49 protein-coding genes and 3 pseudogenes (1 of these 52 running past the window's edge) are annotated in these 57,671 nt (G+C 71.1%); 35 read left to right on the forward strand and 17 right to left on the reverse strand.

Annotated elements, in window-relative coordinates:
* Positions 1-315: 315 nt before the first annotated feature.
* The 6 genes from rpmG (at position 316) to AB0I68_RS22245 (ending at position 4,224) form a co-directional block, all read left to right on the forward strand.
* Positions 316-480: a 50S ribosomal protein L33 gene (gene rpmG / locus AB0I68_RS22220; protein WP_363179071.1), complete on the forward strand. Its 165-nt coding sequence runs from the start codon at positions 316-318 to the stop codon at positions 478-480.
* Between the two features lie 75 nt (positions 481-555).
* On the forward strand, positions 556-798 hold the full coding sequence (locus AB0I68_RS22225) for a type B 50S ribosomal protein L31 (RefSeq protein WP_363179072.1): 243 nt from the start codon (positions 556-558) through the stop codon (positions 796-798).
* Complete coding sequence (locus tag AB0I68_RS22230; protein WP_363179073.1) at positions 795-908, forward strand: 50S ribosomal protein L36; 114 nt, start codon at positions 795-797, stop codon at positions 906-908. Before AB0I68_RS22225 ends, AB0I68_RS22230 begins: the two co-directional genes overlap by 4 nt.
* A 258-nt stretch (positions 909-1,166) precedes the next feature.
* Positions 1,167-1,772, forward strand: coding sequence for a GPP34 family phosphoprotein (locus AB0I68_RS22235; protein ID WP_363179074.1), 606 nt, complete (start codon positions 1,167-1,169; stop codon positions 1,770-1,772).
* An 886-nt stretch (positions 1,773-2,658) separates the two neighbouring features.
* A complete protein-coding gene (locus AB0I68_RS22240) occupies positions 2,659-3,150 on the forward strand; it encodes a lamin tail domain-containing protein (protein WP_363179075.1) in 492 nt (163 codons plus the stop codon).
* A gap of 687 nt (positions 3,151-3,837) precedes the next feature.
* Entirely contained in the window at positions 3,838-4,224 is a 387-nt protein-coding gene (locus AB0I68_RS22245; RefSeq protein WP_363179076.1) for a VOC family protein, read from the forward strand.
* A gap of 536 nt (positions 4,225-4,760) precedes the next feature.
* Here AB0I68_RS22245 and AB0I68_RS22250 read toward each other — a convergent pair.
* Together AB0I68_RS22250 and AB0I68_RS22255 are read right to left on the reverse strand one after the other, a co-directional pair.
* Positions 4,761-6,677 (reverse strand): DUF6777 domain-containing protein, encoded by a 1,917-nt coding sequence (locus tag AB0I68_RS22250; protein ID WP_363179077.1) that lies wholly within the window; start codon positions 6,675-6,677, stop codon positions 4,761-4,763.
* A gap of 1,089 nt (positions 6,678-7,766) precedes the next feature.
* Complete coding sequence (locus AB0I68_RS22255) at positions 7,767-8,192, reverse strand: hypothetical protein (protein ID WP_363179078.1); 426 nt, start codon at positions 8,190-8,192, stop codon at positions 7,767-7,769.
* Positions 8,193-8,537: 345 nt separating this feature from the next.
* Here AB0I68_RS22255 and AB0I68_RS22260 point away from each other — a divergent pair.
* Together AB0I68_RS22260 and AB0I68_RS22265 are read left to right on the forward strand one after the other, a co-directional pair.
* Positions 8,538-8,679: pseudogene (locus AB0I68_RS22260) on the forward strand (IS5/IS1182 family transposase); the annotation flags it as partial.
* A 53-nt stretch (positions 8,680-8,732) separates the two neighbouring features.
* Positions 8,733-9,492, forward strand: a pseudogene (locus AB0I68_RS22265) (glycosyltransferase); the annotation flags it as partial.
* A gap of 116 nt (positions 9,493-9,608) precedes the next feature.
* On the opposite strand, the gene AB0I68_RS22270 reads toward AB0I68_RS22265, so the two are convergent.
* Both AB0I68_RS22270 and AB0I68_RS22275 read right to left on the reverse strand, forming a co-directional pair.
* Positions 9,609-10,217 (reverse strand): DJ-1/PfpI family protein, encoded by a 609-nt coding sequence (locus AB0I68_RS22270; RefSeq protein ID WP_363179079.1) that lies wholly within the window; start codon positions 10,215-10,217, stop codon positions 9,609-9,611.
* A gap of 414 nt (positions 10,218-10,631) precedes the next feature.
* On the reverse strand, positions 10,632-11,738 hold the full coding sequence (locus AB0I68_RS22275) for a substrate-binding domain-containing protein (protein WP_363179080.1): 1,107 nt from the start codon (positions 11,736-11,738) through the stop codon (positions 10,632-10,634).
* Between the two features lie 529 nt (positions 11,739-12,267).
* On the opposite strand from AB0I68_RS22275, the gene AB0I68_RS22280 reads away from it, so the two are divergent.
* Both AB0I68_RS22280 and AB0I68_RS22285 read left to right on the forward strand, forming a co-directional pair.
* Positions 12,268-12,564 (forward strand): hypothetical protein, encoded by a 297-nt coding sequence (locus tag AB0I68_RS22280; RefSeq protein ID WP_363179081.1) that lies wholly within the window; start codon positions 12,268-12,270, stop codon positions 12,562-12,564.
* A gap of 128 nt (positions 12,565-12,692) precedes the next feature.
* Entirely contained in the window at positions 12,693-12,860 is a 168-nt protein-coding gene (locus tag AB0I68_RS22285; protein ID WP_363179206.1) for a hypothetical protein, read from the forward strand.
* A 157-nt stretch (positions 12,861-13,017) separates the two neighbouring features.
* On the opposite strand, the gene AB0I68_RS22290 is transcribed toward AB0I68_RS22285, so the two are convergent.
* The 4 genes from AB0I68_RS22290 to cseB form a co-directional block, all read right to left on the reverse strand.
* On the reverse strand, positions 13,018-15,585 hold the full coding sequence (locus tag AB0I68_RS22290) for an FtsX-like permease family protein (protein WP_363179082.1): 2,568 nt from the start codon (positions 15,583-15,585) through the stop codon (positions 13,018-13,020).
* A gap of 115 nt (positions 15,586-15,700) precedes the next feature.
* Positions 15,701-16,414, reverse strand: coding sequence for an ABC transporter ATP-binding protein (locus tag AB0I68_RS22295; RefSeq protein ID WP_363179202.1), 714 nt, complete (start codon positions 16,412-16,414; stop codon positions 15,701-15,703).
* Positions 16,415-16,606: 192 nt separating this feature from the next.
* The gene (locus AB0I68_RS22300) at positions 16,607-17,908 is read right to left on the reverse strand and encodes a HAMP domain-containing sensor histidine kinase (RefSeq protein ID WP_363179083.1); all 1,302 of its coding nucleotides are present in this window, start codon (positions 17,906-17,908) and stop codon (positions 16,607-16,609) included.
* Between the two features lie 5 nt (positions 17,909-17,913).
* Positions 17,914-18,654, reverse strand: a complete 741-nt coding sequence (cseB, locus tag AB0I68_RS22305) for a two-component system response regulator CseB (RefSeq protein ID WP_363179084.1) — start codon at positions 18,652-18,654, stop codon at positions 17,914-17,916.
* A 399-nt stretch (positions 18,655-19,053) separates the two neighbouring features.
* Between cseB and AB0I68_RS22310 the strand changes: the two genes are divergently transcribed.
* From AB0I68_RS22310 to AB0I68_RS22320, 3 genes are all read left to right on the forward strand, one after another.
* Positions 19,054-19,224, forward strand: a complete 171-nt coding sequence (locus AB0I68_RS22310) for a hypothetical protein (RefSeq protein ID WP_363179085.1) — start codon at positions 19,054-19,056, stop codon at positions 19,222-19,224.
* 297 nt (positions 19,225-19,521) lie between these two features.
* Positions 19,522-19,902 (forward strand): hypothetical protein, encoded by a 381-nt coding sequence (locus tag AB0I68_RS22315; protein WP_363179086.1) that lies wholly within the window; start codon positions 19,522-19,524, stop codon positions 19,900-19,902.
* A 393-nt stretch (positions 19,903-20,295) separates the two neighbouring features.
* Positions 20,296-21,282, forward strand: coding sequence for an aldo/keto reductase (locus AB0I68_RS22320; protein ID WP_363179087.1), 987 nt, complete (start codon positions 20,296-20,298; stop codon positions 21,280-21,282).
* Between the two features lie 196 nt (positions 21,283-21,478).
* On the opposite strand, the gene AB0I68_RS22325 is transcribed toward AB0I68_RS22320, so the two are convergent.
* Both AB0I68_RS22325 and AB0I68_RS22330 read right to left on the reverse strand, forming a co-directional pair.
* Positions 21,479-21,928 (reverse strand): SRPBCC family protein, encoded by a 450-nt coding sequence (locus AB0I68_RS22325; RefSeq protein ID WP_363179088.1) that lies wholly within the window; start codon positions 21,926-21,928, stop codon positions 21,479-21,481.
* Positions 21,909-22,811: an RNA polymerase sigma-70 factor gene (locus tag AB0I68_RS22330; RefSeq protein ID WP_363179089.1), complete on the reverse strand. Its 903-nt coding sequence runs from the start codon at positions 22,809-22,811 to the stop codon at positions 21,909-21,911. Before AB0I68_RS22330 ends, AB0I68_RS22325 begins: the two co-directional genes overlap by 20 nt.
* A gap of 275 nt (positions 22,812-23,086) precedes the next feature.
* Between AB0I68_RS22330 and AB0I68_RS22335 the strand changes: the two genes are divergently transcribed.
* The 6 genes from AB0I68_RS22335 (at position 23,087) to AB0I68_RS22360 (ending at position 27,213) form a co-directional block, all read left to right on the forward strand.
* The gene (locus tag AB0I68_RS22335) at positions 23,087-23,482 is read left to right on the forward strand and encodes a WXG100 family type VII secretion target (RefSeq protein ID WP_363179090.1); all 396 of its coding nucleotides are present in this window, start codon (positions 23,087-23,089) and stop codon (positions 23,480-23,482) included.
* Between the two features lie 27 nt (positions 23,483-23,509).
* Positions 23,510-23,815, forward strand: coding sequence for a WXG100 family type VII secretion target (locus tag AB0I68_RS22340; protein ID WP_363179091.1), 306 nt, complete (start codon positions 23,510-23,512; stop codon positions 23,813-23,815).
* Positions 23,815-25,605 (forward strand): RNase A-like domain-containing protein, encoded by a 1,791-nt coding sequence (locus AB0I68_RS22345; protein WP_363179092.1) that lies wholly within the window; start codon positions 23,815-23,817, stop codon positions 25,603-25,605. Before AB0I68_RS22340 ends, AB0I68_RS22345 begins: the two co-directional genes overlap by 1 nt.
* A gap of 13 nt (positions 25,606-25,618) precedes the next feature.
* Positions 25,619-26,173: a hypothetical protein gene (locus tag AB0I68_RS22350; protein WP_363179093.1), complete on the forward strand. Its 555-nt coding sequence runs from the start codon at positions 25,619-25,621 to the stop codon at positions 26,171-26,173.
* A 70-nt stretch (positions 26,174-26,243) separates the two neighbouring features.
* Positions 26,244-26,543, forward strand: coding sequence for an RNase A-like domain-containing protein (locus tag AB0I68_RS22355; protein ID WP_363179094.1), 300 nt, complete (start codon positions 26,244-26,246; stop codon positions 26,541-26,543).
* 13 nt (positions 26,544-26,556) lie between these two features.
* Positions 26,557-27,213: a contact-dependent growth inhibition system immunity protein gene (locus tag AB0I68_RS22360; RefSeq protein WP_363179095.1), complete on the forward strand. Its 657-nt coding sequence runs from the start codon at positions 26,557-26,559 to the stop codon at positions 27,211-27,213.
* 75 nt (positions 27,214-27,288) lie between these two features.
* Here the strand turns inward: AB0I68_RS22360 and AB0I68_RS22365 are convergent, their stop codons facing one another.
* Positions 27,289-28,899 carry a serine/threonine-protein kinase gene (locus AB0I68_RS22365; RefSeq protein WP_363179096.1) on the reverse strand — a complete coding sequence of 537 codons (1,611 nt, stop codon included), beginning with the start codon at positions 28,897-28,899 and terminating at the stop codon, positions 27,289-27,291.
* Positions 28,900-29,076: 177 nt separating this feature from the next.
* Positions 29,077-31,578 (reverse strand): discoidin domain-containing protein, encoded by a 2,502-nt coding sequence (locus AB0I68_RS22370; RefSeq protein ID WP_363179097.1) that lies wholly within the window; start codon positions 31,576-31,578, stop codon positions 29,077-29,079.
* Positions 31,579-32,055: 477 nt separating this feature from the next.
* Here AB0I68_RS22370 and aac(6') point away from each other — a divergent pair, with 477 nt between their 5' ends.
* The 7 genes and pseudogenes from aac(6') (at position 32,056) to AB0I68_RS22405 (ending at position 37,631) form a co-directional block, all read left to right on the forward strand.
* Complete coding sequence (aac(6'), locus tag AB0I68_RS22375) at positions 32,056-32,529, forward strand: aminoglycoside 6'-N-acetyltransferase (protein ID WP_363179098.1); 474 nt, start codon at positions 32,056-32,058, stop codon at positions 32,527-32,529.
* A 363-nt stretch (positions 32,530-32,892) separates the two neighbouring features.
* Positions 32,893-32,973 (forward strand): annotated as a pseudogene (locus AB0I68_RS22380) (VOC family protein); the annotation flags it as partial.
* Positions 32,974-33,418: 445 nt separating this feature from the next.
* Entirely contained in the window at positions 33,419-34,255 is an 837-nt protein-coding gene (locus tag AB0I68_RS22385; protein WP_363179099.1) for a hypothetical protein, read from the forward strand.
* 26 nt (positions 34,256-34,281) lie between these two features.
* Positions 34,282-35,016 (forward strand): class F sortase, encoded by a 735-nt coding sequence (locus tag AB0I68_RS22390; protein ID WP_363179100.1) that lies wholly within the window; start codon positions 34,282-34,284, stop codon positions 35,014-35,016.
* Positions 35,017-35,314: 298 nt separating this feature from the next.
* A complete protein-coding gene (locus tag AB0I68_RS22395; protein WP_363179101.1) occupies positions 35,315-36,082 on the forward strand; it encodes a DeoR/GlpR family DNA-binding transcription regulator in 768 nt (255 codons plus the stop codon).
* Positions 36,083-36,168: 86 nt separating this feature from the next.
* Positions 36,169-36,753: an RNA 2',3'-cyclic phosphodiesterase gene (gene thpR / locus AB0I68_RS22400; RefSeq protein ID WP_363179102.1), complete on the forward strand. Its 585-nt coding sequence runs from the start codon at positions 36,169-36,171 to the stop codon at positions 36,751-36,753.
* Positions 36,754-36,848: 95 nt separating this feature from the next.
* On the forward strand, positions 36,849-37,631 hold the full coding sequence (locus AB0I68_RS22405; protein ID WP_363179103.1) for a crotonase/enoyl-CoA hydratase family protein: 783 nt from the start codon (positions 36,849-36,851) through the stop codon (positions 37,629-37,631).
* A gap of 282 nt (positions 37,632-37,913) precedes the next feature.
* Here AB0I68_RS22405 and AB0I68_RS22410 read toward each other — a convergent pair whose 3' ends face one another.
* The 3 genes from AB0I68_RS22410 to AB0I68_RS22420 are packed head-to-tail and all read right to left on the reverse strand — an operon-like array spanning position 37,914 to position 41,529.
* Complete coding sequence (locus AB0I68_RS22410) at positions 37,914-40,250, reverse strand: FtsX-like permease family protein (protein WP_363179104.1); 2,337 nt, start codon at positions 40,248-40,250, stop codon at positions 37,914-37,916.
* 2 nt (positions 40,251-40,252) lie between these two features.
* Entirely contained in the window at positions 40,253-41,026 is a 774-nt protein-coding gene (locus AB0I68_RS22415) for an ABC transporter ATP-binding protein (protein WP_363179105.1), read from the reverse strand.
* Positions 41,023-41,529: a PadR family transcriptional regulator gene (locus AB0I68_RS22420; protein WP_363179106.1), complete on the reverse strand. Its 507-nt coding sequence runs from the start codon at positions 41,527-41,529 to the stop codon at positions 41,023-41,025. Before AB0I68_RS22420 ends, AB0I68_RS22415 begins: the two co-directional genes overlap by 4 nt.
* Positions 41,530-41,697: 168 nt before the next feature.
* On the opposite strand from AB0I68_RS22420, the gene AB0I68_RS22425 reads away from it, so the two are divergent.
* From AB0I68_RS22425 to AB0I68_RS22445, 5 genes are all read left to right on the forward strand, one after another.
* Entirely contained in the window at positions 41,698-42,972 is a 1,275-nt protein-coding gene (locus AB0I68_RS22425) for an ABC transporter substrate-binding protein (protein WP_363179107.1), read from the forward strand.
* Between the two features lie 239 nt (positions 42,973-43,211).
* Positions 43,212-44,894, forward strand: coding sequence for a glycoside hydrolase family 13 protein (locus tag AB0I68_RS22430; protein WP_363179108.1), 1,683 nt, complete (start codon positions 43,212-43,214; stop codon positions 44,892-44,894).
* A 124-nt stretch (positions 44,895-45,018) separates the two neighbouring features.
* Positions 45,019-46,353, forward strand: a complete 1,335-nt coding sequence (locus tag AB0I68_RS22435) for an ABC transporter substrate-binding protein (protein ID WP_363179109.1) — start codon at positions 45,019-45,021, stop codon at positions 46,351-46,353.
* Between the two features lie 11 nt (positions 46,354-46,364).
* Positions 46,365-47,696 carry an ABC transporter permease subunit gene (locus tag AB0I68_RS22440; protein WP_363179110.1) on the forward strand — a complete coding sequence of 444 codons (1,332 nt, stop codon included), beginning with the start codon at positions 46,365-46,367 and terminating at the stop codon, positions 47,694-47,696.
* Complete coding sequence (locus AB0I68_RS22445) at positions 47,693-48,637, forward strand: carbohydrate ABC transporter permease (protein ID WP_363179111.1); 945 nt, start codon at positions 47,693-47,695, stop codon at positions 48,635-48,637. The genes AB0I68_RS22440 and AB0I68_RS22445 overlap by 4 nt, the downstream gene beginning before the upstream one ends.
* 117 nt (positions 48,638-48,754) lie before the next feature.
* On the opposite strand, the gene AB0I68_RS22450 is transcribed toward AB0I68_RS22445, so the two are convergent.
* A complete protein-coding gene (locus AB0I68_RS22450; protein ID WP_363179112.1) occupies positions 48,755-49,024 on the reverse strand; it encodes a hypothetical protein in 270 nt (89 codons plus the stop codon).
* A 272-nt stretch (positions 49,025-49,296) separates the two neighbouring features.
* Here AB0I68_RS22450 and AB0I68_RS22455 point away from each other — a divergent pair, with 272 nt between their 5' ends.
* From AB0I68_RS22455 to AB0I68_RS22470, 4 genes are all read left to right on the forward strand, one after another.
* Positions 49,297-49,515 carry a hypothetical protein gene (locus AB0I68_RS22455; protein ID WP_363179113.1) on the forward strand — a complete coding sequence of 73 codons (219 nt, stop codon included), beginning with the start codon at positions 49,297-49,299 and terminating at the stop codon, positions 49,513-49,515.
* A gap of 59 nt (positions 49,516-49,574) precedes the next feature.
* Entirely contained in the window at positions 49,575-54,329 is a 4,755-nt protein-coding gene (locus AB0I68_RS22460) for a hypothetical protein (protein WP_363179114.1), read from the forward strand.
* 534 nt (positions 54,330-54,863) lie between these two features.
* The gene (locus AB0I68_RS22465; RefSeq protein WP_363179203.1) at positions 54,864-55,259 is read left to right on the forward strand and encodes a C40 family peptidase; all 396 of its coding nucleotides are present in this window, start codon (positions 54,864-54,866) and stop codon (positions 55,257-55,259) included.
* 308 nt (positions 55,260-55,567) lie between these two features.
* The gene (locus AB0I68_RS22470) at positions 55,568-56,545 is read left to right on the forward strand and encodes an alpha/beta hydrolase fold domain-containing protein (RefSeq protein WP_363179115.1); all 978 of its coding nucleotides are present in this window, start codon (positions 55,568-55,570) and stop codon (positions 56,543-56,545) included.
* Positions 56,546-56,718: 173 nt separating this feature from the next.
* On the opposite strand, the gene AB0I68_RS22475 is transcribed toward AB0I68_RS22470, so the two are convergent.
* A protein-coding gene (locus AB0I68_RS22475) for a serine protease (RefSeq protein WP_363179116.1) crosses the window boundary here: on the reverse strand, positions 56,719-57,671 show its final stretch. Its footprint extends 1,135 nt past the window's final position; 953 of the gene's 2,088 nt are visible here — the last part of the coding sequence; its start codon lies off the right edge, out of view; its stop codon occupies positions 56,719-56,721.

The following is a 57,671-nucleotide window of genomic DNA, read 5'->3' on the forward strand; positions in this document are numbered from 1 at the left end:
AAGAACGAGATCAAGAAGCAGCTCAAGGAAGAACTCAAGGCAAAGCTCGGCAAGTGACAACCGACGACCCCACACCCCCCGGGAACACCTCCCGGAGAGCAACACACACAGCGGACGCCGGAGAGGCCCACAGCCCCTCCGGCATCCGCATGCCGTGCCGAAGTCGCATGCCTGGTCGCAGAGAGTCACGTCGATCACGTGGCTACCCGCCGCACCGCGGCGGGGCGGGAATGCGTCGGCCGCGGCTTCTGTTAGAGCCGTCAGCTGGCATGCGCGAGTCAAACATCGCGCGAGTGTCGCTGAGAGGAGCACCACGTGGCACGCAACACCACGCGCCCCGTCGTCCGGCTGAAGTCGACGGCTGGGACCGGCACCACGTATACGACGCGGAAGAACACCCGGAACAACCCCGACCGGCTCGTCCTGCGGAAGTACGACCCGCTGGCCGGGAGGCACGTCGCCTTCCGGGAGGAACGCTGACGCGTGCCGGACCTCGCCGCGCACGCACGCACGGTACACGTGCACTCGGTACACGCTCATGGGGAAGGAAATCGCATGAAGCCCCGTATCCACCCCGAATCCCGCTCCGTCGTCTTCCGCGACCGTGCAGCCGACGTCGCGTTTCTGACGCGGTCGACCGCGCACGCGTCGAAGACGATCGCGTGGGAGGACGGCAAGACCTACCCGCTGGTCGATGTCGAGATCTCGTCGGCGAGCCACCCGCTGTACACGGGGGCCTCGCGGATCGTGGACACCGAGGGCCGGGTGGAGCGCTTCAACCGTCGCTACGGCCGTTGACCGCGGTCGCACGGCTGAAGTCCAAGCCCGGAGCGCAGGTGGTACGCCGACGGGGCGTGGTCTTCGTCGTCAACAAGAAGAACCCGCGCTTCAAGGCCCGCCAGCGGTGACGGCGGCACGCCGCGGAAGGACACCCTGGGCCCGGTCTCGCACGTGCGGGGGCCGGGCCAGGTCGGGCGAGCACTTCCCTCCGCGATGAGGCGTGGTACACGAAGCGGTCAGGGATACTGGAAATTCCACGTACGCGAAGCTGCTTCGGCCGGATTCCGCGCCCGTCGGGAGCCGGTCTCGCCGTGCGGACGGGCTCCGGATGCCGGGGCGGCCGGTTGGGGACGCACCAGTGCCGATGACTCCGAGGGGAGCCGTTCATGACCACGGCGAAAGACCTGTTCATCATCGCCATGGACCAGCAGCCGAACCAGTCGGTGGGGCAGGGTGACCTGTCGCTCGCACTCGCGGGAGCGGAGCTGATCGATCTCATCGGCCTGGAGGCCGTCGCCTTGGACGGTGACAGCATCGTGCCGGGCGGGCAGCCGACGCTGGATGACCCGCTCTTGGGCGAAGCGTCGTCGGCGCTCGCTCGGCAGGTGCCGTACGAGCGGATCGAGGACTGGCTGTGGCGCCGAGGCCGCGACCTCTCCGCGGCGTATCAGGCTGCCCTTGAGGCGGACGGCCAACTGGCTCGGGGACGGAGCGGCCGGATGCTCTTCGGGGCCGAACGCGTGGAACTGGTCGATTCGCCTGCCCGCCGCGATGCCCTGAGCCGGCGGGAGGCGGACGAGCCCGTGCTTGCCGCCCTCGCGGCGGTCGTGGGGATGCAGAGCGGGGCGTCCGAGGAGGAACTGAGCCTCGACGACGAGGCGGTGACGACCGTGCTGGCCGTCGTCAACGACGCGGTGATGGAATTGGAAGCCGTACGCCAGAGGCGGTCCATCGAGAAGGCTGCGTTCTCCAATGTCTGGCGCGGTCCGTGACAGGTACGTGGGCGCCGTTCCCCCCACGGCCCGTCCGTGGGCTCAACCGCGGCTTCCCCGGTACGCATCGAAGGGGCCGACTCCGGGCGGGGGCTCGCTCCGGGCCCGTAGCCGTCCGCGACGACTCCGGCTGAACCGCCCGCAGCGGGTCCGCACGGCCCGGGTGCCCGCCGCGGCAGGCGGGCACATGCCGGTTGGGGGGATGGCAGGTGGTGTGGACGGGACGTGTTGATGAGAGCGGGCAAGGCGGAAACCGAGTCGCCCGGCCGCCGGCTGTTCTCCGGCCGGGATCGGCGCGGTCATCGCGGCCGCCTCGCCGTCGATGCTCCTGGTCCAGATGGACTGGTTCGCCCTCAACCTGATGTCCGGTGTCCCGGCGGGTGCGAGCGCCCGTCGCGCACGGCCGCGCCGACGTCCGTTGCGAGGGCCGCGGCCGCGGGGGCACTCCGCCTGCGCCGTACGGCGATGCGCTGCCGCTGCGCTGACGGCGGCCGTTCTGGGCCCGCCCTGGAACACCAGAAGCATGCGCGTGAGCAGGTACGAAGAAACGGTGGAAGCGGCTGTTACACGACCCTGAACCCATTCGGCGCAGGAACCAAGGACGCCACCAGGGCAGGGCATTCAGAAGGGGAGACCCCGGTCCCCGGGCGTCCCATGGCACGCTTCGCACGCTCCCGCGGGCAGCGTCAGCACCGGCTTGACTCATGTCCGATACAAGAGAGAGTCACGGATATGTCTGCATTAGGCAACACACGCCGAATGAGTAGCCTTTGATGGTGTTTCGGGACCAGAGTGTGGCTCCTCGGCAGGTCGCCGGGAACTGTTCGGAGCCCACCCGCCTTTCACGAGCCGGGCCGGGCCGCTGTCTGTTGAAGGAGTCATCTTCATGTCTGCTTCTCTCGCCACCCGCCGCGTCGTCGCCGCGCTCCTGGCCACCGGCGCCCTGGTCGGCGCCGCCGCCTTCCCGGCCGCCGCCGACGACCACAGGCGTGACCACCGGGCCCCGACCTCCTCGATCGCCATCGGCGAGGTCCAGTACGAGAGCCCCGGCCGCAGCGACCGCTCCGGCCGCGCCCTGAACAGGGAATGGGTCGAGGTGAAGAACACCGGCCGCCACAGCATCAACCTGCGCGGCTTCACCCTCACCGACCGGCAGGGCAACCGCTACCGCTTCAACGACTTCCGTCTGGAGGGCCGCTCCAGCGTCAAGGTCCACACCGGCCAGGGCCGCGACACCCGCCACGACGTCTACCAGGACCGCCGCGACCGGGTGTGGGACGAGCGCGACACCGCCACCCTCCGCGACCCCCGCGGCAAAATCATCGACACCCAATCCTGGGACGGTCGCGGACACCGCGGACACCACCGCAACGGCTGACTCGGACCGGCTGCCCCTGACGGGCGGCTGACCCTGACGGGCGGCTGACCCGGCCGGCAGCCACGCCCAGGGCACTGTGAACTGCCGGCCTACGACGAACGGCGTGTCGCGGCGATCCCGCCGCGGCACGCCGCTCCGTCCCAGCTGATGTCGAAGCGGTCCTTCAGCTCTTCCGGGAACTTGCGGTACAGCTCGGGCAGTCCGAGGGTCCCCGGCCACCGGGCCCGCCGGGGTTGAAGAACAGCGACCCGGCAGTGCGCTGCCCGGGGCCGGCCGCCCGGTGGCGGATCGCCGCAAGGTCGATCATTCGGCCCGAGGGATCGGCTTGGTCCAGGGGCACCTGCGCCACCGCGCACTCGAAACCTGCCTGTGCCTTCTGCGTGCACGGCCGCCAGCGCAGCACGACGCCGTCGTCGCCGGCTCCCGGGCCGCCTGCCGACGCCGGACCGGCCGCCGGGAGCAGCGCCAGGAGGGCTCCGGCCACCACACCGGCGGCGCTTCGCAACGGCGGCGACATACTGCACATAGGACGCGGTCCAAGAAATCATCTCATGTGGGTGTGGCTCTCCCAGGTAGTACGGACGGGATGCAGCGTATGGGCCCTTGCCGCCGCCAGTGTCGACGTACGCGGTGCTACATCAAGCCCGGTGCCAGGCTTTGACGTCGGCACTCGTAGACTGCGCGGTCATGACACAACGATGGCCCTTCATCCACCACGTCACGTTCATCGCCTCGGACCTCGAGGCGAGCACCCGCTTCTACACTGCCGCGCTCAAGCCTCTCGGTGTTGTCGGGGAAGCGGCTGACGGCGGAGCGGAGTTCTGGGAAGAGGAGTTGGACACTCCTTCCTTCGGTCTGTACCCCGCTGGCGACGCCACGGTGACCCGGGGCGCACACATCGCGTTCACCGCACGCGACCGAGCCTCGGTTGACACCTTCTACGAGGCCGCCCTGGCCGCTGGTGGCACGTCCCGGTACGAACCCCGACTTTGGCCTGAGTACCGCGCCTATTGCGCGTTCGTTGACGACCCGGACGGCAACAACATCGAAGCCGTGTACAAGGAGCAGGCGTAAGTCAGTTGGGTGTGGCCCTCACTCAAGGAGAGCCACACCCAACTGGCAGCGGTGATCTTCGCCGTCGTTTTGACTCTCGTCCTGGCTCTTGGCATCTCTGGTTCAGCGGAGAAGGGCGTGCTGGTGGGGCGCGCTGCTCGGTGTGATGGTCGGGGTGTGGCGTCTCGTGCGGGTGCTGCTTCGGTTCGACGAGCAGGGCCGAATGGGCCGCTGACTACGGGTCTTCTCCTTGGACAGCACATAGGGGTGGTTCGCCGAGCTCACCACGAAGAGGCTCGGGCGAGACGTTCACCCCCAACGTGCGGAGCGCTTGCGGAATTTGATGCGCCGCCGCCCGTGCCGGGTGTTCGAGCCGCGGATCTCGGACGGCTCGGAAAAGCCGTGCCCCCGTCATCCGTATCCATTCCTCGATGATCGCCCACCCGCAGCCACCGCGCCCCGTAGAGATGGTCCGAGACGGTGCCTGCGGCAGGCGTGCAAAACGGTGCGCGTGATGCGGAGGGGCCGGAACCATCCGTTCCGAGGTGGCGGCATCATCATCCGGACTGCCCCTCGTTGCCGGGCGCGTTGCCAGTGTTCTGACCCGAGTCCTGCCCAGTGCCAGGGTTCTGTCCGGAGTCCTGCCCAGGGGGCTGCCCACCCGGCACCTTCTGGGAGTCCTGACCCGGCACCTTCCCGGAGTCCTGGCCCGGCACCTTCCCGGAATCCTGGCCCGGCACCTTCTCATGGTCCTGGCCCGGCACCTTCCCGGAATCCTGGCCCGGCACCTTCTGGGAGTCCTGGCCCGGCACCTTCCCGGAGTCCTGACCCGGCACCTTCTGGGAGTCCTGGCCCGGCACCTTCCCGGAGTCCTGGCCCGGCACCTTCCCAGAATCCTGGCCTGGAACCTTCTCATGGTCCTGACCCGGCACCTTCTGGGAGTCCTGGCCCGGCACCTTCTGGGAGTCCTGGCCCGGCACCTTCCCAGAATCCTGACCCGGCACCTTCCCGGAATCCTGACCCGGCACCTTCTCATGGTCCTGACCCGGCACCTTCCCGGAATCCTGACCCGGCACCTTCTCATGGTCCTGACCCGGCACCTTCCCGGAATCCTGGCCCGGCACCTTCTGGGAGTCCTGGCCCGGCACCTTCCCGGAATCCTGGCCCGGCACCTTCTGGGAGTCCTGGCCCGGCACCTTCCCGGAATCCTGGCCCGGCACCTTCTCATGGTCCTGACCCGGCACCTTCCCAGAGTCCTGGCCTGGCACCTTCCCGGAATCCTGGCCTGGCACCTTCTCATGGTCCTGACCCGGCACCTTCCCGGAATCCTGACCCGGCACCTTCCCAGAATCCTGACCCGGCACCTTCCCAGAATCCTGACCCGGCACCTTCTCATGGTCCTGACCCGGCACCTTCCCAGAATCCTGACCCGGCACCTTCCCATGGTCCTGACCCGGCACCTTCCCGGAATCCTGACCCGGCACCTTCCCGGAATCCTGGCCTGGCACCTTCCCAGAGTCCTGGCCTGGCACCTTCTCATGGTCCTGACCGGGCTCCCTCCCAGGATTCTGCCCCGGCACCTTCCCAGGGATCTGGCCGCGGTCCTTCTCAGGAATCTGCCCCGGCACCTTCCCCTTGTCCCGGTCCTTGTCAGGGAGCCTCTCCACTGACCCAGGATTGGGCGGGGGCAGGACCGGATACGGCGCGTCGGGTGTTTGGCCCTTCGGGGGAGGGATTTCGTGGTCATGCTTGCCCTGCTCGTCGCCGCGCGGGCGCTCGTACCATCCCTTGTGGGCGTGATCGAACATCGTGACGGTCTTCACCGGCTCCTCGGCGGGTTTGACCGCAACGAGGTGGGAAGACGTGAACGACGACCACTCCTTCCCGTGGTACGTCTGCTTGCCCTTGACGGCGACGGGCGGCGCCAGGGGGTTACCGCAAGCGCAACGGACGCGAGGTACGCCGCGGTCGTCGACCAAGACGGGCGTACCGGCCTGCAGGACGGCCTGATAGCTGGTGGGCGCGGCGTTCTTGTACCCGTGATTGGTGACCCGGGTGTCCCAGCCCAGCCGGACGGGCGTCAGCGACCGTAGGTAGGAGGGGATGTCGGGCTGCCGGATGCTCAGCGGGGCAGCGAAGGCCTTCCCCTTGTCCGGATGCAGCGTGAGGAACTTGATCTGCTTCTCGACATCACAGCTCGCGAGGTTCCGCGTGCCCCCGTACAGCCCCGGGTACGCACCATTGACCTCAAGGGTGCGCGCACCGCTCGTGCCGTCTTCCGACTTGGCAGCGACTGCAGGCGTGACCGCGGTGTCCTCGGATTCCGTGGCCGTCGAGGGGGTGAACGGATCGGGGCCGGCCGCTGAAGCTGCCTGGAGGAAGACCTCTCCGCCGGCCGCCTTGTTCCCGCCCATCGCGGTGAAGGCGAGGACCACCGCCGTCGCGATGACCACCGCGGTGCTGGCACTCAGCACGGTTCTGCGCGACCACCACCCGTGAGCTGACCCTCCGCGGCGACGGCCCGGCCCACCCGGCTCGCCACTGACTGTCGGCGGACCAGGAGGCTCGGGCGGCGGCGGAGGCCCGGGCGGCGGAGGCTGCTCATTCGCCGGCGGACCGGACAGCGGACCGGACGGGGGGCCGGTGGGGCGCTCGGACGGAGGAGGCAGGGAACTCACGACACTCTCCCCCCGCCGTAGGACATCGGGAAAGCAATGGTCATTCGCATGTGCTCGCTCCTCATCGCCAGTATGACCTCCGAGTCCCGGAGGCGTGAATAATGAAAATTTCACTCCCGCGAAAAAAGGTGACGAGACGAAGGGACGGGCTCGTCTCTTCACGAGTTGACGCGGGTGGGGCCACCTGCTGTTTGTGAGCCCATGCTTTGAGTAAGCCCCTGACTTCGGGTCGCGTCATGTTCCGACTTTTCGGGGCTTGACGACGCGAGCAGCGTTCCACCGGGCGAGTACGGAAGTGCGGATGGCCTGGCACGTGCAAGGTCAGCTGTAGGGGTCCTGCAGCCGCGCCATGTACTGCGGGCACTGCAGCGGGCTGTCGGCGCTGGCAGCGGAGTGGGGCAGGAAGCCGTCGCCGGCGCCGCCCGGGCACGCCGGAGGGCCGGGCGGAGCAGGCCCCGGAGCCGCCCGCCTTGACTGATCGAGCGGGGCTGGGGGCCGCCGCAGCCGCGGGCCCGGTGGCCACGTCCCTCCCGGTGCCGGTCCAGGCACGGCACGGCGTCACGGTGCACGGCGAGAGCGGCTCGGTGACTGGTCAGGGGGCAGTAGCAGCCGTCAAGGTGCATCGTTGACCAGCGCCAGCGCAGGTGTGGTCGTGCAGCGGACGGAGAGCCGGGCGCGGCGACCGTCGCACCCACCCCGAGCACCACAGGGGCGAGCTTCTGCTTGCCGAGCGAGTCCTTCGACCAGGTACCGCTCGTGGGGCCCGGTCGTGGCCGGGCACAGAGCAGTCGCCGGGGAGGCTGTGGGCCTCTCCGGCGACTGGTGTGTCGAGCAGCTCCCCAGGACGGACTCCCGGGGGCCGTGGTACTGCGGGGCTGTCAGACCTCACTTGGCGAGCTTCGCCTTCAGCTCTTCCTTGAGCTGCACCTTGATGTCCTTCTTGTTCACGGTGCCGCCCTTGCCCGTGCCGTTACCGCCCACGGCGGTGGCGTCGCCCGTGTTGATGGCGTCGGCGCTTGCGCTGCCGCCGGTGGCGTTGCCGGTGGTGATCACACACTTGCCCTTGCAGTTGCCGACGCCGGTGGTCGCGGCGCCACCGGTGGCGGTACCGCCGACCGTGGTGTTCTCGGCGTTGGCGTCGCCGCCGGTGCCGATGCCGTCGGCGCTGTCGTCCTGGTGGAGGTTGACGGCCTGCTGCGGGGCGGCGGCGGGTGCGGCCATGGCGGTCGCCGGCAGTGCGATGCCACCACCGAGCAGCGCCACGGAAGCTCCGGCCAGGACGATGCGACGGGTCCAAAAACGCTCAGACATGGGAATCTCCATTCGGTATCAAAAGGGGGGTCTGTTTCCGCCCCGCGGAAAGGCCGGGGACGATATTCCGGCCTCATGTTCTCCGGGAGTTCCCGGTGAGGGCGTACTTCAAATAAACCCTGTGCGGGGACAAGCGTCACGCCACTCGAACACGTGGCTTGACGCCAAGAATCGATCTTGATAGGGGGGTGCCGCCAGCAGCCGGTGCGGGCCGTGCGACACGGGGCCGCCCTTTGGCCGTACGGTCGCCACGCCCGCGGCGTCACACCCCGGGCCCGGCGGTGCGGCTCGCGGGCCAGTCCTCGCGCCGTCCTCACGGGGATCCCCTGGGAGCATCTGCCCGGGGCGCTGGTGCGGGGCGGGCGCGGCCGACCCCGACGGCGCCCCGACGGGTCCTCGCGGGATCGCGGACACGACCGCACGCCGCAGCACCGGACACGGCTCTGGTCTGGGCACTCAGCGATGGGCCGTCGAGCGTGCCTTCGCTCCTTTCGGAGCGCGCTCATCTGCTCGAGGCGGCTCGCGTCACTGCGTCAGCAGGACGCCCAGCGCGTGAACGCGCTGTACGGGGAGGCGCTGGGCCGTCACCGGCGGCGATCGGCCTGCCGCCGGTGGACAACGTCCGTGACCACGTCTTCACCGACACCCCGTGGCTGGCGGCGGACCCGGTCCTGGGCCCTTGGCAGGACATGACGGATCTCGACCTGGTGCAGACCGGGGCACGGATCCTGCCGGACGAACGCCCGCTCCCGGACGAGCTGGAGGCGTTCCTGGACGCCGGCGCGCCGCCCGTGTACGAGGGCTTCGCCAGCATGGCCATGCGCGCCTCGACGGACCTCGCCCGGGTGGCCATCGAGGCGATCCGCGCGCAGGGCCGCCGCGTCCTCCTCGCCCGCGGCTGGGCCGACCTGGCCCTGATCGACGACCGGGACGACTGCTTCGTCTCGGCGAAGTGAACCAGCAGGCGCTGTTCGGCCGGGTGGCCGCCGTCGTTCACCACGGCGGCGCCGGCACCACGACGACGGCCGCCCGGGCCGGAGCGCCTCAGGTGGTGGTACCCCAGATCGTGGATCAGCCGTACTGGGCCGCCCGGGTGGCCGACCTGGGCATCGGCGCGGCACACGACGGTCCGAGCCCGACCTACGACTCCCTGTCAGCCGCGCTCAAAACGGCCCTGACCCCCGAGACCCGAGCACGGGCGAGGGCCGTGGCCGGCACAATCCGCACCGTGGGGGCGACGGTGGCCGCGAAATCGCTACTCGACGCGGCCGGCCGGGAAAGGCGGCCCGGGTCCGCGTGAACCACCCGGAAGCGTCGGGCCAGGAACCGGCAGGCGACAGCACCGGCTTCCAGGAGCACGGTGCAAGGGGTATCAGACCCGGAGCGGCTGCGGCCGCCGGTTGCCCGTCGTAGGTGTCAGCGCAGTGCGACCTCGCCTGCGCGCACGACACGCATCACGCGCTCGACCGTCTCCTCCTGCTCGCCGACCGGAGCCGCGTAGCCGATCGCGCCGCGTGCGGCGTCCTCCCCCAGCGTCCGGGAGATGACCCACGCGGCGAGATACTGCGACGCCAGGCAGCCTCCCGCAGAGGCGATGTTCCCCTCGGCGTGGAACGGCGAATCCAGCACCGTGACGCCGCAGGCCTCGACGTACGGTCGACTCGTCATGTCCGCGCAAGCCGGCATCCCGCCCAGCAACCCGAGCCGCGCGAGCACCAGCGCACCGGAGCACTGCGAACCGATCAGCTGCCGCGACGGGTCGAGCGGCAGCATGGCAAGCAGCCGGTCATCGGCGACCACATCGCGCGTCTTCACCCCGCTGCCGATCAGCACGACGTCGGCCTCGGTGACGAACTCCATCGGACGCTGCCCGGTCATCTCGACTCCGTTCATCGACGTGACCACCGGCGCTGGTGTCGTGATGAAGGCTTCCAGGCCGTCTTTGCGGCACCGGTTGATCAGCGCCGAGGCGATGAAGCTGTCGAGCTCGTTGAACCCGTCGAAAGTGACCACGGCTACCTGCATCGCAACTCCCTGAGTACTGAGTACGGCGTCCGGGGATCCAGTCTCGGAGGTGCGACGAAGCCGGGTCACGGGCCAATCCGAGGCCGGTGGCACGCCTGCTGCCGCTCTCGCACTCTCGAGCCCAGAGCACCTCTCGCGCGGGGAAGTCACCTCATGCACCCAACGGATCAGGCTGGCCTCGGTGCCCGATCCGCCTCGCGCGGTCGCGAGCGCGGACCGCAAGGCGTCCGCTCAGAGCCTCCGCTGTCGATCGCGGCCCTGGCCGGGTCGGGCGCCGGGGCGCAGTGCTCGCCCTGCGGGCTCCCTGACACCGCCGCCGGGGAGCCGGGCACAATCGAAACGTTTCTGCTGGAGGGACCGCCCGGCGGGGTCGGGGGGATTTCCGCGTTTGTCGACCCCGGGGTCCTGCTACTGCTACCTCAGCCCGATCTCTTCGCACGCGGCCTTGAGCTTGTCGGTGCAGATCTCGTCGACCGTGTAGACGCCGTCATCGATCACGGTGGACCTCACATTGCTCCTGGTCAGCGCGACGCCCGGGACGAGGACCGATGGCACGTCCTTGGTGGTCGGGCTGCTGACGATCTGGTTGATGATTCCGTCGATCTTCTCGCCCGTGGCGAGGGCGACGGCCATCTCCGCGGCCGCTGCGGCCTCGGGCGCGTACCGCTTGTAGACGGTCATGAACTGCTCGCCCGCGACGATCCGCTGCACACCGGCCAGTTCGGCGTCCTGACCCGTGACCGGGGGCAGGGTCGAGACTCCGGCCGCTTTGAGGGCGGTGATGATGCCGCCCGCCATTCCGTCGTTGGCGGAGTAGACGCCGATGATCTTTCCCTTGCCGAGCGCCGAGAGAGCGGCCGCCATGTTCGTATTGGCGTTCTCCGGCTTCCAGTCGACGGTGTCGTACTCCTTGCCGATATTCACCTTGCCGTCGAGGACCGAGTGCACGCCGGACTTGAAGAGTTTGGCGTTCGGGTCGGTGACCGAGCCGTTCATCATGACGATTTGGCCGTCCTTGGCCTTTTCGCCCAGCGCCTCCAGCAGCGCCTTGCCCTGGACCTTTCCGACGTCTTCGTTGTCGAAGGAGGTGTAGGCGTCGATCGGGCCCTCGGCGAGGCGGTCGTAGGCGATGACCGGGATGCCCTTGTCCTTGGCCTTCTTGACTGCGCCGGCGATGGCCTTGGCATCCACCGCGTCGATGATGAGGACGTTCACCTTCTTGTCGATCATCGCGTCGACCTGGGAGCTCTGGGTGGCCGCGTCCTGCTTGGCGTTGGCGTAGACCACTTCGCCCTTGCCGCGCGTGAACTTGGCGACCTCCTTCTCGATCAGCGGCTTGTCGAACTTCTCGTAGCGCGCGGTCTGGCTCTCCGGAAGCAGGAGACCGACCTTGACCGCGTCACCCTTCGCGGAGCCCCCCGGTCTCGCGCCGGCCTCCGTACTGCCGCAGGCGCTGAGCGAGACGGTGATCGCGGAAGCGGCGGCAACGGCGGCGGCGGCTCGACCCAGATGCGTGTTCACGATGTAAACCTCCCTGACGAGGCCGTTTTCGTCCGGCCGAGGTAGACGCAGTCAACTCGGCGCCGACACTGTCGTCAAGAAGTGAATTATTAACGAGATGGCAACGTTGCCATCACGCTCCGCATCCGCACAATCCAGTCATTAGCATGCCTTTCCAGCATGATTAGGCTGGCGAGAGCAGTTCAACTTATGAAGAGAAAAGGAGCCGAAGTCGGCGGCGCCTTGGTGGACCCGGACGATCGGGGGGGCGACTGCGACAACACGGTCAAGCTTCGGCCTTGGCATCGGCCTGGGCGAGCAGCAGCGTCAAACCCCGCTCTCCTCCCGCTCCCAGGTACGGTCTTTCGCCGCAACCGCCTGTCGTGGCGTAACGGAACGTGCCACTCTGGAGACGCCTTGCCGTCGGCCGATGCAGCTTGGAGGGGATCTCGTGATGTACGCGCACCAGAAGCGGGTTTGGCCGGTGACACCCACGCGGCGCCGATTGGCGACGGTCGCAGCGGCCCTCGCCGCAGCCTGTGCTTCGGCGTTGGCGACCGCAGCACCGGCGAGCGCCGAGGTCAAGGCCACGTGCGGGACCTACATCTGCGTGGCCACCGCCTATCAGGGGCGCGACTACGTCCAGGACATCACCGTCACGACCAGGGACGGACTGCCGGGGACGCTGCGGGCCTTCGTCGGCGACTACCGGCAGAGCAAGGCCGGCGTGTCGCGGGCCCGGTTCATCGTCAACCGCGAGATCAGGGCGTACCCGCGGTTGGCCGTCTGCGGTGGCCTGGATCGCAGTGGCAGGGTGATCGAGAACCACTGCGTGATGATCCCCTGACCGGTCTCGCTCGTTCGGGGCTCAGGGGTCACGGGGCGCGCGCGAAACCGGCCCTCTGTGTCTGCAGCGGCATGGCCGCCGGGTCAGGTGTCCGGCTTCGGGTTCGACGAGGTCGCCGCGGGGGCGGCGTGGAAGTGGCGTCGCCGCACGAGGTCAACGGCCAGCCGGGCGCGGTCTTCCGCGACCGGGACGGCAAGGTGCTCCGCGCCATGGCGCTCGAGGTGCTCGAGGTGCTCGACGGGCAGATCCAGACGATCCGCTCGGTGGTCAACCCCGGCGCGCGCGGCGGCGCGTGAGGTACGGCGCTGAGGGCCGGCTTGTACGGCCTGGCCCTCAGCGCGTGCGTCGAGTGTCGCGGCGGACGGACCTCGACCCCGCAGCGGCCGTTCTCTGCCGGCCGGCGGTGACGCTCGGCCGCGGCGAAGGATGGCGCGGCGGGTCCGAGGCCGTGCGTCACGCCTCCGCGACGGCTTCCAGCGGGCTCAGGGCAGCTGCCCGGCGGGCCGGGACGGCTGCTGCGATCGCGCCGATCGTGAGGGACACCAGGCACACGAGGAGAAGCGTCCCCCAGGGCAGCGCCAGGGAGTACTGCGCCATTGCGCCGTTGGCCAGCGCGCCGACCGTCCAGGCTCCGAACAGCCCGCCTGCCAGGCCCAGGAGTGTGCCGAAGGCGGCGACGGTCACCGACTCCAGGCGGATCATCCGCCGGATGCCGGCGCGGTCCATGCCGATGGCGCGCAGGACGCCGATCTCGCGGGTACGTTCCGAGACCGACATGGCCAGGGTGTTGACGATGCCGAGCAGGGAAATCACGGTGCCGATGGCGAGCAGCCCGTACATCAGGGTCAGCAGGTCGCCCAGGGAGCCGGCCGCCTCCCGGACGAGTTCCTTCCGGTTGTTCACCTGTACCAGCGGGCTGTTGCCCACGGCGGTGCGCAGCCGGTTCTCGGTGGTCTGGGAGACCGCGCCGCCGTCGGTGCGGACGAGGATCCGCTGGACGGAGCCGGGCTTGAAACTGTTCTGCTGTACCTCGGTGCGGTCGCCCAGCACGTCCCGGGCGGTGGGGTTGTCCTGGTAGACGCCGACGACGGTGTACTGCCTGGGCTCCTGGTTGCGGCCGATGCGGGCGTCGAGCCGACTGCCCGTACTCAGGTGCTGTGCGCGGGCGAGGGTGCTGGAGACGGCGATCCGGCCCGGTCCGAGGTCGTCGAGGGAGCCGCTGACGAAGTCGAACTCCATGACGTCGTTCACCGTGCGAGGATCGACGCCGGAGATGTCCCGGACACCGCCGCCGACGGTGAACACCACGGAGTCCGCGACGGCCGCCGCCGTCTTCACCCCGGGGGTGCCGGCCACCCGCTTTTCGGCGGCCGGGTCGATGGAGGTCATGGTGGTGCGGCTGCTGATCACGTAGTCGGCGCCGAGGCCGGCCGCGGCCTGACGGTCGAGCGCTTGCCCGGTCGAGTTGCCGATGACGGCGAGCCCCGCGACCAGTGCCGTGCTGATCATCAGGGCGGAGGCGGTGGCCGCGGTGCGCCGCGGGTCACGCAGCGCGTTCTCGCGTGCGAGATGACCGGTGATCCCGAAGCGGCCGGTCAGCCGTCCGCTCAGCCGGATCACGGGGGCGGCGAGCAGTGGCGCCAGGACGATCATGGCGACGACGAGGAGGGCGCAGCCGAACATCGCGTTCTGCAGGTTCTCCACCGAGGCGTCCTTCGCCCCCGTGAGCGACACCAGCAGCCCGGCGCCGAGGGCGAGCAGGACCAGTCCCGCCACGCCGCGGACCCGGGACGCGGTGGCGGTGGGCGGCTGCTCGGACGCGCGCAGCGCCTCGATGGGCGCGACCTTCGCCGCCTTGCGGGACGGCAGCCACGCGGCGAGCACCGTGACGCCCACGCCCACGCCGAGCGCTGCCACGACGGGGCGCGGACCGATCACCAGCGGGCCGCGGGGCAGTTGGTCCTGTGAGGTGCTCAGGATGTCGGGCAGTACGGAGGCGATCCCGAGGCCGAGCAGGAAGCCGGCCGCCGACGCGGCGAGGCCGAGCAGGACGGCCTCCCACAGGAGGGAGCGGACCACCTGGCGGCGCGAGGAACCGATGGCCCGCAGCAGTGCGATCTCACGGGTACGCCGGGATACGAGCATGGTGAAGGTGTTGACGATGAGGAACGAGCCGATGAACAGCGAGACCCCGGCGAAGATCATCGGCATCTTCCGGTGGCCCCGGGTCAGCGTGTCGAGGTAGGTGGCCTGCTGGGTGGCTTGGGCGGCGCCGCTGGTCGCCTCCGCCCGCTCGGCCGGGAGAACGGCGGTGACCCGCTCGGACAGCTTGAACTGGTCGGTGCCGGGCGTGGCTGACAGATCGATCGAGGTGTAGAGGCCCGGGGAGGCGAACAGCTGCTGGGCGGTCGCCTTGTCGAACAGGGCGAGGGTGCCGCCCGCGGTCACCCGTGTGTCCTGGGTGGTGACGATGCCGACGAGGCGCTTCGTCATGACCGGGCCGTCGGTGGCCAGCGTGACCTCGTCGCCGACACTGAACTTGCCTGCGGCGGCAGTGCCGCTGTCCACGGCGAGTTCATCGCCGTTCCGGGGGGCGTGGCCCTTGACCAGCGGAAAGCGACTGTCCTTGCCGTCCGCGCCCGGCACGTAGGCTGCGGCCAGGTTCGCCCACGCCTTGCCGGCCCGCAGCGGAGTGGCGTCCGCGGCGTTCAGGGTTGCCGAGCCGTCGACCGATGGCCGTACGGCGGCGACACCGGGCACATCGGTCAGTTTCCGTACGAGCGCGTCGTCGAGCACGGTGGCGGGCTGGTCCGCGGCGGACCCGGCCGGGGAGTCCTTCGGGGTCACGGTGACCGCGATGTCCGCGTAGTTCTTCGACGCGGCGGCGCGGTAGGCCGCGGCGGAGGAATCCGCGAAGACGAGGGTGCCGCAGACGAACGCGACACCCAGGCAGACCGCGAGCACGGTCATGACCAGACGGGCTTTGTGCGCCAGGACGTTGCGAAGGGCTGTTCTCAGCATGGGTGGCTTTCGGGGACGTGGGGGAACAGGGAGGTGCGCCGCAGGTGCCGGGGGCCCGGGAGGCGGGCCCGGCGGATGCGAGCGAGGGGCGGGTCGGTACTGCGCCGAGGTCGGGTCAGCTGGTCCGGGAGCGGGTGTCGAATGCCTTCATGCGGTCCAGGACCCGGTCCGGGGTGGGATGGGCCATCTCGTCGACCAGGCGGCCGTCGGAGAGGAAGACCACGCGGTCGGCGTAACCGGCGGCGACGGGGTCGTGGGTGACCATGACCACGGTCTGGCCGAGCTCGCGCACCGAGTCGCGCAGGAAGCCCAGGACCTCGGCCCCGGCGCGGGAGTCGAGGTTGCCGGTGGGCTCGTCGCCGAAGATGATCGCGGGGCGGGAGACCAGCGCGCGGGCGACGGCGACGCGCTGCTGCTGCCCGCCGGACAGCTGTCCGGGCCGGTGACCGAGGCGCTGGGAGAGGCCGACCATGGAGACCACACGGTCCAGCCACTGCCGGTCGGGGCGGCGTCCGGCGATGGTCAGCGGCAGCGTGATGTTCTCCAGCGCGGTCAGCGTCGGCAGCAGGTTGAACGCCTGGAAGATGAAGCCGATCCGGTCGCGGCGCAACTCGGTGAGCTGCCGGTCGCCCAGCGTGCTCAGTTCGGTGGTGCCGATGCGTACGGAGCCGGAGCTGACCGAGTCGAGCCCGGCGGCGCAGTGCATCAGGGTGGACTTGCCGCAGCCGGAGGGGCCCATGATCGCGGTGAACTCGCCCTCCCGGAAGGCGATGCTGACACGGTCCAGGGCGACGACACGGGTGTCGCCGCTGCCGTAGACCTTCGACAGATCGCTGGTGGCCGCGGCGAACCCGGTCGTCGGGTGCGGCGCGAGAGCGTCAAAGGGGGCGGCGGTCACGGGGGACTCCTCTTCGGGTGCCGATGGGTGCACTTCGAAGGGTGTCCGGGACGTGTATCGGAGTCGGGGCCGCCGCGTATCGGCGTCCGCGCCGCTTCGTATCGGTTCTGCAGGGCCGGGCGGTCAGGACGGCGGCAGGCGCAAGGTGGCGACGGCGCCGCCGTCCGGGGCGTTGTCCAGGCGCAGCTCGGCGCCGAGAAGCCGGGCCTGGCCCAGGGCGATGGTCAGGCCCAGGCCGTGGCCCGAGCCGCGCTCCGCCGAGCCCGTGTGGAAGCGGCGCGGACCGTCGCGCAGCAGGTCCGGAGGGAAGCCGGGGCCGTGGTCGCGCACGACGACCGTACGGCCCTCGACGGTGACCTCGACCGGGGTGCCCCCGTGCCGGTGGGCGTTGAGGACGAGGTTGCTGACGATCCGTTCGAGGCGGCGCGGGTCGGTCTCCACGGTCTGCGCGGTCTTCTCGGTCTCCGCGGCGTTGGCCGCGTTGGCCGCGTTGGCGCGCTGCGCGTCGGCGACGGTGACCTCCGTGTCGAGTCCGGTGCGCGCCACGGCCTCGCGGACGACCGCGCCGAGCGGCACATGGGCACGGACCGGCTGTTCGGCGCCGGCGTCCAGCCGGGAGATCTCCAGCAGGTCCTCGATCAGGCCGCGCAGATCGCGTACGCGGGCTCGGAGCAGATCCTCCGTCTCACCGGGCGGCAGCAGGTCGGCGGCGGCCAGCAGACCGCCGACGGGGGTGCGCAGCTCGTGGGCCACGTCCGCGGTGAACTGGCGCTCGGTACGCAGCCGTCGGCCCAGACTGTCGGCCATGAGGTCGACGGTGGCGGCGATGTCGGCCACCTCGTCGCGGCCCTCGAGGGGACCGGTCCGGGCGTCAAGGTCCCCGGCGGAGATCCGGCCCGCGGTCTCGGAGACCCGCCGCAGCCTGCGGCCCAGCACCCCGGCCCCGTACACCGCCAGCGGCACGGCCGCCCCGAGCGAGACCAGCGAGGCCACCGCCATGCTCACGTCCAGTCGGTGCAGCCCGTAGAGCTCCGGGCTCATGTTGACCTCGACGGCCAGCACCCGGCTGCCCGGGCCGCCGACCCGCTGGGCGGCCCAGACGCTCGGCCCGGCGTTCCCGTCGACGTGCCCGTCGTAGGCCGTGTGCCGGTCGCCGTCGGCCGGGTGGTGCAGTACGGCGGGCAGCGCGGCGGGATCGAGCTCGGCACCGTCTGCCAGCGTTCCGGTGCGCCGGTACGTGTCCATGGCCGAGTACACGGTGTTGAAGGCGCGTGCTTCGGCCCGCTGGCGGATGTCTCGGGCGGTCCACACATGGACCAGCACGCCCACCGCCGCCGCGACCAGGCACGCGGTGGCCGCGGCCAGCGCGGCGATCTTCCAACGCAGCGGAACGCGGGCCGCCCGCGGCCGGTGGAACGGGCACACCGGCCTCAGCGCCTGAACTTGTAGCCGAAGCCGCGGACCGTCTCGATCCGGTCCCGGCCCAGTTTCCTGCGCAGCCGCTGCACACACAGGTCCACGACCCGGCTGTCGCCGTCCCAGCCGTACTCCCAGACGTTGCGCAGCAGGGTGTGCCGCTCCAGTACGACGCCCGGGTGGGCGGCGAACTCCAGCAGCAGCTTCAATTCGGTCGGGGTCAGCGCCACGGGGTTTCCGGAGACGGACACCTCCAGGCCGCCGGTGTCGATGGTCAGGTCTCCGAAGACCAGCAGGTCTTCCTCGGACGGTGGGGGCCCCTCGCCTGTGGCGCGCTGGGTTCCCGAGGCGGGCGCGTAGGTCGCCCGCCGCAGCAGCGAGCGGATGCGTGCCACGAGTACGTAGGTGTCGACGGGCTTCACCACGTAGTCGTCCGCCCCGGCCTCCAGACCGGCGACGACATCGAGCCCGTCGCCGCGAGCGGACATCATCAGGATCGGCACCAAGCTGGTTTCCCGGACTCTGCGGCACAGGCCGATCCCGTCCAGGCCGGGCAGCATCACGTCCAGGATCAGCAGGTCGAAGCTGTCGTCGCGGAAGAGCTCCAGCCCCGTGAGGCCGTCGGCCGCGGCCTTCATCTGATAGCCGTAGCGCTCGAGGGCGACGGTGAAGGACCGGCGCATCAGTTCGTCGTCCTCCACCAGCAACACGCGGACGGGGCGCGGAGAGGCCGGAGCCGGGGCGGACGAGGACACGGGGACGACTCCTGTTCGGACGGGCCGGGTGAGGCATCGGTCCCGTGTGCGCTCACGCCCAGCCGGCGACCTGAAGGGAACGATACGGCAGGCACGGGCGCGGTGACCGCGTCGCTCGATGGACACGCATCGCACTCCCAAGAGCCTCGCCCATCCGAGAACATGCAGGTCAGAGAGGTTGCGCGGCTCGGACCGCTGCCAGATCCAGGGCCGTCGGCGCTCCGTGGGCCTTCCGGTGCCGTGGGCACGCGGACCGGTTCGACGGACAACCAAGCGCTCCCTGATACACGCCGGATACAAAACCGGCCTCCGGCGGCGCGGCGCCCGGGGATCACGGCGAGCCCACCAGAGCGCCTGGCCCGGCCGGGCAAGCTGCGTCCTGCACTGCTCGGTCAGCGGATGGTCCCGGCCGAGGTGCTGCTCGCACGCGGCGAGCAGCACTCCGAACTGCTCGGCTCTGCCGGTGCGTCCGCTCCACCAGGCCAGGGCCCGCCGGAGGTAGAGCGCCGCGACCCGCTCTCCCGCCGCCTGGAGTCCGCCCCTGCCCTCACCGCCCCGAACCGGACGTAGGGCTGTGAGTACGGAGGTCTGGTGTCCGGCCCACGCCCGGTGGTTCCAGCAGGTCCGCCTCATGCGGGGGAAACGTCCGTCATCACGGCGACCCGGGCGCCGGGTTCCGATCCCGGGGGCCCGATGGCCATGGCGCATCACCCATCAGGTAAATGCCGACGGCGGGCATTGACGGAACCGGTTCCATTTACCCGGCTGTTCTTTTTGGCCAATTCGGGTCCGTCAGGCGCCATTGACCCTATTGGAGAACCTGAAATAGCGTGCAGACAATAAATCCAACCAGGGGAGAACCAGTCCATGCGCAGCAAGAAGACGATCGCCCTCGCGCTCGGCGGCGCCGCGGCCTTGGCCGGCACCGTCGCGTTCGGCGGCACGGCTCAGGCCGCGACGCTGGCACCGACCGGTACGAAAGTGACGGAGCACGTCGTCTGGGAGGCTCCCGTACCTGGGAAGATCACCCCGATGCACGTCCCGAACTACGGTTTCAACACGTACTACTTCAACGGCGTTTCGTGGCGCGCGACCGTCACCGTCGACTACGGCCGTACCGGAGCGTGGACCCACTGCAGCGATGGCACGGACATCCACGGCCCGCTGCAGGGGCCGGGATTCTGGGACTTCGGCGGTAGCTGTAGCGGTCACGGAACGATTACCCAGTACGGGTGGTACGACGGCTGACCGGTCCCTCGGTGAGCGTTCCGCTGCCGTAAAGCAAACAGTGCAACCGGGTTCCCGTTTTACGAAATACCCCGGACGCGAAAGCGCTCCGGGGTATTTCCGCGACCTTCTCCGTGACTCTTTTTTTGCGCCGGGGGATTGCTCAACGAGCATCCGCCGTCAGCGGCAGGTGGCAGCGCAGATGAGCCGACGGACCTGCAGGCGCAGCAGCACGCACTTCCCGACGCCCGCCGGATGTGCGGGAAACCGCAGGCAGGATCCGTGATCCCGGTGCGACCAGATTGCCTCGCCGTTGCCTCTCTCAAGGCGTGGGACACGAATGTCAGTTGCCATGGAGTGCACTCCAACACCTAGCGTCCTGGGCAGATGATTCCGAAACCAGGAGGCAGCACCATGACCGATGTCCCCACCCGGCACCTGGGCAACCTGGCGGTCTCCGCGCAAGGCCTGGGGTGCATGGGCATGAGCCACGGCTACGGTGCGACGGACGACACGCAGTCGATCGCGACACTGCACCATGCTCTCGACCTCGGGGTGACCTTGCTGGACACCGCCGACTTCTACGGCGCCGGGCACAACGAGGAACTGATCGGACGGGCCGTCGCCGGGCGCCGCGACGAGGTGGTGCTGGCCACGAAGTTCGGCCTCGCCAACCGCCTTGGTGAGCCCACCCGGGTCCGCGGCGACGCCGCCTACGTGCGGCAGGCGTGCGAGGCGTCGCTGCGCCGGCTCGGGGTCGACCACATCGACCTCTACTACCAGCACCGGGTCGATCCTCAGGTGCCGATCGAGGAGACCGTCGGCGCCATGGCCGAGCTGGTGCGGGCCGGCAAGGTCCGTCACCTCGGGCTGTCCGAGGCCGGCGCGCCCACCATCCGGCGGGCGCACGCGGTGCACCCGATCGCCGCGCTGCAGAGCGAGTGGTCGCTGTGGACCCGAGACCTGGAGGCGGAGATCGCACCGGTCTGCCGCGAACTCGGCATCGGCGTGGTCCCGTTCTCCCCGCTCGGGCGTGGCTTTCTGACCGGCCGCTACAGCTCGGTCGAAGGGCTGGCCGAGAACGACGTGCGGCGCAGCCAGCCGCGGTTCGCCGACGGCAACCTCGAACGGAACATGGCGATCGTCGCGAAGCTGAACGAGCTGGCTGCGGCGAAGGGAATCACCGCCGGCCAGCTCGCCCTGGCCTGGGTGCAGCACCGGGGCGACGGCGTGGTGCCGATCCCCGGCACGCGGCGGCAGCGCTACCTGGAGGAGAACCTCGCGGCCCTGGCCGTCGAGCTCTCCCCCGAGGAGCTCGACGCCATCGAGGCCGCCGCCCCGACCGAGGAGGTCGCGGGCACGCGCTACGACGCGACCAACCTCACCTTCGTCAACGGCTGAGCCCGCCGCCGTGAGCCCGGCCTGTGGTCGTCGCCCGGTGGGGCTGCCGCCGACCGGGCCGGCACAGCGCTCCTTCGACCGACGCTGCGGCGCCGGCCCGGAGACCTGCCCCCCGACACCATGAACGCCTGCGGGCGCAGTGCCGGCGGGGGCGTCTCCCTTCTTGGAGCCCTCGGGTCGTCATGCCCGGTGCCGGTCACGGGTGTTGGGCCAGCGCGGTGTTGGCGGTGTCGAGGATGTTGCGGAACGTGCGGGTGATGATCGGCCGCGCGAGGCGCCGGGTGAGGGCGGCACCGAGCAACGGGACGGGGATCTCGGCTCGGGTGGTCCAGCGCACCCGGGTGCCGCCGTCGACCTCGGTGAACGTCATACGGCCGAGTTCGTGCCGGGACGGCGGCAGGCTGCGCTCTACGACGTACTCGGTGGCGTACGGCGGGTCGTAGAGGGTGATGCGTTCCCGGAACCAGCCGATGAGCCAGAGGTGGCTGCGTATCGCACCGACCCCGTAGGGCGCGGCCTCGCCGTGCCGGGTCAGGCGGCAGCGCACGATCAAGGGCGAGTTCGTGTAGTTGGTGGTCGTGGTGAGCCAGGCGAAAACATCCCCGATCGGGGCGGCGATGACGCGTTCAACGGTCATGGTTTCCACGGTGGTGACCTCCTCGGTCGAGTGGGAGCACGGTCTCGGCGCAGTGCAGCTTGTCCGGGTTGCGCATGCCGTAGAGGCCGGCGATCCGGCCGTCGTGGATCTCGAATGCCACCAGCCAGTCGAGTTCACCGTCGGTCACGAACCGCGCCGCGGGCATGCCGTTGTACGTGGCGTGCTCGACCTTGGTCGCCGCCGTGGTGGTACGGATCACGCCGAGGACGAACCGGGCGACGTCGGCGCGGCCGGTGATCGGGCGGCGGGCAGCGACGACCTTCCCGCCGCCGTCGGAGATCTGCACGACGTCGGGCGCCAACAGGTCCATCAGCGCCTGGACTTCGCCGGTCGTCGCCGCGAGCAGGAATCGCTGGACGATCTCTCGGGTGGCATCGGAGTCGGGTTCGAAGCGGCGCCGCCGCGCGTGGACGTGCCGCCGTGCGCGGTGGGCGGTCTGCCGGGTGGTGACCTCGGTCTTGCCGATCGAGGCGGCGATCTCGGCGTGGGTGTAGCCGAACACGTCGTGCAGCACGAACACCGCGCGCTCCGTCGGGTTCAGGGTCTCCAGGACGAGCAGCATGGCCATCGAGACCGACTCGGCCAGGATCACGTCGTCGCTCACCTCGGGTGCCGTGCGAATCGGCTCGGGCAACCACGTGCCCACGTACTCCTCGCGCCGCACCCTGACCGCGCGCAGGTGGTTGAGGGCCTGACGGGTCACCGTGCGGACCAGGTAGGCGCGCGGATGCTCGACCGTGGCCGGGTCGACCGTGCTCCACCGCAGGTAGCTCTCCTGGAGCACGTCCTCGGCGTCGGTGGCGCTGCCCAGCATCTCGTAGGCGATGGTGAACAGCAGCGGACGGTGCTCGGTGAAGGCGTCCTCAGCCATGGGCCACCCCCGCCATCCGCTTGCGTCGGAACCTCGGCATCACACCCTGCTCCTCTCATCGGATGCCCATCGAGACACCCCGCGCCGACAAACCGTGACAGCCCACCGCTGTGATTCACGTCACGATGCGGGTTCGCCGGCCGAGGCTCGCGCAGCTGCCGAGTTCGCCGCGCCAGGGCTCGGGCACGCTCCGGAATGCACTTTTCGGCCATCCATTAAAGTGATCAATGCAGACAACGGAACACGTGCGCAAGGCTCATGACGGGGGAGCACACATGGCAGACGGCGATCTGCAGGTATCGGAGAGCAACCTCACCACGCTTGCCGACGACCTCGACGAAATGCAGCGCTACCTGGAGAAGCAGGTCCGCCGCATGGACGCGGTGGTCGACGGCATCGCGGCGGGTTGGCAGGGCCCCACGGCCACGGCGTACCGCTCGTTGCACCGAGGGGTCGCGGAGGATGCCGTGCGGATCCGGCAGGTGCTCTCCCTCCTGGAGGAGGCCACTCGGGCATCCCGCGACGGCTTCACGGAGCAGGAACTGGAGATCCTGGCCCGGTTCAAGCGGGTGCAGAACACCGAGGACGTGTCCGCGGCCGCTCGCGCACTGACCGTGCCGGACCCTCAGCCGGGGCCGGCCGGCCCGCAGAGCCGCCTCATGGACATCTGAGAACGAACACGGGGGATCAGCACCACCATGCCGGACGACGACCGGATCACCGTCAATTTCGCCACCCTGCAGCGCCTGTCGGGAGACCTGGAGGAAATCCTCCGCGTTCTCAACGAAAAGCTGGACCTGCTCTACGGGCGTTCCAAGAAGGCCGTTCTGGGCTGGGAGGGCGAGGCCCGCGAGGCCTTCATCGACGAGCTGGACAAGTGGGACCGCTCGGCCCGGGACCTCAAGGCCGCCCAGGCCTGGCTCCACGAAGTCGTGGTCAAGGGGCACCTCAACTACGACGCGGCGAACAAATCCGTGCTGCAGGGCTGGGGAGGCGGCGCCTGATGGCCGGACCCACCCCGGGCCCCGCCCCGGCGCAGCAGCCCGGCGGCAGCGGCGCGATCGACGTCAAGCCGAAGGACCTGTGGAGCGTCTCCGGCCGGGTCGCCACCCAGCAGGACGCCCTGATGCGCCGTGCGAACAAGCTCCTGGACGAACTGCACAAGTACCCCGACGCGGGAGGCGCCGGGAACGACGCCCGCACATTCGCCCAGTCGTATATGAAGATCGGCAACCTCTGGCTGAAGGTCTGGGGCAAGAGCGTGCTCAGCGTCGGCGGCGTCGCGGTCGGCTTCACGGAGACCGCCAACGCCTACACCAAGGCCGACGCGGCCGCCCACCCCAAGCCCGGCCAGCCCCCGGAGCAGCGGCCGCTGCCCACGGTCATCGACAAGGCGCCCGTCTTCGCCGGCGTTCCCGACATCAAGTGGGGCGACGACGACGGCGGCGACGACTTCCTGCGCGGCGCGATGGAGGGCATACCGGAGATCGTCCGGGACATCCTCCAGCCGGTCGCCAAGCACATCTTCCGCCTCGGCAAGGTGGCGGACGTCTACCCCTTCCCGCAGCAGCACTACCTCAACTCGCTCTGCCACAGCTGGGAGGGCGCATCGATCTGCCTGACCATGGTCGCGGACAACCTGACCATGACCCTCGGCTCGATCACCAACCACCAGCAGGCCGACTGGGAAGCCGCCATGCGGACCTTCTGCAGCGCGCTGTGGGGCGCGACGGCCTGGGGCCAGTCCCGGCAGGGTTACCAGTGGGCCCAGACCGCCAACTCCGGCCCCGGCACGCCCCGCCTTCCCACGGGCAGCGAGCCGGTGATGACCGTGCTGAAGGACACGGCCGACAAGATCAGTGGGATTCTGCGCGAGTACGCGGAAGCCGCCGTCGAGCTGAACCACGATGTCTTCGAGGAGTACAAGAGGGCCCTCAAGAAGGCGGCCAAGGACATCCTCGACGACATGGAGAAGGCCAAGGACGACCACAGCATCAAGGGCGTCATCAGCACGGTCACCAATGTGGTCGAAAAGGGCGTAGGGCTCGTGCTGAAGTTCGACGTCAACACGATCCTGAACCTCGACAAGGCCAAGCTGAACCAGATCGTGGACAAGTACACCGGTACCCTCAGAGGCCTCACCACACGCATGGACGCCCTCAAGTCCGCCCTGGAAGAAGCCGACCTGAGCGCCCCGAAGTTCGAGGCCGGCGTCGCGCGTGCCCACGGATTCGGTGCGCGTTCCCTGGAACAGTTCAAGGACTCGCAGACCTGGCTGAAGATCGACTCGGCCACCGGCAAGTACACGCTGGACCTGGGAGCCAACGAGTGGATGGGGGACGGGCACACGCTCGACAAGCACGTCGGCAAGACGGACGCGCAGCTGGCGCAGCGGTTGCGCGACCAGCAGCAGGGCAGCCCGACGACTTCCTGGCCCTACGGAAAGCCCAAGATCGGAAGTTCCTCCTCCTTCCCGGACTATGCGAGGGCCCAGGAACTCACCGAGTACAACCTCAACCACAACTCCGCGGACATCGAGGCATGGATCAAGGGTCCGCCGCCCCCGGCCGACGGCGACGTGAAGTCCTTCTACGGGACGGCGCCCAACGGCGAGAACAGCGGCCGCAGCGTGAGCAAGCAGCCGACGGACCCCAATGACCCGATGTCCGGCTACAAGCAGGGCGGGATCAACGCCAAGGCGATCGACGTGAAGGGCATAGACACCAGGATCAGGTACGACGGTAACCGCAATCCGCCGTTCACGATCATGACCTCGATGCCCTACAACCCCTGAGGAAGGCCCGTACATGTCCGTCGACCAGGCGTCCTGGGAATCTGCCGTACGGCATCTTTACGAGGATGCGTTCGCGTACGTCGCCAGCGGCCCCCGCATGCACCGGGACTGGCGTGCCGATGTGCTCGCCGTCATGGAGCACGCCGTCCCCGACCCGCGCGGCTGGGCCGGGCTCGACGATCACGCAGGTGACCCCGAACGGACGGTGCGGCCCGCCCATCCCTTCCGTGAGCTCACCGCGGAGACCCTCGCGGAACGGCTCTTCGAGATCGACCGGGCGAGCGCGGAGGACCTCCTGCTCGCCCTCACCGACGACGGCTGCACCCTGCGGAACCTCGATCGGTTCGATGAGAGCCCCGACGAGATGCGCGAGGTGGCCCGCACCGTCCTCGCGCGCTACGGCGACACGATCACCTGTCACACCAACATCACCGCACACAGCGGAACCCTGGACTTCGGCGCGCCTCGCGAGGCCTGGAGGCCGGTGACCGTCTACTCCGAGGACACCGGTCTGGTCGTCGTGTCCGCCACCGAAGTCGGGCTGTTCTGGAACTTCGCAGACTACTGAGCGACCCTGCGGCAAGCCCCGAAATGGACGCACCGCATCCGCGGGAGGGGTGCTTTGAGAGGATGAACCCATGTTGACCCGTTCCGCTTCCTACCCCGACCGGGAGACCGCCCAGTGGGCCACCCAGCAGGTGGTGACCGCCAACGAGCAGGTCATCCACCGCTGGCTCGCCCAGGGGACGCGGGCCCGCCTCACCATCGAGGCCGCCTGGCCGTCCCGCGAGGAGCCCGTCGGCCGGGTGCTGCTCGAGGCGATGCTCCTCGCCGGGCAGGAGCCCGTCGACGTCCGGGCGGCCCGCGTCGTACTGCGCCGCGAGCCCGCCAGCCCACACGGCTTCGCCGTCCAGACCACTCTCCCGTTCTACCTGTAGAGGCAGCCCGACTGTGCCAATGAAACCCCTCGAGCACGACCGGCGCTACGGCGAGCTCGACCAGGTCATGCGCGCCTACCTCGGCCGGGCCGCCGACGACACCGCCGAGCAGCGCAGCCGCGCACTGGACGCGTACCTGCGCCACACGTGGCACAACCGGCCCTGGGCGATCGCGGAGGCGGAGCGCCAGCTGCGCGAGTACAGCCGCAACCCCCCGGGCCGCCTGCGGATCGGCCTCGGCGAGTACTACGCCATCCCCGACACCGGCATGCCCGAGTCCGCGATCGGCGACTGGCTCCGGCTGCTCGCCGACCACCTCAAGGCGAGCATCGAGAACGGCGAGGTCCCGCCGCCGGCCACCCCGCAGACCCACTGGGAGTGGCACGCCCGCTTCCCGGAAACCGCACAGCTGCTGGGCGGCTGGTTCTCCCAGGACATCGTCGACCAGTTCCCCGACCACGAGGCCGCGGTTGCCGACTACGCCGCCGGCACCGACCCCCAGCTCATCGCCCGCCTCGTGGGCGAACTCCACGAGCTCCTCGCCCTCCCCCTGGACGAAACCGACTACGCCCTGGCCGCTGCCGAACTCGGCATGGAAGTCTCCCCGCCGGAGCCGTTCTCGTACGGCGCATGGTTCCAATCGGTCGCAATGACCCTGGCAAGCACCTGACAGTCCGCCGGCCCGCGAATCAGCGGATGCGGGTCAGCGGATGCGGGTCAGCGGATGCGGGTCAGCGGATGCGGGTCAGCGGATGCGGGTCAGGGCCGCAGGAGCTCCGGCCGACTGTGCCCCTTCCGATGCGAGCGTCAGCCGGTCCGGTTCCTCGAGGGTCAGCACGTAGAGGTTGCCCCGGGGGCAGTCGAAGGTGGCCGCGCGGTCGGTCGGATGGCTGGTAGCCGCCACCAAGACCGCCGTGTTCCCCTTGACCTGCCGCAGCTCAAGGGCCTCCGTGCACCCCAGATTGCGCCCGCTGGAGACCTCCTTGACGTCGCTGACCTGCCGGCCCACGATGTCGCCCGCAGCCCCGGCGTTCAGAGTGACCGTGACGGCGAACCCACCCGTCTTCGCCCGGGAGATGCCGTCCGCGTCCGGCGTTCCGGGCCCGGTGCCGGACCACGTGCCGACCCACGACGCCGGCATCGCCGCCGCGGAGGATGACGGTGCGGACGGAGCGAGCGAGGCGGCGGGAGACTCCCTGCCACCGTCGTCTCCCCCGGGAAGCCGGATCGCGAGCGTGACGACCGCCGCGAGAACGGCGGCACCGGCGGCGGCGATCACCGGGGGCCGCCGGGCCGTCCACCCGCTCCGGCTCCCTGCAGAAAGGGGAGAAGAGAGCGGCGTACCGGGAGCCGTGGACGGCGGCACCGGCGCGATGGGAGCGGGCAGGGCTGGCGGCGGCGGGGAAACCGGGGACGCGCCGGTCCCCGCCGGAGCGTACGCAGGCTGCTGCGGTGCGGTCAGGAGTCGCCGGAGTTCAGCCTCCCGGCGCCCGACGTCCGCGGCCAGGGCCGGCGGCACCGCCCTGCTCCAGTCCTCGTCCTGCGCGGCGCCGAGCCGCGACCGTACCTCCTCGGCGGTCGGGCGCCGGTCGGGGTCCTTGGCCAGGCATTCCCGCACCAGCGGAAGGAGCGGTTCGGGCACGCCGTCGAGCAGGGGCTCGTCGTGAACGATCCGGTACAGGAGGGCCGGAAGTTGCAGCTCTTCGCCGTGCGCCAGGAAGGGACTGCGGCCCGTTGCCGCGTACACGAGGACCGCGGCGAGAGAGAACACGTCTGCCGGCGCCGCGGCCACGGCGCCGGTCGCCTGCTCCGGCGCGAGGTAGCCGGGCGTGCCGATGACCGCGCCCGTCTGAGTGTGGCGCGGGTCGCGCACGGTGCGGGCGATGCCGAAATCGATGAGGAAGGGCCGCTCGGGACCGAGCAGCACGTTCGCCGGCTTGATGTCGCGGTGGACGACCCCCGCCGCTCGTACGGTGACCAGTGCGGCTGACAGCTCCCGGGCCAGGCACCACACGGCCGGTGCCGCCAGCGGCCCGTACCGGTGTACCCAGTCGCCCAGCGACGGCGCGGCGATGTACTCCGTCGCCAGCCACTGCGGCAACACCCCCGGCGGGCTGAAATCCACCACCGAGACCGTCCACGCACTGCGCACACGGTCGTTGGTGCGTATCTCCCGGGCGAACCGTTCGGCGAAGTCCGGCTCCTGACTCAGCTCCCGGTGCACGGTCTTCAGGGCCAGCGGCCGGCCGGACGGCGTCCGGGCCAGGAACACCTCGCCCATTCCGCCCTCGCCGAGCCGCGCCAGCAGACGGTACCCCCCGATCTCCGGCAGGTCACCGGGCCGCAAAGACTCCACCGACTCCCCCGTCCCCATGACCATGCGCCGGGCCGCACAGCACGAACCCTCCGGTGGGCCAACGTATATGACGAGCTCCGGGGCCGGAGGGCCACCAGGTCCTGTGCCGCCGGCGCCGGCGCATCCTGGTGTCGCGGCGGTGTCCGGCCGGCTCGACGGCCGGACACCGCTCGCGGGTCAGGAGATGGTGACGAACTTCGCGATGCTCGGTACCCCCTGCGCGTCGAGGGCGAAGAGCATGTAGGTGCCCGGCAGGACCACACCGGTGTCGGCGGGTACGGACACCGTGTAGGTGCCGGTTCCCGTGGCCGTGGAGGCGAGGGGGACCCGCCGCTGGTCGTTGTCGACGGAGTGGGTCGCGGCCGCTGCCCGCATCAGGACGAAGGACGCCACCGGGGCCCGGGTGCTCACCGTGAGCGACGTGCCGGGGGCTGTCCTGGAGGGCACGCCCGCGGTGATGACGGGACGCGGCTTCGGCGATCCGTCCGCGTTGAGCAGGTACGGCGGTGTGAAGACCGCCCCGTCGGCGTGGTTGGTCGCGCAGTCACCGCACAGGCCCCCGCCGCCGGAGAAGATCCGCCCGTCCGGCAGCAGGTTGGCCACGCTGTGGTAGTTGCGCGGGATGGCCATGGTGGCGAGCGGGGTGAAGCTGCCGGTCGACGGGTCCCAGAGCTCGGGGGCGAGAACCGAGGTCGCGTCGCTGAAGGGCACCGGATAGGCCTGCCCGCCGAAGACGGCCACCTTGCCGTCGGGCAGGACGACGCTGTTGCTGAAGGCGCGGGCGTGTTCCATGTCGCCCGTGCGGTCTGCCTGGACCTGGCTGCCCGAGATGCTCACGGTGTAGGCCCGCCGGGTGGCAGGGGTCTTCTCGTAGGCGGGCGATCCGCCCAGGGTGAGCAGTTTGCCGATGTCGTAGGAGACGGCGTTGCCGGTCATGGCGTCCTGGCTGTCGGCCCGGGTGCCGGCGGAGGTGATGCTGCCCTGGCCGCTGGTCGAGATCCAGTTCATCTGCTTGCTCGGGCCCAGTTGCAGCACCTTGCCGCCCGAAGTGGCGTGCAGCCACATGTGGTTGTCGGCCCGGTAGGGTCCGGCCGGGTCCGCCGTCAGCGCCGGGACGGCCGAGACCCCCGGGAGCGTGCGCCACGTACGGGTGTCCGGCGACCAGACCTCACCGGCTTTGTCGCCCGCGGGTCCGCTCCAGGACCCGCCCAGGACGAAGGCCTCACCGGTGGAGAGCAGCGTCATGGCCTGGTAGCCGCGGGCGATGTTCATGCTGGTGGTGGCGGACCAGGCGTCGGTGGCCGGATCGTAGATGCTCGCCTTTTCCGCGTTGCTTCCCCCCGTGACGAGCACGCGGCCGTCGGCCAGCATGGCAATGCCGGGACAGAACATGTCGTGGCCGGTGTTGTCGATGCGGCGCTGCGTGACCTTGCCGGTCTTCAGGTCCAGAATCGCCGTCTGGGTGTAGCCGTTGCTGCCGCCGAAACGGTCGACGGCGTACGCGGACCAGGCGAGCAGCTTGTCACCGGGCAGGGCCGCGGTGGCCACGGGCACCAGGGGGAAGCCGGTGATCCGGTCCCAGCTCCCGTGGACGGCCGGGCTGGCCGGTCCGCTCAGGCGTATCTCGCCGGCCGAGGTCCACGGGCCGCGGCCGCCGGCCTCGGTGGTCACGGTCAGACGAATGAATCGGGCGTTCTCGGTGCGGGTGAAGGTGGCGGTCTTGACGGTGTCGTCGTCCTTCCAGGTGCCCGCGGCGATCGGCGCGCCGAAGGCAGTGCCGTCGGTGCTGGTGGTGATGGTGTACGCGCCGGCCCGGCCGTTGGGCCCGTCCGTACGCGGGTGGTAGACGAGGGCGGAGACGGCCGTCGTGCGATGCATGTCGATGGTGATGCTGTGCGGCAAGGGGGCAGGGGTACCGGACCATGCGCTGTGCCAGATGGTGCTGTCGTTGCCGTCGAGCACGTTGGCGGCGCGGCCGTTCTCGCCGCTGGTCTCCTCGTCGCCGGCCGTGGCCGTCCAGCCGGTCCGGGACAGGTCGACGGTGGCCGCGGGGGTGCCGGGGTCGCCCAGCAGGTTGATCTCGGCGGCGGAGGTCCAGGGCCCGCGGCCGCCGGCCTCGGTGAGCGCCGTCAGCCGTACGAACCGAGCCCCCTGCGGGGCGAACCCGAGCGTCTTGGCGCTGCCGTCGTCCGCCAGCGTGCCCGAGGCGACGGGGCTCGCCCAGTTCTGTCCGTCCGCGCTGACACTGATGCTGTACTCGCCGACGCGCCCGTTGGCCCCGTCGGCGCGGGGGCGGTAGAGCAGTGCCGAGACGACGGCCGTGCGATGCATGTCGATGGTGATGCTGTGCGGCAACGGGGCGGGGGTGCCGGACCATGCGCTGTGCCAGATGGTGCTGGTGTTGCCGTCGAGCACGTTGGCGGCGCGGCCGTTCTCGCCGCTGGTCTCCTCGTCGCCGGCCGTGGCCGTCCAGCCGGTCCGGTCGAGAACCGGAGCAGTTGGTTCCATGGCATTCGCCGGTGCGATGCCGTGGTGCGGCGACTGCTTCGCCGTCTGCTGGTCGAAGGGAACGGGTGCGGGTCGGGGCTCCGGGGCGCGGCCGGCCGCTGCCGGGCCCGCGACCCCGAGCCACGGCATCAAACCGACCAGCAGCGAGCCGAGGCCGAACGCGATGAGCACGTGGGAACGGCGTAACACGCGGGGAAAGGCGAGGAAGCGTCGCCTGTACTGCAATCTGACCTCCTGGGGCGAACTGGCGTACCCCATGGAACATAGGTCAGGCATGCCCCAACTCGCCCGAAACGCCGGAGAGTTGGCGCGAAGCCGCATCGCCGGAGCGGATGGCGGGAGGCTTAACGGCCCAGCCGGCCAGGGTCGGTATCGCGCGGTGTGGGCCGGGAGGGAGGCGGGGCCCGCGGCTCGTGCCGGGTGAGCCGGACGGCGGACTCGCTGCCCGCTCGGGCGCTTCCCGCCAACTCGGGCAGCAGCGGCCGGACGAACTCCCACTCGGGCATCGGACAGTTCATCGCGGCGTATCACCCGACCGTGATCCACCACTCAAGGTCGCCATGTGACGACCGGCGCTCACGACGTGGTCGGCTACTGAACGAGTCATGCTTCTGAGCGTGCTTCCGTCTCCGGGGGATACTGAGGGGCATGGAGCTGAGTGGGGACAAGGTCGTGCTGCGGTCGGTGGCCGTCGGTGACGGGGAGGTCCTTGACAGGATCGTGCGGGAGCCGGAAGTCGCGGCGTGGTGGTCGCCTCCGGACGACTTCGAGGGCATGCTCGCCGTTGTCTTCGAGGGCGAGGTCATCGGAGCGATCCAGTTCGAGGAAGAAGCCGACGCCGAGTTCCGGCATGCCGGCATCGACATCTTCCTGACGGCGGGGCATCACGGGAAGGGACTCGGCACCGACGCCGTACGCACCCTGGCCCGGTGGCTGGTGCACGAACGCGGCCATCATCGGCTGACCATTGACCCGGCCGCGGCCAACACCGCGGCGATACGCAGCTACGGCAAGGTCGGGTTCAAGCCCGTGGGGATCATGCGGGCCTACTGGCGCGACCACCGGACGGGCACCTGGCAGGACGGACTGCTTATGGATCTGCTTGCCGAGGAGCTGATCTGACCGGTCGGCGCCGAGTACACCGGGCGTGACGTGATGCGGGCCGCACCAGTTCTTCGGCTGTGCAGACGAAGTGGGCCCGTGCGGCCTTGTCCCATGCTGCCTTCACCGGCATCTCCCGTGCACATCTCGGCGGTTTGATCAAGGAGTTGGCCCCGGCGTGGCAGACGCGACGGGAGTCGCCGCACCCTGTGGTCCGGAGCCAGCCGACCCGGCCGGATGCACGATCAGACCGCGATGCGCACCGAGCTCGGCGAGCGGTACGCCTGGCGTGGGCAGCGACGCCGCCAGTCCTCACGGCGACACAGGGCCGTCAGAGCGGGTTGAGGCGCGCCTTGAGCCGGCGCGACCACCTTCGTTGGACCCGTAGCGCGTCTCCAGGCTCTCGGCGCGACGCCCGCCCACGTGGGCCAGGGCGACGTCCCGTGGACGTGCCCGGCCGACCCGGGTCTCCCGCGTGACGAGTTCTTAGCATCAGAGGGTAAGTATCCGTTCGGCCGCCGCGTGATCGACTAAAAAGGGCCGGACCGAACCAAGCGGTCGGGATTACGTCGAAGGTGGTGGATGTGGTGTGCGTGAATGCGCCGTCGTACTGAAGCCCGTTTCCTTCTCTGTGGTGTACGCGTCTGCGGACGAATACCGGCTCGTCGCTTCGATCCTCAGGTCCAGAGCAGCAGAGGCACCGGGCCTGCCCGGAAAGGGCGGCCCCAATCCCGGAACGTTGTCGCTGGTCAGGGTGCCGACTGTCGACCATCCGGGAAATTCCTCAAAGAACCACCAATCCAAGGGCGTTGGCGCCCCGAAGTAGCAGCGAGACCCTCTCCGGGAGCTCACGTCAACCCCGTACGATCTGCGATTCCCCCTCACGGGAACCCGCGGAACAGGAGCGAATGTGATAGTCAAGCGCACTGGTCGCCTCGTGGTGCTCGCCGCCGCGCCCGCCGCTGTGTTCCTGACCCTGGGGCTGTCCGGCCCAGCTCTCGCGCAGGGCGGGAAGGCCTACCAGATCGACCTGGCGCAGCTCAATGACTCCGGTTCCCGGGGTACGGCCATGCTCAGCCTCAACGGCAACCAGCTGACCGTGCAAATCGAGTCCCAGGGCATGGTGCCCGGACAGCCCTCGGCCCAGCACCTGCACGGCTCGACCAACGGGCACGACTTCCACTGCCCGGACGCCAGCGACGACACCAACCACGACGGGATCCTCAGCAACACGGAGGCCACGGTCGACTACGGCAACATCAACATCTCGCTCACCACGTCCGGGGACACCAAGGCGACCAGCGGTCTCGCCGTGGAGCGCATGCCCGTCGCCGACAAGCAGGGCAAGCTCTCCTACAAGCGGACGATCACCGTGGCGCAGGATGTGGTCGACCACATCAAGGACCTGCACATCGTGCAGCACGGCATCGACCGCAACAAGAACAACAAGTACGACTTCGAGGGGGCCGGCAAGAGCGAGCTCGACCCGAAGCTGCCCCAGGAGGCCACGGCTCCGACCAACTGCGGAATGGTCATGGGCGCGTCCGTGGGATCCATTCCGGTCGGCGGCATCGAGACCGGTGGCGGTGATCCGCAGAGCGTGGCGGCGCCGGCAACGGCGACCACCGGAGCGGTGCTCGCCGTATCCGCGGCGGTGGCGGGTGCTGCGGCCGGTGCGCTCCTGGTCGCGCGGAGGCGGGCCGCCGTGGTCCCCGTCCGTACGGAGACCACGGGGGCCGCTGCGTGAATCCCGGCCGAAGCTCCGCACCGGCCATGCTGACCGCATCCGCCGTGTCCACCGTGCGGCCCCGCCGCCGCAGGGCTGCGGTCCCCCTGGCCGCCGCCGCCCTCACCACGCTGCTTCTCGCGGGGTGCGGGGGCCAGGGCCCGGCGGCGCCCTCCGCGCCCCAGGGGCAGGCCCCGCAGAGCGGGGCGCCGGCGAGCGGCGGCGCCGGAGGCACTCCCACCGGCGAGGCGTCCACCGGCGGCCACCACGCGTCGCCGGAGGGCGGGGCGCAGAGTGGTTCGGGTGCGGGCCAGGCCAAGCCCGCCCTCGCCCGGTCGGAGCCGCAGAAGATCTCCATCCCGTCCCTCGGCCTGTCCAGTTCCTTGGAGACGCTGCGGCAGAACGCGGACGGATCGATGCAGACCCCGAAGGACCCTGCTCTCGCGGGCTGGTACGAGCCGGGGCCGACGCCCGGCTCCCAGGGGCCGGCCGTGATCGCCGGCCATGTCACATGGAACGGCGCGGCGGCCGTGTTCGAGAAGCTGAAGACGATGAAGGCCGGTGACACGATCAAGGTGACCCGGCAGGACAACAAGACGGCCACGTTCACGGTGGACCGGGTGGCCGAGTACCCGAAGGCCCAGTTCCCCACGCTCGAGGTCTACAAGAACCTCGACTACGCAGGCCTTCGCCTGGTCACCTGCGGGGGCGACTTCGACCCGAAGAAGCACTACTACGACAGCAACGTGGTCGTGTTCGCCAGCATGACGGGCACCGCTTAGCACGGGCAGCAGGACTTGCCGGCAGTCGTCGGGTCTTGGTCACGGCGAAGACCTCCGGCGTGGTGGAGGCGTCTGGGCTCCGCACCACGCACGGAGGTCTTCGTGTCCCGCCACGACGGGCCGGAGCGGGCACGGCCACTGCGCTGCACGAGGCCGGACACACACGCGATCGGCTTCGCCCACGAGCACTGGGCTTAGTCATGTGCATGCCTCATCAGGCGCATGGGCAATGTGACTTTCAACAGATGATGTGTGCAGAACGCGTCCAAGACACCCTTCCTGTGCTAAAAGCAGACACATGAACGTGATGGAAAGGCACAAGTTCGTCGTGGGTCTGCTCATGCAGCAGAACCGCGCGACCGTGTCCGAGCTGGCCCAGGCCACCGGCACGTCCGAGATGACCATCCGCCGGGACCTGGAAGTACTGGAATCCCGGGGAGCACTACGCCGGGTACGCGGCGGCGCCGTGAGCAACCTGCCCGGCGGCGTCGAACCGCCCTACGCCATCCGCGCCATGTCCGCAGCACAGGCCAAGGAACGACTCGCACACACCGTGGTCGACCTGCTCACCGACGGCGAAACCGTGGCCCTCGACACCGGGACCACCGCCGTGGCCATCGCCAAAGCCATGGCCGACCGCCAGCTCACCGTCACCCCGCTCTCCCTCCACGCCGCCTTCGCCCTCTCCCCACACCCCGGCATCCACCTGCTCATGCCCGGCGGCCAGGTACGCCCCGAAGAACTCTCCTTCTACGGCCACACACCCGTCCAGACCTTCAAAGACCTCTGCTTCGACACCTTCATCCTCGGCTGCTGCGGCGTCGACCCCACCCAGGGAGCCACCGCCTACAACCTCGAAGACGTCCAAGTGAAACGAGCCGCCGTAACCGCAGCACAACGCGTCATCCTGGTCGCAACCGCCGACAAACTCGGCCGCACCGCACTCGGCCGCATCTGCCCCATGGAACAGATCGCCCTCATCGTCACCGACGCACCCGACAACTCCCCCACAGTCAAAGAACTACGCGACCACGGCGTCGAAGTGGTACACCCGGCAGACGACTGACCGAAACGCCCACCACAAGGCCCGCCGCACGCAGGGCAGCGGACAGAAGATGACCGGATCGGCCGGGGTGCGGTACGAAGTCCCTCGTGAACGAACAGATCCAGTCCGCAACCGTCCGCGTGTTCATCGCCCTCGCCCCGCCCGACGACGCCAAGGAGGAACTGGCACGGGAACTGCGGCCCGCCTACCGCGCCTACCCGGGCATGCGGTGGAACCGCATCGAGGACTGGCACATCACCCTGGCCTTCCTCGGTGAACTCCCGGTCGCCACGGTCCCGCTCCTGCAGCCGCCGCTCGCCGCCCTCGCCGCAGCACACCGTCCCCTGCAGCTGGCACTGCGCGGCAGCGGACACTTCGACCAGCGGGTGCTCTGGAGCGGGATCGACGGGGAACTCGAAGGACTGCATCTGCTCACCACCCAGGTGCGTACCGTCGTCAAGGAATGCGGTATCGCCTTCGAAGACCGGCCGCTGCGCCCGCACCTGACGCTGGCCCGCTCCCGCCGCAGCGACTCCTCCAGCACGGTGGAAGCCGCCGCCACGCTCACCGCGTTCACCGGCCGCCGGTGGCCGGCCGAGCGCCTCCACCTGGTCGGCAGCAACATAGGCCGCGGCCCCGGACCGATCCACTACCGCGACATCCGGGCCTGGGAGTTCACCGGTCAGCGCTGAAACCCCTTCAACGGAGCGCCCCGTGCCCCGTCAGCCGACGGGGTCGAAGAGCTACCCTCCCGCACAATGGAGGCCGGCGAACGGGAGGGTGCGGCATGGTGGACGAGGGCGCCTCGGTACGGGTGGAGCGGGACGGCCCGGTGTTCACGGTGATCCTGAGCAGACCGGGGGTCCGCAACGCGGTGGACGGTCCGACGGCGGCACGGCTCGCCGATGCCTTCCGCCGGTTCGAGGCCGACGAGGACGCGGCCGTCGCCGTGCTCTGGGGCGAGGGCGGGACCTTCTGCGCGGGCGCCGACCTCAAGGCCATCGGCACCGAGCGCGGCAACCGGGTGCTCGCCTCGGGGGACGGGCCCATGGGGCCGACCCGGATGCGGCTGGGCAAGCCCGTGATCGCGGCCATCGCGGGGCATGCGGTGGCCGGGGGCCTGGAGCTGGCGCTCTGGTGCGATCTGCGGGTCGTGGAGGAGGACGCGGTCTTCGGCGTGTTCTGCCGCCGCTGGGGCGTGCCGCTGATCGACGGCGGTACGGTGCGGCTGCCCCGCCTGATCGGTGAGAGCCGCGCCATGGACCTGATCCTGACGGGTCGTCCGGTCACCGCCGCCGAGGCGCACGGAATCGGGCTCGCCAACCGTGTGGTGCCCGCGGGGCAGTCCCGCCGGGCTGCGGAGTCGCTGGCCCGGGAGATCGCCTCGTTTCCCCAACTGTGCCTGCGCCACGACCGGCTGTCCGTCCTGGAACAGCACGGTCTGGGCGAGGCGGAGGCGCTGGCCGGGGAGTACCGGCACGGTCTGGTGCCGCTGGCCGCGGGCGAGACCCAGGCGGGGGCGGGCCGGTTCGCCTCGGGCGCGGGGCGGCACGGCGCGTTCGGGGAGTGAGCGGTTCGTACCGGGCTGGGCGGGCCGTGGCAGGGCGCAGCAGCCGTCGGCCGGTGGGGATCTCCGGGTGCGGGGGCCGGGGGCGGGGTTCGGCGTGCACCGCCCGATGCCGGCTGCCGGGCCGGGCGCGGGCCGGGGGTGGCCGCGTCCCGGACCTGGCCCCGTGTGGCCCCTGAGCGGTGCGCCCTCCTGCCGCCGGGTCGTCATGTCCCACACCCGTACGGTCCGGTCGAGGCCGGCGGTGACGGCGACAGCGCGCTGGTCGGCGTTCGCGGCGGAGGGTCAGAGCGTCTCGCTCAGCGAGTCCGCCAGCCTGCGCCGCGCCGTCCGGGTCGCCGGCACCGTCGCCGCCGCCACCGCGCCCAGCACCGCTCCGACGACGACCGCCAACAGCACCGGCAGCGGTGGCAGTTGTGCGATGCCCGCGCCGATTCCGCTCGACGCGCCCTGGCTGTCCACCAGCCAGCTGCCGGACAGCACCCCCACCGTCGTCCCCACCACGGCGGATGCCAGCGCGGTCAGTCCTGCGGCCGTCACGATCATCGAGCCGATCTGCCGGGGCGTCAGCCCGATCGCCTTCAGCGCGAGCAGGTCCCGGCCCCGGTCGCGTACGCCCGTGCTGATCAGCGTCAGCAGTTCGGTCAGCCCGATCAGTGCCAGGACCGCGATCAGGGCGGCGATCACTCCCCGGGCCGGTTCCAGCCGGTCCACCGGATTGGGCGTCTCCCGGACCTCCAGCGTTCCACCCGCCGCCACGGCGAGCGCGGCGCTCACTTCCCGGGGGTCCGCGCCCTTGCGCAGCACCAGGGCGTGGAAGTCGGGCCGCAGCCCCGGATCGCGCTCCCGCAGCGCGTCGATCGTCGTGGTGATCACCCGGCCCCCGGAGTCGGGTTCGATGGTGCGTCCGACGAGGTGCAGGATCTGCGGCCGTCCCTCGACGGTCATCCGCACCCACGCGCCGACCCGCACACCGAGGAGATCGAGCAGCCCCTGCCCGGCCACGGCCTCGTCCGGACCGCCGACCGCGCGCCCTTCCACCACCTTGGAGGGGTACGGGTCCCGGGTCGTACCCAGCCCGCGGAGCGTGATGGTGCCGGTCTGCCCCGGCACGAGCGCCGCCATCTCGGCGCCCGGATGGACTGCGGCGATGTCCGGGATCGCCGCGAGGGTCTTCTCCAGTTCCGCGTCGGACGACCCGGCGGGCTGTTCGGCCCGTACGGTCAGCGCCGCGGGCAGTCCCATCTGTGCGGGCCGGCTGCGGAACTGGTCCAGGGTCGACCAGGCGACGAGCGCGACCGTGATGAGCACCAGCGGCAGGGCGAGCCGGGCCACGGATACGAGCGTCCGGCCGCGCCGCGGGAATGCCGCCCGCCACCCCAGGACCAGGGCGGGAGGCACCCGTACCCCGAGAGCCCGCCTGCCCAGTGCGGTCATCGGCGCGGCGGACGGCAGCGCGGCGCGGGCCACCGGCACCGGTGGCACCCGTCCGGCCCGCCACGCCGAGAGGCCGGTCGCAGCCGCGATCAGCAGCACCGCGCCGCACGGGACGCCGATCATGAGCGCGGTGTGGCCGGGCAGGTCCTGCCACACCGCGGCCGCCTCCCCGATCCGCCCGGGTATCCGGGCGCCCAGCAGGGCGATCGCCGCCGTGCCGAGGGCCACGCCGAGGAGCGCGAAGGCCAGATGCTGTACGAGGAAGCCGCGGGCCACCTGGCCGGGGGTGAAGCCGACGGCCTTGAGGACGGCGATGTCCCTCAGCTGGCCGCGGACCCGGGCACCGATCGCTCCGGCCGCGGCGAGCGCCGCCGCGAGCAGCGCACCGAGCCCGAAGACGGCGAACATCTGCCCGAGGAGCCGGTCGTCGCCGCCCGCCTCGGCCCGTGCCTGCTGCCACTTGGTGACTTGGGCCACCCGGTCGGCACCGAGGACGGTGACGGCGCGCTGGACGATGAAGTCGGTGTCGTCCGGATCCTCCAGGCGCAGGCCCACGCTCTGCCCGGTGTCGCCGTGAGCGATCTCGTCGAGGGTGCCGGCGAGCACCCAGCCGATACCGGGACCGCCGCCCGGGTGGTAGCGGGGCTCGGCCACCTCGGCGATCCCGCTCACCTGCAGTACGTGCGGGGCGCCGTCAGGCCCGGTGACCCGTACCGTGTCGCCCGGCTCCGCCCAGAGCGCCCGCGCGACCGAGGCCTCGAGCACGACGGCGGCGGTGCCGGTGCCGGGGCGAGCCCCGTCCTCCGGCCGGGCGAGCCAGCCGCCCGCGGTGACGAGCGGCCGCCCCGTTTCCGGGGGCGCCGCCGCTGCCGCGCGCAGCGTCACCCCGACCCGCGCGCCACGCGACTCGACCGTCGTGGCCGTCGTGCGGTAGGGCCCGGAGAGGGCTGCGATCCCGTCCACGCCGGACAGGGCGGCCATGTCCGCCCCGGCGCCGGTGTGCAGCCAGATGTGCGCGCCGTGGGACTGGTTGAAGACCCGCTGCCAGGGGTTCGCGGCGTAGCTGAACAGCGCTCCGGCCAGCAGGAGCGAGGCGATGATCCCGGCGCTGGCCAGTACGACGAAGAGGGCTTCGCCGCGGTGTGCGCGGAAGTCGGCGTGCGCCCAGCGCAGAGTGGCCCGCACGGTCACTCCTTCAGTTCCAGGTCCAGTACGCCGGAGACGCCGCGGGCCGGCCCGCGGCGTCCGCCGCCGAGCTGCGCGTCGTCGGCTATGCGCCCGTCGAAGAAGCTGATGACGCGGTCGGCGGCGCTGGCCATCCGGGCGTCATGGGTGACCATCATGATCGTCTGGCCGCGCTGGTGGAACCGGGAGAGCAGCCTCAGCACCTCTCGGGTGCCCTTGCTGTCGAGGCTGCCGGCCGGTTCGTCGGCGAGCAGCAGTGTGGGGTGGTTGACCAGGGCGCGGGCGAGCGCGACCCGCTGCTGTTCGCCGCCGGACAGCTCGCCGGGCATCGACCGCTCGCGGCCTTCGAGGCCGAGTTCGGCGAGCAGTTCGGCGCGGGAGGCGCGGGCGGCCTTCGGGGAGGCGCCGGCGAGCAGGGCGGGCAGTTCGACGTTGTCCGCGACGGTGAGGTTGGAGACCAGGTTGAAGAACTGGAAGACGACGCCGATGCTGCGGCGCCTGAGGACCGCCCAGCGGGCCTCGCGGTACGCGTCGACCCGCTCTCCGCCGAGCCACAGCTGCCCGCTGTCGGGGCGCTGGAGGCCGCCGATCAGATGCAGCAGCGTGGACTTGCCGGCTCCCGACGGTCCGGTGACCGCGACGAACTCGCCCGGCTGGACGGACAGGTCCACCCCGCGCACGGCATGCACCGGCACGCCCTCGCCGTGGTGCGTCTTGGTCAGGCCCTCGGCTCGGACGATGGGCACGGCAGGAGCGGTGGTGGCGTCGTCGCTCATTCCAGCTCCTCCTGACAGCGTTCGAGCCAGTCGAGGTCGGCCTGCAGGTGCAGCATGGCGCCCTCGATCAGCAGTTGGGAGATCTTGTTGTCGCGGTCCTCCGCCGCGGCCAGCTTGGACAGGTCCCGCATGGTGTTGAGGTACTGCCGCCGCTGCTTGTTGATCAGCACGATCGGATCGGCCAGACCCGACCTCGGCGCGAGTGCGAGCTTCATGAAGAACTCGTCCCGTACCCGGGGCTCCTCGGCGGTGTCCTCGAACCAGGCCAGCACGGCCTCGCGCCCGGCATCCGTCAGCCTGTACGTGCGCTTGTTGGGCCGTCCCGACTGCTCGACGTCCTCGCCTTCGATCAGGCCGCTCTTCTCCAGCCGGCCGAGGGTGACGTAGATCTGGCCGACGTTGGGCTGAGGGTACGCGGCGCCCAGGAGCTTCTCAAGGTCCTGCTTCAGCTCGTAACCGTGCGCAGGGCTACGGGTGAGGAGCGCAAGGAGCGCCAGCCGCACTCGCTCCCCCTCCTTCCCGCTCCGTAGTCAACTGTTCACTCGGCAGCGGACCGGGTGGAGCCGCCGTCCGTCTTGTCTGCCTGGGCATCTAGTATCGCCCATGCCTAACGGGTATATATAGGCCACGATGGTCGGCGGCGCAGCCGGATCGTGCACTGGGAGGAATCTATGCGGTGGATGCGTGCCGCGGGTAGAGCTCTCCTGGTCGGGGCGGTCGTGCTGGCGGGGTACGCCGGTTTCGGCGTCCGCGCCGATGCGGGCGTGGCTGCCGAGGGACGCGGCCCCCTGACGCTCGTGACGGCGGGCGATCTCACCCACTACCTGTCCCCGCTTCTCGACGACTGGAACGGCAGCCATCCCGACGAGCGCGTCACGCTCGTCGAACTGCCCGACTCGGCAGACGAGACCCGGGCCCAGATGATCAGCGAACTGCGATCGGGCCGCGACCGGTTCGACGTACTGAACATCGACGTCGCCTGGACGTCCGAGTTCGCAGCGGCCGGATGGATCTCCCCGCTCGAACGCGACCGCTTCCCCCTGGACGCCTTCCTGCGGCCGGTCGTCGACACCGCGACCTTCGACGGCCGGCTGTACGCGGTCCCGTACGTCACCAACGCGGGACTGCTCTACTACCGCAAGGACATCCTGGACCGGGAGGGCGAGAAACCGCCGCAGACCTGGGCCGAGCTGGTCCGGCAGGCCCGCACGATCGCCCCGAAGTACGGACTGGACGGCTATGCCGGCCAGTTCCTGCCGTACGAGGGGCTGACCGTCAACGTCACCGAGGCCGTGCACTCGGCGGGCGGTTCGATCCTGCGCGACGACGGCGCCCGGGTGACCGTGGACTCCGACGCGGCGCGCGCCGGCCTGCGGTTCCTCGCGGACGGGGTGCGGGACGGCTGGATCTCGCGCGACGCGCTCGGCTACAAGGAGGAGGAGTCGCGGCAGGCGTTCCAGGACGGCCGGCTGCTCTTCCTGCGGAACTGGCCTTACGTGTACGCGGACGCCGGCGCGAACGGGTCGAAGGTCGCGGGCCGGTTCGGCGCCGTGCCGCTGCCCGGACCCGACGGGCCCGGCACCAGCGTGCTGGGCGGCTCCAACCTCGCCGTGAGCAGCCGTGCGCGGCATCCGGCGTCGGCGGCCGATCTGATCTCCTACCTCACCAGTGAACGGGTCCAGCGGAAGGTGCTCACCGAGGGCTCGCTGCCACCGGTGCGCGCCGCGCTGTACGAGGACCCCGAGCTGATCCGCGCGTATCCGTACCTGCCCACGCTTCGCCAGAGCGTGCTGTCGGCGGTGCCACGGCCGAAGAGTCCGCGCTACGACCAGGTGAGCCTCGCCGTGCAGGCCGTGGCGCAGGACGTGATGGCGCTGCGCCAGACGCCGGAGCAGGCGGCGGCGCGGCTTGCGCGCGAACTCGGGGCCATCTCCCGCACGGGCTGATCACACCCCTCTGCTCCTCGCCTCCCCTCACCTCCTCACCTCACCCCCAGGGTCTCTACTTACATGTTAAGTAGAGACCCTTCGTCGTGCATGTGGGCACTTCGGTACAAACCACCCCAGCTTTTCGCTGTTTCTGGACACATCGTTGACACCTTCCTGTCGCTGCTACTTAACATGCATGCATAACAGCGCACCGATCCGGGGCGCTCTCGCATTCAGCAGAAACAGGTCGACGCGAGATGCTCAGCACCCTTCCGGCCGACACCGGCCACCCCTCCCGCACCACCGCCGCATCTGCCCCGTGGTGGCGCGACGCGGTGATCTACCAGGTCTACGTCCGCAGCTTCCTCGACAGCACCGGGGACGGCATCGGCGACCTGGCCGGCGTACGGGCCGGGCTGCCCTACCTGAGGAAACTCGGTGTCGACGGCATCTGGCTCAGCCCCTTCTATCCGTCGCCGCAGCACGACCACGGATACGACGTCGCCGACTACTGCGGTGTCGACCCCGTCTACGGCGACCTCGCCGAGTTCGACCGGCTGGTGGCCGACGCCCGCCGCCTCGGGCTCAGGCTGCTGCTCGACATCGTCCCCAACCACTGCTCGAGCGAGCACCCGTGGTTCCGCGACGCGCTCGCCGCGGCGCCGGGCAGCGCGCCGCGCTCCCGTTTCCACTTCGCGCCGGGCCGCGGCCCGGACGGGGCCGAGCCGCCCAACAACTGGCGCGCCATGTTCGGCGGTCCCGCCTGGAGCCGGATCACCGAGCCCGACGGCACCCCCGGAGAGTGGTACCTCCACCTCTTCACGCCCGAGCAGCCCGACCTGAACTGGCGCGACCCGGCCGTGGGCGACGACTTCGAGCGGGTGCTGCGCTTCTGGCTGGACCGCGGTGTCGACGGCTTCCGCATCGACGTCGCCGCCGGGCTGTTCAAGCACCCCGAGCTGCCCGACTCGGACGACCCCGGAGCCGACGAGCGCGCCCGCGACGCCGTCAACCAGCTGGCCTGGAACCAGCCCGAGGTTCACGCCGTGTGGCGCCGCTGGCGCTCGGTGTGCGAGGAGTACGCCGCCCGGGACGGCCACGAGCGGCTGCTGGTCGGCGAGGTGTCCGTGCCGACGGCGCGCGAACACGCCGCGTACGTCCGCCCCGACGAACTGCACCAGGCTTTCTTCTTCGACCTGCTGAGCGCGCCCTGGGACGCCGACGCCTTCCGTTCGACGATCACCGAGGCGATACGCGACATCGCCGGCACCGGCTCCACCGTCACCTGGGTGCTCAACAACCACGATCAGGTCCGCACGGTCACCCGGTACGCGGGCGAACCGGGGGTGGGGGGCAGCGGACTGGGAGCCGCCCGGGCCCGCGCGGCCGCCCTGCTGATGCTCGCACTGCCCGGTGCGGCCTACGTCTATCAGGGCGAGGAGCTCGGCCTTCCCGAGGTCATCGACCTGCCCGACGAGGTCCTCACCGACCCGATCTTCCACCGCACCGGCAGCCGCAAGCACGTCCGGGACGGCTGCCGCGTGCCGCTGCCCTGGTCGGGACACGCCTCCCCGTTCGGCTTCAGCCAGGGCGTGGCCGACGCCAGACCGTGGCTGCCGCAGCCCGAGTGGTTCGCCGAGCACGCCACCGACCGTGCCCTGGCCGACACCCGTTCGTTCTGGCACCTCTACCGCGAAGGCCTCCAGCTGCGGCGCAGCCTGCCGCAGCTCGGCGAGGGCACCCTGCGCTGGCTGGACGCACCCCCGCAGGTGCTGGCGATCGCCCGCGGCGACGGCCTGATCTGCGCGGTCAACTTCGGCACGGAGCCGGTGCCCGCCCCGGTCGCCGGGACCCCGCTGCTCGCCAGCGGGCCCTGTCCCGACGGTGTGCTCCCCGCGGCGACCGCCGCCTGGTGGACGGCTGAGTGCCCGACCCCGTGAACCCGCGGGAGACCGACGCGAATCCGGCCTCCCTCCCCTGGCTCCTCCGTCCCCCGCGCGAAACCCCTTCAAGCGGAGCCAGGCCCACCGCACAGTCCCGGACCTCCTCGAAAAGGACCTCATCATGCGACGACCCAGCAAGACCACCCGGCGCACCGCGGCCACCGCATCGGCGGCCCTCGTCCTCGCCCTCGGCGCCGCCGCCTGCGGCGGCACCACCGGACCCGCGAGCGGCGGCGGCGAACTGAGCGGCCAGACCGTGACCGTGGCCGGTGTCTGGACCGGCAGCGAGCAGAAGAACTTCAAGAAGGTCCTGGACGCCTTCACCGAGAAGACCGGCGCCAAGACGGTCTTCGTCCCCTCGGGCGACAACGTGTCCACCTTCGTCGGAAGCAAGATCGAGGGCGGCAACGCACCCGACGTGGTGATGGTTCCCCAGGTGGGCGTGCTCCAGCAGTTCGCCAAGGCGGGCTGGCTCCTCCCCCTGTCCGACCAGGCCGCCAAGACGGCCGGCTCCTCCCTCGCTCCGGTGTGGAAGGACTACGGCACCGTCGACGGCACGTACTACGGCCTGTACTTCAAGGCCGCCCACAAGTCGACCGTCTGGTACTCCCCCGAGGCCTTCTCCCAGGCCGGTGTCAGCGAGCCCAAGAGCTACGCCGACCTGCTGAAGGCCGGCCGTACCCTCGCCGACTCCGGCCGCCCGGCCTTCGCCGTAGCCGGCGAGGACGGCTGGACCCTCACCGACTGGTTCGAGAACATCTACCTCTCGCAGGCCGGGCCCGAGAAGTACGACCAGCTCGCCCGGCACCAGCTCAAGTGGACCGACGACAGCGTCGTCAAGGCACTGACCACCCTCGGCGAACTGTTCAAGGACAAGCAGCTCGTCGCCGGCGGCGCCCAGACCGCGCTGCGCACCGACTTCCCCTCGTCGGTCGAGCAGGTCTTCGGCCCCGAACCCAAGGCGGGCATGGTCTACGAGGGCGACTTCGTCGGCGGGGTCGCCAAGGACCAGTTCGGCAAGAAGCTCGGGGAGGACGCCAAGTTCTTCCCGTTCCCCGCGGTCGACGGCGGCACGACGCCGGTGGTCAGCGGCGGTGACGCGGCCGTCGTCCTCAAGGGCGCCAAGAACAGCAAGGCCGGCATGAAGCTGCTCGAGTTCCTGGCCGGCCCCGAAGCCGCCGAGGTCTGGGCCGGTGCGGGCGGCTTCCTGTCCCCGAACACCAAGGTCGACCTCGCCGCGTACGGCGACGACACCACCCGCAGCACCGCCAAGTCGCTGGTCGCGGCGGGCAACTCGGTCCGCTTCGACATGTCGGACCAGGCCCCGGCCGCGTTCGGCGGCACCAAGGGCGCGGGCGAATGGAAGCTCCTCCAGGACTTCCTGCGCGACCCGTCGAACCCGCAGGGCACGGCCGCGGAGCTCGAGGCCGCCGCCGCCAAGGCGTACGGGAACTGAGGCGGCCCACCATGGCTGACACCCTGACCGCCCGCGCCGCGGCGGACCCGCGGCGCCGGGCCCAGCGAAAAAGGCGCCGCCTCGCGATCGTCTTCGTACTGCCGGCCCTGCTGCTGCTCGGCGCACTGGTCGTCTACCCGGTCGTCTTCTCCATCGGCCGCAGTCTCTTCGACGCCGGCGGCGACCGCTTCGTCGGAGCCGGGAACTACGCGGCGATCATCCACGACCCGGCCACCCTCAAGGCGATCCGCAACAGCACCATCTGGGTCGTCGTCGCCCCTCTCCTGCTGACCGGACTCGGGCTGATGCTCGCCGTGCTCACCGAGAAGGTGCGCTGGGCGACCGCGTTCAAGCTGGTGCTCTTCCTGCCGATGGCCGTGTCGTTCCTCGCCGCGGGCATCGTCTTCCGGCTCGCCTACGAGCAGGACCCGAACCGGGGCGTGCTCAACGCGGTCGTCGTCGGCGTCCACGACACCTTCGACGACACCGCCGCCTATCCGACGGCCCGGGCCCGCGAGGGCCAAGGCCTGACCGGCCCGGCGGGCGGACCGTACAGCACCGCGGGGACCGTACGCCCCGGCGGTTCGGTCAGCCTCGGCTTCGTCGGGGTGGCACCCGCCGCGATGCCCGCCGGCGCGCAGGCCGCTGCCGCCCCGACGCCCGGCGCGGACGGGATCGGGGGCGTCGTCTACCTCGACTTCTCCCCCGGCGGCGCCGGCACGCCGGGCAAGGTCGACCCGGGTGAGAAGGGCCTGCCCGGCATGACGGTCGAGGCCGTGCGGGACGGCCGGGTGGCCGCGACCGCAACCGCCTCCGCCGACGGGTCGTTCCGCTTCACCGGGCTGGCCGACGGCGCGTACACCGTACGGCTGCCCGCGGCCAACTTCGCGGCTCCCTACCAGGGCGTGAACTGGCTCGGCCCGGCGCTGGTGACGCCGGCCATCATCGGCGCCTACCTGTGGGTGTGGACCGGCTTCGCGATGGTCCTGATCGGCGCCGGACTCGCGGCGATCCCGCGCGACGCGCTGGAGGCCGCACGGATGGACGGTGCGAGCGAGGGCCAGATCTTCCGCAGGATCACCGTCCCACTGCTCGCGCCGGTGCTCACGGTGGTCTTCGTGACCCTGGTGATCAACGTGATGAAGGTCTTCGACCTCGTCTACATCATCGCGCCGGGACCGGTCCAGGAGGAAGCGAACGTCCTGGCCACCCGGATGTGGCTGGTCTCCTTCGGCGGCGGCAACGACCAGGGGCTCGGCAGCGCGCTGAGCGTGGTGCTCCTCCTGCTGGTCGTCCCGGCGATGGTCTTCAACATCCGGCGTTTCCGAAGGAGCGCAGCATGAACGGCCACAGCACCATCGAGCGACGCCGCCCGTCCCGGACGTCCCGGCGGACGGCGGCGGTCCGGCCCGTCCCGGCCCCGTCCGCGCCGGGACCGCGTCGCAGGAGCCGGCTGTCGCGCCTGCTGAGCAGCTCGGTCGTCCAGGGCCTGCTGATCCTGGTCGCCCTCGTATGGATCACCCCGCTGGCGGGCCTGTTCCTGTCCTCGATGCGCTCCGAGCGGGACAACGCCTCCGACGGCTGGTGGACCGCGCTGGCCGACCCGTCCCAGCTGTCCCTGGACAACTACAGCGCCCTGCTGAAGGACTCCGGCATCGCGACGGCCTTCGGGAACACGATCCTGATCTCGGTTCCCACCACCGTCCTGGTGGTCGGCATCGCGGCACTCGCCGGATACGCCTTCGCGTGGCTGGAGTTCCCCGGCCGGGACGGCATCTTCCTGGTGGTCGTCGGGCTGCTGGTCGTACCCGTGCAGATCGGGCTGCTGCCGGTGGCCAAACTCTTCGGCGCGGTGGGACTGTTCGGCACGATCGCCGGAGTCGTCCTCTTCCACGTCGCGTACGGGCTGCCTTTCGCGGTGTTCCTGCTGCGCAACTACTTCGCCGAGATACCGCGCGAGATGCTGGAAGCCGCCCGGATGGACGGCGGCACCGAGTGGCGGATCTTCTCCCGGCTCGTGCTGCCGCTCGGCCGGCCGGCCATCGCGAGCCTGGCCATCTTCCAGTTCCTCTGGGTCTGGAACGACATGCTCGTGGCGCTGCTCTTCGCGGACAGCGATTCCCAGCCGCTCACGGTCGCGCTGCAGTCCCAGATGCGGCAGTTCGGAAGCAACATCGGCGTCCTCGCGCCGGGTGCGTTCCTGTCCCTGGTGGTCCCGCTCGTCGTCTTCTTCGCCTTCCAGCGGCACTTCGTCCAGGGCGTGATGGCGGGCTCGGTGAAGTGACCGGCCCCCGCCTCCGGGCGGACCGCAGGCCCTGCTGCCGGTGTCCCCCGTGGGACGCACCGGCAGCGGGGCCTGCGCCGTCCACCGGGGGCGCGGGTCGCGCCCCCCGGCGTGCGGCTACGCGGTGGCCTGGGCCGTGACCGCCGTACGGGGCACGATCCGCATCCGTCCCCCGTCGAACGCCACCGTCTCGCCCGGCAGGATCAGCAGACCGGATTCGCCCTCCTGGCAAGCGCGGCCGATGCGGCGGACCTGGACCGCCGGGCCCAGCGCGCCGGCCATGAAGACGGTCGGGTCGACCTCCCATCCCCGCACGTCCAGCCAGCGCTCCAGCGCCTCGCTGTCCGCCCTCTCCGCTCCGCGCGGCCACTCGTACGTGCTCGCCATGCCTACCCCCTGTAGCCGGTCAAATCACCGGGCCAGATCGTGCCACCCGCCTCCGACATCCGCACGGCAATACCGCGGCCCCGTACACAGCCGAACAGGCGAGGTCTGCGGGATCCATGGCGAGAGCCGGGACCTCTCTGGGGATCGAAGGCACAGCCCCGATACGCCTTGAATCCGTCAACGCCCCCTGTGAGCGACACCACTTGACGGCGCGACCACCGCCACGGGGCCCGGCTGCCCGGTCGCGGCTCGCGGCGCAACCGATGTCATCGGTGACCCCTCTGTTCGGCATCCGTTCGGACTCGATCGCGTGCGCCGACCCCGAGGACGAAGATCAGGATCACCGCCGGACGCCCCGCGAAGCGCTGACCTCCGTCGTGATCGCGGCCGGTCTGCTCGTCACGGGCGGGCTGTTCTTCCTCGTCATGCTCACACTCGGCCGCGAGGCGCTGGAGACCGAGCCGGGAGACGCGAGCGCCTTCGGGCACTGACGCGGAGTCCGTCCCGTCGGCCGTCGCCGCTGTCGGTGGGGTGTGCGACGCTCCGAGGCATGATCGTCTCGTTGGAACCCCTGCTCCCCGCCACCGGTCCGCACGCTTCGACCACGTACGCCGACTGGGTCGCCGCCCACGATCCTGACGCGGTCGGGATCGCGCGCGACCTGATCGAGGACATGCGCGCCGAACTCAACCGGTCCTGGACCAAGCCCGGTCGGTTCGTGGACACGATGGCGGTGCGGGCGCGGCGGCTGCCTCCGGGGCATCTGCCGTGGTTCTGGGACACCGTGGGCCACCGGTTGATCGGCTGCGGGAGCCGGCCGGGCGGCCGGGCCTACGCGGCGGCGCGGGCAGCAGAGGCCGAGCACGGGCTTCCGGTGGATCCCGGATACCGCAGGGCCAACGCGCTCCTGTTCGCGGCGGGCGGGGCCATGCCGGCCAAGGAGTTCGGGGCCCATCAGCGGTTCCTCGCCGAGACGCTGGAGCCGGCCGCCGCGCACACTGCGCTCGAGGCGTTCCTGACCGCGTGGGCGGGATCGCCCGCCGACCTGCCGGCGGATCTGGTGCGCCGGGTGCGGGCCTCCGCCAAGGCTGCCGGGTACGGGGACGAGGAGATCGCGCGGATGGTGGGCGCGATCCTGGCGGTCACGCGGAAGAAGTCCGTGCCGGACGCGCTGCTGGACGCCGCGCGCCCGGTCCTGGCGGCCCATCCGCCGACGGACGCGATCGCGGCCGGGCTGGTCGAGGTGTTCCCGGACGGGGTCACCGACGGCGGGGCCTGGCTGCGGACGCTGATCGGCTGTGGCGCGGCCGAGGCCATGGCGGCCGGGCGGGTGGTACCGGAGGGCGGACTCCACCACTGGGTGGGGCAGTTCGTGCACATGTACCAGTACGCGGCGCAGTCCGGCGGCGGAGTCGCACGGCAGCAGCTGCCGGTGGAATTCCTCGACCTGGTGGACCGGCTGGGGCCGCGGCTGCGGGCAGCAGGCACTCCGGTGACGGTGCACACCACCCGGCACCACTACCAGGGCTTCGACGCGGACGTGTTGGACGCCTGTCTGTCGGCCGGGGTGGCCGTCGTCGACCCGGGCCCGGAGACGCGGATGCGCTTCTGGGCCGAGCGGTCCCGGCGGGACCTGTCCGCGCTGGCCGCCCACCCGGTCTTCGGCCCCCGCTTGGAGGGGACCGTACACGCGGATCTGCTGCCGCGGTGGGCGCCGGCACGACGGCGCCTGGCCGGGTCGGCGGTGACGCTGCTGCCGGGCAACGAGGGCATCGCCCACGAGGTCGCCGGGCGCGTGGGCAAGCTCGTCGACGCCGTCGCGGGCGGCGGCATGGCGGGAGCCGAGGAGGCCGTGGCCGAGCTGGAGACCCTGCTGGACCGGCCGACGGTGACGGCGCTCGGCGGGATCTGCGACGCCCTCGCGGGGGCGGGAGCGGCGGGCACGCTGCGGCGCTCGCTGGCGGCCGGTCTGCCGGAGGAACTGGCCTGGCCGGCCCTGGAGTCGGTGTACGCCGAGTTCGCGGCGGGCGCCGGGCACGAGGAAGCGGACGGGGCGTTGCCGGGGGTGGCGGGGGTGACCACGACCTGGCCGGTGCTGACGGTGTTCGGGCGGGACCGGGCGGTCGCCGTCGCCCCGGACGGGGTGCGGGGATCCTGCCGGTTCACGGTGCCCGCGGACGCGACCATGTACGCGGTCCACTACGTGGGCGGCTCCTTCCTGGTGAGCTGGACCCTCGCCCCGAACCCCTACTACTGCGACACCGCCGTCTGGGCCGACCGCCCCGCGGAGCCGTTCACTCCGGACGAGGTGGGCGGCCTGGTGCCCTTCGGCGGCAGCCTGGACGGGGCCTACGGCTTCCAGTTCGAGACCGCCGACGGGGGCGGGCGGCACGGCGGTCGGCGCGTGCTGCGTCCGGGCGGCACCGAGGGCATCGACCGGGACGAGCTGCAGCTCGGCGATGGATCTCGGATCTGGACCAACGCCGTGTTCGGGCACCGCCCGTGGGAAGTGGTGGACCCGGTCACCGGGAAGCCGCAGGGCGCGGTCGCGCTGCCGGACTTCCCGGGCCGCCCCGCGCGTACCGATCCGGCCGCGGACCCGTCCGAAGCCGGCATGGCCCTGGCCTCGGAGGCCCTGCAGCTGGCACCGCTGCCCGCCGGTCTCGCCGACTCCCCGCTGGGCAGCCGGGACGGGCTGGTCGGGACCCGGGTGCTGTTCCGCACCCGGCACCGCGATCACGCGCCCGACCACTTCCTGGTGGAGCGTGTGGACGGGCGCACGGCCCGGTTCGACATCGACCGGCCGGGGCAGGAGCCGTGGGCCCTGTGGGTACCGCCGGAGGGCGCGGTGGAGGACGTGGTCCTCGCCGAGGCGCAGACGCGCACGGGCGTGCGCGCGTACGCCGCCGACGGCACTCTGCTCTGGGAGCTGGACGGGCACCACTCGCCCCGGAATCCGCGGGTGAAGCCGGCTCGCCCGGTCACCGCCTCGGGCGGTGTGGCCCTGCCTCCCGCCTTCTGGTACCTGCTGCGGACCCGGGACGCCGCCGGCTCCCGGGCGCTGCGGGCCGTGGAACGGGAGGCGGCGGACGCATTGCTGGCGGCCGCCCGCATCGATACCCAGGCGCTGCGCGCCGCCGTGGCCCGGGAGGTGCCGGACGTCACCGACCCGGTGCTGGTCGAGGCGGTGGTTGCGGTGGCCGCCCGGGCCGCCCGGGTGGAGGAGCGCAGGCTCGCCCTGCACCGGCGGGTCACCCTGCTCGCCGCGGCGCCGCCGGCCCTGCCGCGCCGGTCCGCGCCGGACACCGAGCTGATGCCCGCGCTGTTCGGGCTGGTCTCGGACGGCGAGCGGGATCCGTGGCGGCGGAGCCCGGACGTGCCCTTGCCGGCGACGCTGAGCGCGCTGGCCTCCGACGGCGCCTGCCTGGCGGGGACCATCCCGGAGGAGGTGCGTCGGCTCTCACCGCCGGCGCCGCCGCACGACTGGTCGCAGCTGATGGGCGCGATCGACGCCGCCGCCTGGCGGGCGGCCGTGGCACCGACCCCGGACGCGGCGCGGTCCGCGCTGGTGGCGCTGCTGGACACCTGGGCCGATCAGCCGTTCGCCCGCGCGGGCACCCGGTGGTGGGTGGGCCGCGCGCCCGCCGAGATCGTGGACGGGCTGCGCGACGGCGGGGTCGCGGTGGCGTCCTGCGCGCTGCGGGCCGGCGGGTCGGAGTGCTGGTTCGTGGCGGCTGCCGCCGAGGAGCCGGACGGCGACCCGGTGCCGGCGGCGGTTCCACGGGCGCGGTCCGTCCGCGTGGAGCGGGACGACGCCGCCCGGCTGCGGTCCCTGCTGGCGGCGGTCGAGGCGCACGGGCCGGTCCCGGTGCCGGAGTCGGCGGCGGCGCGTTTCGCCGAACTGACGGGCGTACGGCGGGCAGTGGCCCGGCTGGTGGTGGCCGGCCTGGTCGGCCGGACCGACCGCGAGGAGGACCGAGCCCTGGCGCGCAAGGCCCCGTACAAGGCCACGGCGATGACGGCCGAGTCGTACGACCGGCTGCGGGCGCGGCTCGGTGGCGCGGGCCGGCGGGCCGTCCTGGCGGCGGCCCTGCCCGAGGATCCGGCCGAGCTGTGGCGGCCCGGCGGGGTCGAGGGGGCCGTGGAGCGGATGGCCGAGGTGTGGCGGGAGCGCGTCGGGGCACTGCCCGCCGTGCACGACGAGGCGGCCGATGCCCTGGAGGCGGAGCTCGGGCTCTGCGAGGTGTGGGCCCGGCGGCTGGCGGGCGGGTACGGGGCCGCCGCGGACGCGACCGTGGAGGCGGCCGGCTGGGAGCTGGCGGCCACCCCGTACGGCATCGGGGTGGAGGTGCGGGCCGTGCCGCCGGCCGGACCCGAACTGCCGTACCGCACCCCGGTGGGCCTCTCGTGGTGGGTGATCGCGAGCGCGCTGGTGTGGGCCTGGACGGACCGGCCCGCCGGCGATCCGGCGGTGGCCGGCGCGATGGCCCTGTACGAGCGGCTGCGCACCGAACTGGACCGGCCGGAACTGCTGGTGGCGCTGCCCGGGGGGCGGGTCCAGGACACTTCGGCGCGGATCGCGGAGCGGTTCGGGCCCGGGCAGCTGCCGGTGGCGGTGGACCGCCGCAAGGAGGAGGGGCCCGCTCCGGTGACCGCGTACGACTCCGGGCCGCTGGTGGTGTGCGCGCCCGGTGGTGCCTCTTTCCTGCGGCCCGCGGCTGTGGCCGACCCGCAGGTGTGGCGGCGGGTGCGGGAGGTCACCGACCTGGCCGAGGAGCTGGACCGGGTGGCACCGCTGCTGACCGGGGGCGGCCTGGACCGGATGATGCACCGGGCCGGCTCCGGAGCGGTGCCGGCCGGGGCGTACGAGGCGGATCCGCGGCAGTCCTGCCCGGAGCTGGTCGCGCGAGCGGCGCAGGGGCTGGGGGTCGGCCCGGACGCGGCGGCGCTGTACCTCCAGCTGGCGACGCTGGCCGCACCCACCGACCGGAACGTCCGGCGGTGGAACGGCTGGTCGGCCAGGCAGCACGGGCAGGCCCGGACGGAACTGCTCGGCACGGGCGCGGTGGTGGAGGCCAAGCGGGCGCGGGCGGGCCGGACCCTGTTCCTGCCCGGGGAGTGGACCGAGCTGAAGGCCCCACACCTGCCCCTGGAGACCGCGAAGCTGGCGACGCACGCGGTACGCCCGCTGTGGCGGGGCGAGATCCGCAGCCCGTTCGGGCGGGTCCTGCCGACGGCACCGCTGCACGAGATGTTCACGGCGGCCTGGGAGCGGGTGTGCGGCGAGGGCAGCGGTAACGGCTGAGCCCGGCGGTCGACCGGTGCCGATCCCGCTCCATGGGATCGGCACCTCCCCGGCCGGGGCGGGGTACGCGGAGAGGCAGTCGGTTTGTCGTACGCGGCCGCCAACCGGACGATCCGCTCACCGCGAGGGTGAGGGCGCGCCGGGCGCCCGGGTTCGGGCGACGAGACCGTGCGCATGAGTCACGCCGTGGTACTTCCCGGCGTCCGGATGCCGTCGCGGAACCGGCGAGGGCACAGCCGTGGACCGATGATCCGAACATAATCCATGCATACAAACTCGGATGATTTTACTCAACCGAGATGCTTGAAGTCGTGTCCGATGGCCGCAGATTCGGGCCCATCGGAGAAAACTGGGCGGCCATCGAGAGCCACTGCGCATGTCACCGACGCAGAACCTCAACCGGTACTGTTTCAGCAACTCAATGCGGAGGTATCACGATTGAGCCACACCAGGACGGACAACCGAAAACCTTCAACCGACCACCTGCCGAAGCATCGCATCGCCACAGCGTTCACATTCTTCCTGATAATCTCACTGGCCAGCTTCACCGGCCCGGCCGCCCAGGCCGCGGGGGCCTCACCGTACGGCGCCAGAGCCGTCGAAATTGCCGCTTCCAAACGGGGCGCGCCCTACGTCTACGGAGCGACGGGGCCGAGTGAATTCGATTGCTCGGGCCTCACGCTCTACGCCTTTCAAAAGGCCGGCCGGATCCTTCCCCGCACCGCCGACGAACAATACGAACGCACGCGCCACATCCCACGCGTCCAGCGCGTGCCGGGCGACCTCGTCTTCTTCCCCGCAGGCGCGACCATAGGACATGTGGGCATCTACGCCGGTCACGACAGGATTTGGCACGCCCCACGGCCGGGCACGCGGGTACGGCTCGAGCGCATCTGGAGCGGAAACGTCCGCTATACGCGCGCCACCTGAGCAGGAGCCACAGCAGGGCACCGCGATGAGCCACGGAGCGGCTGACCGTCAGCGTCTGCCTCTGGGCCATGCATGACATGCGACACGCGGTGCCCGTCGGGGGCAGCGAGGACGGCAGGCGCGGCACCGTTCCCCCTGCCGACGTCCCGGTGTTCCACTCGCCTCGCCCCCGGCCAAGGGACGCGTTCCACCGACACGGTCAGGGTGGCAGGCTGTCCTGGTCGGGATGCCGCCGGGCATCCCTCGACCGAGGGAGAGGTCCTCTCGTGGGTGCCGGTGGAATGCCGTGGGAGCACGACCCTGCCTCGATGGCTCGGCACGCGCCTCCCTTCGACCCGGAGCTGCGTGCCGCGCTGGCCGCCATGGGTGAGGAGGCGAAGCAGCCTGTCACCCTGGAGGGGCTTGCGGCCAGGCAGGAGCGGGATGCTGCGGCCCGGCCCAGGCCGACGGTTCGGGAGCTCCGGGCCGGCGGCCGGTTCGAGGTGGAGGAGCTGCGTGCGCCGCGGGCTCGGGACGGGAGGGAGGTCACGCTCGTCAGCGCACGGCCCGCCGGGGTCGCCGGGCCACTACCGCTCCTGTACTACATGCACGGCGGCGGAATGATCATGGGCAACGCGTGGTCCGTACTTCCGCGGCTGCTGCGCGAATGGGCTCTCCCGCTACAGCTCGCCGTCATATCCGTCGAGTACCGACTGGCGCCGCGGGCGCAGTACCCCGGCCCCGTGGAGGACTGTTGTACCGGACTCGTATGGGCGGCTGATCAGGCGGCCGGGCTCGGCCTCGACGCGGACCGCATCATCGTCGGCGGGAAGAGCGCGGGCGGCGGACTCGCGGCAGCACTGGCCCTGCTGACCCGCGACCGCGGCGGGCCGGTTCCGATCGGCCAACTGCTCCTGAGCCCGATGCTCGACGACCGCAACGACACGTTCTCCAGCCACCAGATGGCCGGCCGCGACACCTGGGACCGAACCTCCAACGCGACCGCGTGGCAGGCGCTGCTGGGCGACCGGTACGGCGCCGCCGACCTGCCGCCCTACGCGGCCCCCGCTCGCGCCACGGATCTGTCCGAGCTGCCCTCGGCCTACATCGAGGTCGGGTCGGCCGAGACCTTCAGGGACGAGGCCGTGGCCTATGCCGATGCGATCTGGCGGGCCGGCGGTGAGGCCGAACTGCACGTATGGCCCGGCGCCTTCCACGGCTTCGACACACTCGCACCGCGGGCAGTCCTCAGCCAGGATGCCCGCGACGCCCGTTCCCGCTGGCTCCGGCGGCTCGTCGGACGATGAACCTTCCCCGGCTCCGCGGCAATGGCCGGGACGACCCGGGACTGCGGCGAGTCCCCGCGCTGACCTGCGGTGAGCGGCTCGCACGCGCCGCACGGAGGAGGAGGACCGGCTGAGGCCGCCCCGCAGCGGCGGGTGCGATGGCGTCCGGTGGCCGTCATCGCACCCGCCTGCGGTCAAGCACGCCCGATCCCGTGCCCGATCTCCGTGGCGACCTCGGAATGGGCGAGGTACTCCTCGATGCTGTGAGCCCGGCCGCTCGCGTTCTCCACGGCCATGTCCGTCAGCTTGCCCCAGGTCTCCGCCAGCGGACAGCCCAGGGCGACCGTGTCGGTGGGACACCAGGCGTTGATCCAACGACGCACCCTGGCCGACAGGTTGGGGCCCGGAGGCAGCAGCCGGCTGTACACCGTGTCCAGACCCAGGGGGCTGCCTGCGGTGACGAGCAGGGAAACGTCCAGCCGCTCCGGGAGCCGGTGGACGAGGTCCATGCCCACGACCGTGCCGAGGCTGTGGGTGACCAGGACGAGTTCGCCGGAGGACGGCAGGGTCTCGAGCACACTGGTCAGGACCGCCTCCCGCACAGCGCTGTCATCCAGGTACGCGTCGACGTCCCGGAAGTGGCCGGCGATGGCCAGCGCATCCATGTCGGTCGTGGCGGCCAGCCAGCTCACCGCGCGTCGCAGACGCCCGGTCAGCAGGCTCCCGATGCTTTCACGGGCCGTACCGCCGTCCTGCGGCATGCCCGCCTTCGCCGCCGCCTGCAGGAGGAGCTGCTCGTACAGACCCGTCGTCGACTCGGCGGCGAAGGCCTCCGCTGCCGCGTGGCCGTTCAGATCCTCGAACGTGCCGGAGGCGGAGACGGCCTCGCGCCCTCCGGCCGTCTCCCTTCGTGTGATGGCCTCGATGATCCGGTCCGCGTAGAAGGGGAACCACACGTCCGCCGGGTCGACGGTGGGAAGACCCGCGCGGGTGAGTCCGTGGTTCAGCCCTGCCGTCCAGCCACGGCGGAGCTCCTCGGGTTCGTGCTTCTGCTGGCTTCGGCCGTGGAGGAAGACCAGGTGCCGTCCGCCGACGGAGGCAGTGCCCCGGGCGGGCAGACCACTGCGGATCACTGCGGCTCCGCTCG

The organism is Streptomyces sp. NPDC050448, assembly GCF_040655295.1.
In the GTDB taxonomy this organism is placed as follows: Bacteria; Actinomycetota; Actinomycetes; order Streptomycetales; family Streptomycetaceae; genus Streptomyces.

Bases quoted from the DNA above. Each gene is read 5' to 3' on its own strand.
- AB0I68_RS22460 (WP_363179114.1), top strand. From the start codon at position 49,575: ATGATCGTCTCGTTGGAACCCCTGCTCCCCGCCACCGGTCCGCACGCT.
- AB0I68_RS22320 (WP_363179087.1), top strand. From the start codon at position 20,296: ATGACCGATGTCCCCACCCGGCACCTGGGCAACCTGGCGGTCTCCGCG.
- AB0I68_RS22355 (WP_363179094.1), top strand. From the start codon at position 26,244: ATGTTGACCCGTTCCGCTTCCTACCCCGACCGGGAGACCGCCCAGTGG.
- AB0I68_RS22330 (WP_363179089.1), bottom strand. From the start codon at position 22,811: ATGGCTGAGGACGCCTTCACCGAGCACCGTCCGCTGCTGTTCACCATC.
- AB0I68_RS22270 (WP_363179079.1), bottom strand. From the start codon at position 10,217: ATGCAGGTAGCCGTGGTCACTTTCGACGGGTTCAACGAGCTCGACAGC.
- AB0I68_RS22255 (WP_363179078.1), bottom strand. From the start codon at position 8,192: ATGTCTGAGCGTTTTTGGACCCGTCGCATCGTCCTGGCCGGAGCTTCC.
- AB0I68_RS22430 (WP_363179108.1), top strand. From the start codon at position 43,212: ATGCTCAGCACCCTTCCGGCCGACACCGGCCACCCCTCCCGCACCACC.
- AB0I68_RS22350 (WP_363179093.1), top strand. From the start codon at position 25,619: ATGTCCGTCGACCAGGCGTCCTGGGAATCTGCCGTACGGCATCTTTAC.
- AB0I68_RS22335 (WP_363179090.1), top strand. From the start codon at position 23,087: ATGGCAGACGGCGATCTGCAGGTATCGGAGAGCAACCTCACCACGCTT.
- AB0I68_RS22440 (WP_363179110.1), top strand. From the start codon at position 46,365: ATGGCTGACACCCTGACCGCCCGCGCCGCGGCGGACCCGCGGCGCCGG.
- AB0I68_RS22235 (WP_363179074.1), top strand. From the start codon at position 1,167: ATGACCACGGCGAAAGACCTGTTCATCATCGCCATGGACCAGCAGCCG.
- AB0I68_RS22245 (WP_363179076.1), top strand. From the start codon at position 3,838: ATGACACAACGATGGCCCTTCATCCACCACGTCACGTTCATCGCCTCG.
- AB0I68_RS22240 (WP_363179075.1), top strand. From the start codon at position 2,659: ATGTCTGCTTCTCTCGCCACCCGCCGCGTCGTCGCCGCGCTCCTGGCC.
- AB0I68_RS22340 (WP_363179091.1), top strand. From the start codon at position 23,510: ATGCCGGACGACGACCGGATCACCGTCAATTTCGCCACCCTGCAGCGC.
- AB0I68_RS22290 (WP_363179082.1), bottom strand. From the start codon at position 15,585: ATGCTGAGAACAGCCCTTCGCAACGTCCTGGCGCACAAAGCCCGTCTG.
- AB0I68_RS22435 (WP_363179109.1), top strand. From the start codon at position 45,019: ATGCGACGACCCAGCAAGACCACCCGGCGCACCGCGGCCACCGCATCG.
- AB0I68_RS22470 (WP_363179115.1), top strand. From the start codon at position 55,568: ATGGCTCGGCACGCGCCTCCCTTCGACCCGGAGCTGCGTGCCGCGCTG.
- AB0I68_RS22345 (WP_363179092.1), top strand. From the start codon at position 23,815: ATGGCCGGACCCACCCCGGGCCCCGCCCCGGCGCAGCAGCCCGGCGGC.
- AB0I68_RS22415 (WP_363179105.1), bottom strand. From the start codon at position 41,026: ATGAGCGACGACGCCACCACCGCTCCTGCCGTGCCCATCGTCCGAGCC.
- AB0I68_RS22315 (WP_363179086.1), top strand. From the start codon at position 19,522: ATGCGCAGCAAGAAGACGATCGCCCTCGCGCTCGGCGGCGCCGCGGCC.
- AB0I68_RS22225 (WP_363179072.1), top strand. From the start codon at position 556: ATGAAGCCCCGTATCCACCCCGAATCCCGCTCCGTCGTCTTCCGCGAC.
- AB0I68_RS22310 (WP_363179085.1), top strand. From the start codon at position 19,054: ATGGTCCCGGCCGAGGTGCTGCTCGCACGCGGCGAGCAGCACTCCGAA.
- AB0I68_RS22445 (WP_363179111.1), top strand. From the start codon at position 47,693: ATGAACGGCCACAGCACCATCGAGCGACGCCGCCCGTCCCGGACGTCC.
- AB0I68_RS22390 (WP_363179100.1), top strand. From the start codon at position 34,282: ATGCTGACCGCATCCGCCGTGTCCACCGTGCGGCCCCGCCGCCGCAGG.
- AB0I68_RS22405 (WP_363179103.1), top strand. From the start codon at position 36,849: ATGGTGGACGAGGGCGCCTCGGTACGGGTGGAGCGGGACGGCCCGGTG.
- AB0I68_RS22425 (WP_363179107.1), top strand. From the start codon at position 41,698: ATGCGGTGGATGCGTGCCGCGGGTAGAGCTCTCCTGGTCGGGGCGGTC.
- AB0I68_RS22395 (WP_363179101.1), top strand. From the start codon at position 35,315: ATGAACGTGATGGAAAGGCACAAGTTCGTCGTGGGTCTGCTCATGCAG.
- AB0I68_RS22450 (WP_363179112.1), bottom strand. From the start codon at position 49,024: ATGGCGAGCACGTACGAGTGGCCGCGCGGAGCGGAGAGGGCGGACAGC.